At 60.4% G+C, this 57671-nt stretch carries 44 protein-coding genes and 1 pseudogene (2 of these 45 running past the window's edge); 27 read left to right on the top strand and 18 right to left on the bottom strand.

Annotation, left to right across the window (positions count from 1 at the left end; all coding sequences use genetic code 11):
* The 3 genes from ACEN8Z_RS10035 to recQ all read right to left on the bottom strand — a co-directional run.
* Positions 1-241, bottom strand: partial view of a type IV pilus assembly protein FimV gene (locus tag ACEN8Z_RS10035; protein ID WP_495597526.1) — the 5' portion only. Its footprint begins 1013 nt before the window's first position; only the first 241 of its 1254 coding nucleotides appear in the window; its start codon is at positions 239-241; its stop codon lies off the left edge, out of view.
* 127 nt (positions 242-368) lie between these two features.
* Positions 369-803: a MarR family transcriptional regulator gene (locus tag ACEN8Z_RS10030; RefSeq protein ID WP_007975279.1), complete on the bottom strand. Its 435-nt coding sequence runs from the start codon at positions 801-803 to the stop codon at positions 369-371.
* A 119-nt stretch (positions 804-922) separates the two neighbouring features.
* Entirely contained in the window at positions 923-3049 is a 2127-nt protein-coding gene (gene recQ / locus ACEN8Z_RS10025) for a DNA helicase RecQ (protein WP_008002793.1), read from the bottom strand.
* Positions 3050-3439: 390 nt separating this feature from the next.
* Between recQ and ACEN8Z_RS10020 the strand changes: the two genes are divergently transcribed.
* From ACEN8Z_RS10020 to ACEN8Z_RS10000, 5 genes are all read left to right on the top strand, one after another.
* The gene (locus ACEN8Z_RS10020) at positions 3440-4027 is read left to right on the top strand and encodes a UPF0149 family protein (protein ID WP_007975277.1); all 588 of its coding nucleotides are present in this window, start codon (positions 3440-3442) and stop codon (positions 4025-4027) included.
* Between the two features lie 10 nt (positions 4028-4037).
* Positions 4038-4433: a YbaN family protein gene (locus tag ACEN8Z_RS10015; protein ID WP_495597525.1), complete on the top strand. Its 396-nt coding sequence runs from the start codon at positions 4038-4040 to the stop codon at positions 4431-4433.
* Between the two features lie 109 nt (positions 4434-4542).
* Positions 4543-5250 carry a cysteine protease LapG gene (gene lapG, locus ACEN8Z_RS10010; RefSeq protein WP_495597524.1) on the top strand — a complete coding sequence of 236 codons (708 nt, stop codon included), beginning with the start codon at positions 4543-4545 and terminating at the stop codon, positions 5248-5250.
* A gap of 22 nt (positions 5251-5272) precedes the next feature.
* Complete coding sequence (gene lapD, locus ACEN8Z_RS10005) at positions 5273-7243, top strand: cyclic di-GMP receptor LapD (RefSeq protein ID WP_495597523.1); 1971 nt, start codon at positions 5273-5275, stop codon at positions 7241-7243.
* 102 nt (positions 7244-7345) lie between these two features.
* A complete protein-coding gene (locus tag ACEN8Z_RS10000) occupies positions 7346-8569 on the top strand; it encodes a carboxypeptidase regulatory-like domain-containing protein (protein ID WP_495597522.1) in 1224 nt (407 codons plus the stop codon).
* Between the two features lie 167 nt (positions 8570-8736).
* On the opposite strand, the gene ACEN8Z_RS09995 is transcribed toward ACEN8Z_RS10000, so the two are convergent.
* Positions 8737-20421 (bottom strand): retention module-containing protein, encoded by an 11685-nt coding sequence (locus ACEN8Z_RS09995; RefSeq protein WP_495597521.1) that lies wholly within the window; start codon positions 20419-20421, stop codon positions 8737-8739.
* Between the two features lie 588 nt (positions 20422-21009).
* Here ACEN8Z_RS09995 and ACEN8Z_RS09990 point away from each other — a divergent pair.
* The 3 genes from ACEN8Z_RS09990 to ACEN8Z_RS09980 are packed head-to-tail and all read left to right on the top strand — an operon-like array spanning position 21010 to position 25927.
* Positions 21010-22374: a TolC family outer membrane protein gene (locus tag ACEN8Z_RS09990; protein WP_495597520.1), complete on the top strand. Its 1365-nt coding sequence runs from the start codon at positions 21010-21012 to the stop codon at positions 22372-22374.
* A gap of 16 nt (positions 22375-22390) precedes the next feature.
* Positions 22391-24550, top strand: coding sequence for a type I secretion system permease/ATPase (locus ACEN8Z_RS09985; RefSeq protein WP_495597519.1), 2160 nt, complete (start codon positions 22391-22393; stop codon positions 24548-24550).
* Positions 24551-24559: 9 nt separating this feature from the next.
* On the top strand, positions 24560-25927 hold the full coding sequence (locus ACEN8Z_RS09980) for an HlyD family type I secretion periplasmic adaptor subunit (RefSeq protein WP_008004045.1): 1368 nt from the start codon (positions 24560-24562) through the stop codon (positions 25925-25927).
* 144 nt (positions 25928-26071) lie between these two features.
* Here ACEN8Z_RS09980 and ACEN8Z_RS09975 read toward each other — a convergent pair whose 3' ends face one another.
* Both ACEN8Z_RS09975 and ACEN8Z_RS09970 read right to left on the bottom strand, forming a co-directional pair.
* Positions 26072-26668, bottom strand: coding sequence for a tRNA-uridine aminocarboxypropyltransferase (locus ACEN8Z_RS09975; RefSeq protein WP_495597518.1), 597 nt, complete (start codon positions 26666-26668; stop codon positions 26072-26074).
* A 4-nt stretch (positions 26669-26672) separates the two neighbouring features.
* Positions 26673-27566: a LysR family transcriptional regulator gene (locus ACEN8Z_RS09970; protein WP_007972518.1), complete on the bottom strand. Its 894-nt coding sequence runs from the start codon at positions 27564-27566 to the stop codon at positions 26673-26675.
* A 348-nt stretch (positions 27567-27914) separates the two neighbouring features.
* On the opposite strand from ACEN8Z_RS09970, the gene speB reads away from it, so the two are divergent.
* The 6 genes from speB to ACEN8Z_RS09940 all read left to right on the top strand — a co-directional run bounded on the left by speB (position 27915) and on the right by ACEN8Z_RS09940 (position 33542).
* Complete coding sequence (gene speB, locus ACEN8Z_RS09965) at positions 27915-28865, top strand: agmatinase (protein ID WP_442096806.1); 951 nt, start codon at positions 27915-27917, stop codon at positions 28863-28865.
* Positions 28866-28874: 9 nt separating this feature from the next.
* On the top strand, positions 28875-29297 hold the full coding sequence (locus ACEN8Z_RS09960) for a YybH family protein (protein WP_008004048.1): 423 nt from the start codon (positions 28875-28877) through the stop codon (positions 29295-29297).
* 55 nt (positions 29298-29352) lie between these two features.
* Positions 29353-30864: a purine-cytosine permease family protein gene (locus ACEN8Z_RS09955; RefSeq protein ID WP_116263201.1), complete on the top strand. Its 1512-nt coding sequence runs from the start codon at positions 29353-29355 to the stop codon at positions 30862-30864.
* A 165-nt stretch (positions 30865-31029) separates the two neighbouring features.
* Positions 31030-32409: a sodium:solute symporter family protein gene (locus ACEN8Z_RS09950; RefSeq protein WP_495597517.1), complete on the top strand. Its 1380-nt coding sequence runs from the start codon at positions 31030-31032 to the stop codon at positions 32407-32409.
* An 85-nt stretch (positions 32410-32494) separates the two neighbouring features.
* Positions 32495-33220: an MBL fold metallo-hydrolase gene (locus tag ACEN8Z_RS09945; RefSeq protein WP_495597516.1), complete on the top strand. Its 726-nt coding sequence runs from the start codon at positions 32495-32497 to the stop codon at positions 33218-33220.
* A gap of 70 nt (positions 33221-33290) precedes the next feature.
* A complete protein-coding gene (locus tag ACEN8Z_RS09940; protein WP_008004054.1) occupies positions 33291-33542 on the top strand; it encodes a phosphopantetheine-containing protein in 252 nt (83 codons plus the stop codon).
* Between the two features lie 87 nt (positions 33543-33629).
* Here the strand turns inward: ACEN8Z_RS09940 and ACEN8Z_RS09935 are convergent, their stop codons facing one another.
* Positions 33630-33758: a PA1414 family protein gene (locus ACEN8Z_RS09935; RefSeq protein ID WP_007972508.1), complete on the bottom strand. Its 129-nt coding sequence runs from the start codon at positions 33756-33758 to the stop codon at positions 33630-33632.
* Between the two features lie 135 nt (positions 33759-33893).
* Complete coding sequence (gene ptrR / locus ACEN8Z_RS09930) at positions 33894-34787, bottom strand: putrescine utilization regulator PtrR (protein WP_108227714.1); 894 nt, start codon at positions 34785-34787, stop codon at positions 33894-33896.
* 104 nt (positions 34788-34891) lie between these two features.
* On the opposite strand from ptrR, the gene ACEN8Z_RS09925 reads away from it, so the two are divergent.
* Positions 34892-36073, top strand: coding sequence for an MFS transporter (locus ACEN8Z_RS09925; protein ID WP_495597515.1), 1182 nt, complete (start codon positions 34892-34894; stop codon positions 36071-36073).
* On the opposite strand, the gene ACEN8Z_RS09920 is transcribed toward ACEN8Z_RS09925, so the two are convergent.
* A complete protein-coding gene (locus tag ACEN8Z_RS09920; RefSeq protein WP_495597514.1) occupies positions 36018-36950 on the bottom strand; it encodes a DMT family transporter in 933 nt (310 codons plus the stop codon). The genes ACEN8Z_RS09925 and ACEN8Z_RS09920 overlap by 56 nt on opposite strands.
* A gap of 193 nt (positions 36951-37143) precedes the next feature.
* Positions 37144-37980, bottom strand: a complete 837-nt coding sequence (locus tag ACEN8Z_RS09915) for a CvfB family protein (protein ID WP_495597513.1) — start codon at positions 37978-37980, stop codon at positions 37144-37146.
* Positions 37981-38331: 351 nt separating this feature from the next.
* Here ACEN8Z_RS09915 and ACEN8Z_RS09910 point away from each other — a divergent pair, with 351 nt between their 5' ends.
* The 5 genes and pseudogenes from ACEN8Z_RS09910 to ACEN8Z_RS09890 form a co-directional block, all read left to right on the top strand.
* A complete protein-coding gene (locus ACEN8Z_RS09910) occupies positions 38332-38520 on the top strand; it encodes a PFL_1563 family small protein (protein ID WP_015096330.1) in 189 nt (62 codons plus the stop codon).
* Positions 38521-38780: 260 nt separating this feature from the next.
* Positions 38781-39650, top strand: coding sequence for a DUF6279 family lipoprotein (locus ACEN8Z_RS09905; protein ID WP_442096801.1), 870 nt, complete (start codon positions 38781-38783; stop codon positions 39648-39650).
* Positions 39651-39840: 190 nt separating this feature from the next.
* The gene (locus tag ACEN8Z_RS09900) at positions 39841-40575 is read left to right on the top strand and encodes a DUF899 domain-containing protein (RefSeq protein WP_495597512.1); all 735 of its coding nucleotides are present in this window, start codon (positions 39841-39843) and stop codon (positions 40573-40575) included.
* 165 nt (positions 40576-40740) lie between these two features.
* Positions 40741-41208: an AraC family transcriptional regulator gene (locus ACEN8Z_RS09895; protein ID WP_495597511.1), complete on the top strand. Its 468-nt coding sequence runs from the start codon at positions 40741-40743 to the stop codon at positions 41206-41208.
* Positions 41209-41226: 18 nt separating this feature from the next.
* A pseudogene (locus tag ACEN8Z_RS09890) lies at positions 41227-41403 on the top strand (hypothetical protein); the annotation flags it as partial.
* A gap of 46 nt (positions 41404-41449) precedes the next feature.
* Here the strand turns inward: ACEN8Z_RS09890 and ACEN8Z_RS09885 are convergent.
* The 3 genes from ACEN8Z_RS09885 to ACEN8Z_RS09875 all read right to left on the bottom strand — a co-directional run bounded on the left by ACEN8Z_RS09885 (position 41450) and on the right by ACEN8Z_RS09875 (position 44465).
* Entirely contained in the window at positions 41450-42220 is a 771-nt protein-coding gene (locus ACEN8Z_RS09885) for an IclR family transcriptional regulator (RefSeq protein ID WP_495597510.1), read from the bottom strand.
* Positions 42221-42315: 95 nt separating this feature from the next.
* The gene (locus tag ACEN8Z_RS09880) at positions 42316-43527 is read right to left on the bottom strand and encodes a CaiB/BaiF CoA transferase family protein (protein WP_495597509.1); all 1212 of its coding nucleotides are present in this window, start codon (positions 43525-43527) and stop codon (positions 42316-42318) included.
* Complete coding sequence (locus ACEN8Z_RS09875) at positions 43524-44465, bottom strand: hydroxymethylglutaryl-CoA lyase (protein ID WP_007997236.1); 942 nt, start codon at positions 44463-44465, stop codon at positions 43524-43526. The genes ACEN8Z_RS09880 and ACEN8Z_RS09875 overlap by 4 nt, the downstream gene beginning before the upstream one ends.
* 268 nt (positions 44466-44733) lie before the next feature.
* On the opposite strand from ACEN8Z_RS09875, the gene ACEN8Z_RS09870 reads away from it, so the two are divergent.
* Complete coding sequence (locus ACEN8Z_RS09870; RefSeq protein WP_495597508.1) at positions 44734-46020, top strand: CitMHS family transporter; 1287 nt, start codon at positions 44734-44736, stop codon at positions 46018-46020.
* A 150-nt stretch (positions 46021-46170) separates the two neighbouring features.
* On the opposite strand, the gene ACEN8Z_RS09865 is transcribed toward ACEN8Z_RS09870, so the two are convergent.
* Positions 46171-47511 (bottom strand): DEAD/DEAH box helicase, encoded by a 1341-nt coding sequence (locus tag ACEN8Z_RS09865; protein ID WP_007972492.1) that lies wholly within the window; start codon positions 47509-47511, stop codon positions 46171-46173.
* A gap of 192 nt (positions 47512-47703) precedes the next feature.
* Here ACEN8Z_RS09865 and ACEN8Z_RS09860 point away from each other — a divergent pair, with 192 nt between their 5' ends.
* Positions 47704-49002, top strand: a complete 1299-nt coding sequence (locus ACEN8Z_RS09860; protein WP_495597507.1) for a mechanosensitive ion channel family protein — start codon at positions 47704-47706, stop codon at positions 49000-49002.
* A 106-nt stretch (positions 49003-49108) separates the two neighbouring features.
* Here ACEN8Z_RS09860 and ACEN8Z_RS09855 read toward each other — a convergent pair whose 3' ends face one another.
* From ACEN8Z_RS09855 to ACEN8Z_RS09845, 3 genes are all read right to left on the bottom strand, one after another.
* Positions 49109-49975 carry a carboxylate/amino acid/amine transporter gene (locus ACEN8Z_RS09855; RefSeq protein WP_007997241.1) on the bottom strand — a complete coding sequence of 289 codons (867 nt, stop codon included), beginning with the start codon at positions 49973-49975 and terminating at the stop codon, positions 49109-49111.
* A gap of 356 nt (positions 49976-50331) precedes the next feature.
* Positions 50332-50931: an FMN-dependent NADH-azoreductase gene (locus ACEN8Z_RS09850; protein ID WP_108227721.1), complete on the bottom strand. Its 600-nt coding sequence runs from the start codon at positions 50929-50931 to the stop codon at positions 50332-50334.
* A gap of 231 nt (positions 50932-51162) precedes the next feature.
* Positions 51163-51477: a 3-phosphoglycerate kinase gene (locus tag ACEN8Z_RS09845; protein WP_495597506.1), complete on the bottom strand. Its 315-nt coding sequence runs from the start codon at positions 51475-51477 to the stop codon at positions 51163-51165.
* A 49-nt stretch (positions 51478-51526) separates the two neighbouring features.
* Between ACEN8Z_RS09845 and ACEN8Z_RS09840 the strand changes: the two genes are divergently transcribed.
* The 5 genes from ACEN8Z_RS09840 to aqpZ all read left to right on the top strand — a co-directional run bounded on the left by ACEN8Z_RS09840 (position 51527) and on the right by aqpZ (position 56755).
* Positions 51527-52450 (top strand): PA3225 family LysR-type transcriptional regulator, encoded by a 924-nt coding sequence (locus ACEN8Z_RS09840; RefSeq protein ID WP_495597505.1) that lies wholly within the window; start codon positions 51527-51529, stop codon positions 52448-52450.
* A 14-nt stretch (positions 52451-52464) separates the two neighbouring features.
* Positions 52465-53268: an alpha/beta fold hydrolase gene (locus ACEN8Z_RS09835; protein ID WP_414924829.1), complete on the top strand. Its 804-nt coding sequence runs from the start codon at positions 52465-52467 to the stop codon at positions 53266-53268.
* A 3-nt stretch (positions 53269-53271) separates the two neighbouring features.
* On the top strand, positions 53272-53829 hold the full coding sequence (locus ACEN8Z_RS09830; protein WP_495597504.1) for a peptidylprolyl isomerase: 558 nt from the start codon (positions 53272-53274) through the stop codon (positions 53827-53829).
* A 94-nt stretch (positions 53830-53923) separates the two neighbouring features.
* Complete coding sequence (locus ACEN8Z_RS09825) at positions 53924-55756, top strand: ABC transporter ATP-binding protein (RefSeq protein WP_495597503.1); 1833 nt, start codon at positions 53924-53926, stop codon at positions 55754-55756.
* A 300-nt stretch (positions 55757-56056) separates the two neighbouring features.
* Positions 56057-56755, top strand: coding sequence for an aquaporin Z (aqpZ, locus tag ACEN8Z_RS09820; RefSeq protein WP_495597502.1), 699 nt, complete (start codon positions 56057-56059; stop codon positions 56753-56755).
* An 18-nt stretch (positions 56756-56773) separates the two neighbouring features.
* Here aqpZ and ACEN8Z_RS09815 read toward each other — a convergent pair whose 3' ends face one another.
* Positions 56774-57671, bottom strand: the 3' portion of a protein-coding gene (locus ACEN8Z_RS09815; RefSeq protein WP_007993827.1) for a GNAT family N-acetyltransferase. It continues 227 nt past the right edge of the window; only the last 898 of its 1125 coding nucleotides appear in the window; its start codon lies beyond the right edge, outside the window — the gene reads right to left on this strand; it ends in the stop codon at positions 56774-56776.

Below are 57671 nucleotides of genomic sequence, written 5' to 3'. Positions count from 1 at the left end.
CCCGGTCGACCCCGGCACGGCTGAACTCGTCTGCCGTTGCCAGGCGCACCGACAGCTCGTCCTCTTCCAGGCCAGCCGCATCCACCAGGGCGATTTCGGCACGCAGCGGTTGATTCAGCGCCGAATGCAAGGTGATTTCGCCCAGGCCCAGCGCAGGTGCCCATGCCGAATAAGTGACAGTGGCCCCGGCCAGCAACCACTGAGAACCACCGCGTAAAACCAAACGCCAACACTTGAGCATGAGCATCCTTGAGATCTACAGAAACTACCCGTACGCGTTCGTACATCCGTTACGAACACGATATTGCCGAGTAGTTCTTATAGTCTGCCCAATGCGGTCTCTCAAAAACCTGGCGTTTGGTTATGCCTCAAGATTTTTCAAGGTTGCCCAGGATGTGCCCGTGAACCCGCATGCACACCTTCAAGTCCGCCTCATCGACGCCTTCGAACAGCTCGTGACGCAGTTGCGTGGCAATGGTTTCAATTTGTTCGATCAGGGGAAGCGCCGGCGCGCAGAGAACGATTTTTTTCGCCCGACGGTCTTCCAGCACCGCCTGGCGTTGCACCAGGCCCTGGCTTTCCAGGCTGTCGAGCAAACGGGCCAGGGTCGGGCCTTCGACGCCGACGCTTTGCGCCAGCTCGCGCTGGGTTGGTGCTTCTTCGAAACGCGCCAGGTGCAGTAGCACTAGCCAGCGTGCCTGGGACAAGCCCATACCCGCCAGTCGGCGGTCCAGTTCGGCACGCCAGCCACGGGACATCTGGGCCAATTGCATGCCAAAGCGGTGTTGATCGGTTAACGGCATAAAACACTCATGATCAGACTGAAATAAATAAAAACTAATTATTAGTCAGCTAAGCATGAGCCTCGACTTGAGGCAAGGCCAGATCTGTACTGAATCGTTACATCAGCACTACAGGTGCCTCAAATCTCGAATTCCGACTGCAAGGCCGCCCGAACGCAGTACAACACCCCTTCCGGCACCCTGCCTGCAAACAGCGCGGCGATCTCGGAAACCGCCGGCAACTCACCTTCGCCGTCGAGGAAGGCGTCCTGCACTTCACCCATCAGATCTTCAGGCAGATCCAGCGCCTGTTCCAACGACAACTGCTGCTTGCCGATCGCTTCGGCCAGCATGGTGTAGACGTTCTTTTCCGAGCACTGCAACTGTCCGGCGATCTGTACCGGCGTCATCCCGGCCCGCGCCAGAGTGATCAGTTCATGACGCACGTCAGCCACCGGTTTCGGCGCCTCGACCTGGCCGCCGAGCACCTCGAGGAAGGCCTCGCCGTAACGCTCCAGCTTGCGCGCACCAACGCCGCTGACCGTGGCCATTTCCGCCAGCGAGGTCGGCTGGCTGCGCAGCATCTCCAGCAAGGTCGAGTCGGGGAAGATGACATACGGCGGCACGCCATGTTCTTCGGCGAGCTTGCGCCGCAGGGCACGCAGGGCTTCCCACTGTTCGCGCTCCTCGCCACGGACCAGTTGGCTCGCCTGGCTCTTGCTGCTTTTCGCCACGGTTTGCGCCTTGAGATCGCGGCGCAATTCCAGGGTCACCTCACCCTTGAGCAACGGCCGGCAACTGTCACTCAGGCGCAGGCCACCGTAGCCTTCGAGGTCGATGTCGGCCAGACCACGGGCCACCAGTTGGCGGAACAACGAGCGCCATTCGCCCTCCGCCATCGCCTTGCCAACACCAAACACCGAAAGATGCTGATGGCCGAAGTTGCGGACCTTTTCGTTGTCCTTGCCCAGCAATACATCCACCAGGTGTCCGACACCGTAGCGTTGACCGGTGCGGTAGATCGCCGAAAGCGCCTGGCGCGCGGGCTCGGTAGCATCCCAGGTCTGCACGCCGTCGACGCAGTTGTCGCAATGACCGCAAGGCTGGGGCATGTCCTCGTCGAAGTAGGCCAGCAGCGTTTGCCGACGGCAGCGGGTTTCTTCACACAGGGAAAGCATGGCGTCGAGCTTGTGCTGCTCCAGGCGTTTGTGGCGCTCGTCGCCTTCGGAGTTCTGCAGCATCTGCTTGAGCATCACCACGTCTTGCAGGCCGTAGGCCATCCAGGCGTCTGCCGGCAGGCCGTCACGGCCGCCGCGACCGGTTTCCTGGTAGTAGGCCTCCAGGGATTTCGGCAGATCGAGGTGCGCGACAAAACGCACGTTGGGCTTGTCGATGCCCATGCCGAACGCCACTGTCGCAACCATGATCAGGCCTTCTTCGTTGAGGAAGCGCTTCTGATGGTAAGCCCGTAAATCGTTGGGCAGACCGGCGTGGTACGGCAGCGCCGGGAAGCCTTGTTCGCTGAGAAACGCAGCGACTTCCTCGACTTTCTTGCGCGACAGGCAATACACGATGCCCGCATCGCTACGGCGTTCGGCGAGGAACGCCAGCAACTGCTTGCGCGGCTGTTCCTTGGGCACAATGCGATAAAAGATGTTCGGTCGGTCGAAGCTCGACAGGAAGCGCTCGGCGTCTTGCAGGTGCAGACGGGTGACGATTTCTTCCCGGGTGCGCTTGTCGGCCGTGGCGGTCAGGGCGATGCGCGGCACATCGGGGAACATTTCCGCCAACTGGCCCAGTTGCAGGTATTCCGGGCGGAAATCGTGGCCCCATTGCGACACGCAGTGCGCTTCGTCGATGGCGAACAGGGCGATGTTCAGCCCCTGCAGGAAGGACAGCATGCGCGGCTGGACCAGACGTTCCGGCGCCAGATAGAGCATCTTCACTTCACCGCGGCGGATGCGGGCGGCGAGGTCGCGCTGTTGCTCGGCGCTGAGGGTGGAGTTCAACGCGGCGGCGGCCACGCCCAGCTCTTCAAGGGTGGCGACCTGGTCGTCCATCAGAGCGATCAGCGGCGAGACCACCACTGCCAGGCCTTCGCGCAACAGCGCCGGCACCTGGAAGCACAGGGACTTGCCGCCACCGGTAGGCATCAGGACCAGGGCATCGCCGCCGCTGGCTACGCGCTCAATGATTGCACCCTGACGGCCACGGAAACTGTCGTAGCCGAAGATGTCCTTGAGGACGCGTTGAGCCTGTTCGAGCATAGGAACTCCAAAAATCACCGAAACATCCCTGCAAGGCTGGTTCAGAACCCGCAACATTGCACCGACAAATCGTAAGTGCGCATTGCATGACGCTTCACATTTCAGCCGTGACGCCAGCAGGGCATCACAAAACGCGCGAGTATACCCGAGCCCCGTCCGGCAAAGGGCACCGCTGATAAGACTCCGCCCACGCAATACCAAAACTGTAGGAGCGAGCCTGCTCCGGGCGGCGATCCGACGATGAGGCCATCACAGTCAACATTGATTTCGCCTGAACCACCGCAATCGCGAGCAGGCTCGCTCCTACAGGGAATAATGCCGTGCGGCTGGCCCAAGCGCTCAAGAAGGCCTAGAATTCCCGCATCGAACATTCCCCAAGGTAGTCCTTTAATGTCCTTCGCTGAGCAACTAACCCGCCTGCAAGTCTTCCTCGACGCTGATGAACTGCATGACGAGGCGCTGGACTACGTGGCCGCCCACGGCTACCTCACCGCGCTGTCGATCTGTTCCGAAGTGGTTCCCGACCGTGAATGGATCGACGCTCTCTTCGCCGAAGAGCCGCATTACAGCGGCGAAGCCCAACGCGAAGAGATCGAAGCCACGCTGATCGGCCTCAAGGCCCACATCGCCCGCCAACTGGCCTCCGACGAAGAGTTCGAGCTGCCGTGCGACCTCGATCTGGGTGACGACCCGGACGATTCTGAACTGCGCGGCTGGTGCATCGGTTTCATGGAAGGCGTGTTCCTGCGCGAAGAAGCCTGGTTCGAAACCGCCGAAGACGAAGTCAGCGAAATGCTGCTGCCGATCATGGTCGGTTCGGGCCTGTTCGACGAGCAACCGGAGTTCTCCGACATTGCCGCCGATGCCAACCTGATGGACGACATGATCGTGCAGATCCCGGAAGCCCTGACCGCGCTGTACCTGCTGTGCAACGCACCTGACGAAAAACCGGCGATTCTCAAGCCCCGTCACCACTAAGGTTCTGCCTATGGACAACCCCATAGGCAACCGCCCCCTGATGTTGCGCTACGTGCTGCTGACCATCGGCTGGCTGAGCGTAGCGCTGGGGGTGATCGGGATTTTCCTGCCGGTATTGCCCACCACCCCCTTCCTGCTACTGGCGGCCGCCTGCTTCGCCCGCAGTTCCCCGCGTTTCTATCAATGGCTGGTTGAGCATCCACGGCTTGGTCCATGGATCCGCGATTACCTCGATGGCAACGGCATCCCGCTCAAGGGCAAGGTCTACGCCATCGGCCTGATGTGGGCGAGCATCCTGTTCTCCTGTTATCTGGTGCCGCTGCCCTGGGCTCGAGGTTTCATGTTGACCAGTGCGGTGCTGGTGACGATTTATATCCTGCGCCAGAGAACCCTGCACAAATCCTGAAGTCTCCCTCGCCACAAAAAGCTCAGTGAGCGTCCTTCGCCCGACGACCTGCCCTCCCCCTGCAAAATCTCCACCTAAACTCCACGAACCTACACTCGAGCAGCCAGACATGGCCCGCAGTCTGCGTAGTCCAGGATGGCCAGCGCTCCGGATTCGGCTCGGCGGCTGGTTACTGCTGGCCGGTTTGCTACTGACCGTATTCAACGGGGTCCGGGCCGACTGGGATTTTGCGCTGATTCTGCAATCCGTTGAAAATCGCTACGGCCCCCTTGGACCGGCGCGAGTCCGGATCGAGGCATGGAGTCAATTGCTGCAGAGCGCACGCGGCGTCCCCGAACCCGAGCAGCTCAACGCGGTGAACCGCTTCTTCAATCAGCAGTTGAATTTCCAGGACGACACGCGCATCTGGCAACAGACCGATTACTGGGCCACGCCGGTCGAAGCCCTGATCAAGGGTGCCGCCGACTGCGAGGACTACGCCCTGGCGAAATATTTCAGCCTGCGCCGGCTCGGCATTCCTAGCGAAAAACTGCGCATCACCTACGTCAAGGCCCTGAGCCAGAACCAGGCGCACATGGTGCTGACGTTCTACAGTACCCCCACGGCTGACCCACTGGTGCTGGACAACCTGATCGGCGATATCCGCCCCGCGTCCCAACGTAAAGACTTGCTGCCGGTGTACGCCTTCAACGCCGAAGGCCTGTACCTGCCGGGCAAGAACGGTGGCAAGCGCAGCAGTGACTCGAAAAAACTGTCGCGCTGGCAGGACGTGTTGAAAAAGATGCAGGCAGAAGGGTTCGACATCGGCGACGGTTAGCCGCCATGGCAAGGAGCGATATATGACACTGCGTAAACAGTTGTTCCTGGCCATCTGCCTGTTCCTGCTGGTGGCGTTCGGTGGCAGTTTTTATGCCGGCCTGGAAAGCTCCCGCGAGCAAACGCTCAGTCAGCTGCGCGCCCACGCCCAGGACGCGGCCACCGCGCTGGGGTTGTCGCTGACAGCACAGGTCGATGACCCGGCAATGATGGTGCTGATGGTCAGTTCTATTTTCGACAGCGGCTATTTCAGCAGCATTCGCGTCATCAGGCTCAAGGATCAGCAAACCCTGGTGGAACGCAGCGCTCCGACGAGAATCGACGGTGTGCCTGACTGGTTCGTCAACCTGGTCGACCTGCGCCCGGAAGGTGGCGACGCCTTGATCATGCGTGGCTGGGAACAACTGGCACGGGTCGAAGTGCTGAGCAATCCGCAATTCGCCCTGGCCAAGCTCTGGGACAGTACCCTCGGCAGTCTGATCTGGTTGCTGTTGTGCGGGCTGTTCAGTGCCGTGATTGGAGGATGGATGCTGCGCAGGCAATTTCGCCCACTCGACAGCATGGTCCGACAAGCTGAGGCCATCAGTAAACGCGAATTTCTCAGCCTGTCGAAACTGCCACGGACACCGGAATTGAAACGAGTGGTGCTGGCGATGAACCAGATGGTCGAGAAGCTCAAGGCGCTGTTTGTCGAAGAGGCTGCGCGCAGCGAAAAACTGCGGGCCGAATCCTATCTGGACAGCCTCACCGGCCTGGCCAACCGGCGCCTGCTCGACGAGCAACTGGCCGACCATTTACGGGTGTGCGAACAGAGCCGCGATGGCCATTTGTTGATGTTGCGGATCAATGACCTGAACGGGCTCAACCAGAGACTGGGCGGCCAACGGACTGACGCACTGATCTGTGCCGTAGGCGAATTGCTCAAGCGCCTGACTCAACTGCCGGAACGTCGCACCTGGCTGGCGGCGCGCAATCGTGGTGGCGAATTCAGCCTGCTGACACCGGGTCTGGACGCCGAAAGCGCTGCGCGCCTGGCCGCCGATGTCAGCGCCAGCCTGGAGAACCTGCGCCTGACCGGCGCCAGCGATTGCATGCCCGTCGCCCATCTGGGCGTGGTCGCCTACCGACCCGGTGAACCGGTCAGCACCGTACTCCTGCGCCTTGACCAGGCACTGACGGAGTCCCGGCAGCATCCCGAACGACCCTGGGTGTATTTGGGCCACCGTGACACCGCGCCGAATCACTCCCAGCACGATTGGCGCACCTGGATTGACGATGCCTTGACCGAGGGAAAAATGGAGCTGTACTTCCAGCCCGTCGTGCAATGCGCCGACACCCGCCAGGTGCTGCATTACAAAGTGCTCGCACGCCTGCTCGACCCACAGGGCGAGGCGATTGCCGCCGGGCATTTCCTGCCGTGGATCGAGCGTCTCGGCTGGTCGGCACGCTTCGACCTGACGATGCTCGAGGCCACGCTGGACGACCTGGTGGCCAACCGCAGGCCCTTGGCACTGAGCCTGTCCGGGAGCACCCTGCGCGACCCGGTACAATGGCGAACAATCCTCGACCTGCTCGACTCCCTACCGGAACTGGCGCCGCTCCTGACCCTGGAAATCGATGAGCGCCAATTGCCGTCCCCCGAAGAGCTGCAGCGTATGAGTCACAGCCTGCTGAACACCGGCTATCGAATCGGCCTGCAACACTTTGGCGGCCGCTTCAGCCAGATCGGCAACCTCACCCATTTGGGCTTGGCGTACCTGAAAATCGATGGGGCCTACATTCGCAACATCGACGAGCAGACTGACAAGCGAGTGTTCATCGACGCGATCTTTCGCGCGACCCACAGCATTGATTTGCCGCTGATTGCCGAGATGGTCGAAACGTCGGGGGAGTTGGTGGCCATCAGAGAGCTGGGTGTTTTCGGCGCGATGGGGCGGTTGATCGGGCCGCCGGAGCCAAGCTTGCCAGGCCTCCAATGCAACCTCGACCATTGACCGGAAACCAACTTGCACCTGTTACTTAGGACAGTAGGCAGGCTATCTGACGAGGTTTTAAATCACTCCGGCACCCAAACTTTTTCAATACCCGGAGTTATCATGACCGCTAAACCCCCGAAAACCTCGGCAATCACGCCAAACACACAGAGTGAAGCAATAGCGAAAGTAACCTTCGATGAAGTCCGAGACAGCAGCGGTAATCTCGTTGGCAAAAACAGCGTTACTTTTGACAGAACCCTGAATTTCAAGGGTACGGCCGGCGCATCTACGGAGCTCTGGATTCGCGATGACGAGTTCAAATTCACTGACGTGACCAGCGATGATTCAGGAGACTGGACCAAACAGTTCACACTGCCGGAGCACATGCCCTTCAAGCGCTACAGCCTTAACGCTTTGGAAAAAAAACCGCCTCAAAGTTCTTCCTTACAGTACATTTTCGTTTGGGCGACCGAGACGCCGATCATCGACAAAGTCACTGGCAAGGATGGCCTGATTCAAGATGGCGATACCTACGACGGCGACTCGCTGAAGTTCTCCGGCTACGCACCTCCCGGTATGGAAGTAGAAGCGTTCAACGGCGACACCTCCACGGGCAAGAAAGCCACTGTCGATCGTGACGGGCTGTTCAAACTCACCTTCGACGGGCTTACCGCTGGCAACTTCAGCATCAAGATCAGGGCCGCCAATGGCAAAGAGTCCAGCGCGTTCACCTTCCGCGTCGTATTGGATGTGGAACTGAGCCTGGATGACGTCCTCGAATCCGAAGGCGGCCCTTCTGTTCCTGAAGCTGGCACCACCGACAAGAGTCAGTTGATCATCAAGGGGCATGCCATGCCCGGTGAGTGCATTCAGCTACTCAATGACGGCGCCCCCATAAAAGATGCCGTCGCAACTGCTGATCCCGGCGATGGTGCCTGGAAAATTCTGCTCGATGTGACAGACGGCGACTACAGCCTCGCTGCCAAGGCGGACTATGGCGATGGGGAAATCACCGCCCCGCCCCGCACCTTTACCGTGGAATCCACCATCAAACCGCACAATACCCGCGTGTACGATTCGGACGGCCTGATCGAGGACAACGGTAACACCCCATACAACTATGTAATTGTCAGGGGTGATGCGGCCCTGTCAGCGCAGATCAAGCTAAAGATCAATGGCGTCACCGAGCCGAGGCCGGAACCGACCGACGATACGGGTAAATGGGCCAGATTGGTTACACGCCTGGAATACGAAACCACTTATCAATTCATCGCGGTGGCAGACCATGGTGACAACTCAGAGTCTAATCCCTGGACGATTACTACCGGGGTACTGCACGTATAAGCAGTCATCGGAAGCGTTAAAGACTCCAGTGGCCAGGCAGAGCCCTGGTTAGAAACTATTGAATGAAAAAACCGCTTAACGCGGTTTTTTCATTCCTTTATACCAAGCCATTAAAACCCGCCATCCCTTACACAGGAATGACGGATTTTTTCGTCCAGGCTTTCAGCTCACACCGTATCCACCTTCAACGAATGATCGTTGAGCATGCCGTTGATGATGGTCGCCGTGTCATGCCCGCCCGCGATCACCCCACCCGCCCCCGGCGTTACACCGTAATGGCTGGCCAGGTTGACGCCGGCCAGGTCGATGGTCTGGTTCGGGGCGGCACCGGCCATGGCGCTGACGTCGATGCTGGTCACCGTCGACGGCCCGCTGCCGGTGACGGTGAAGTGCAGGTAGTCATCCAGCGAAGCCGTGGTGCCGTTTTCCCCTTGCAACAGTTGCGACAGATCGAGCTTGTCAGTGCCGGGCGTGAAGTCGGTGATCAGGTCATGACCACTGTTGCCCTTGAGCCACTGGAAGGTGTCGGCTCCCGCCCCGCCGGTGAGGGTGTTGTTGCCCAGGCCACCGATCAGCCAGTCATCGCCGCCCCCGCCATTGAGGATGTCGTTGCCCAGGCCACCGTTGATCACGTTGCTGTTGTTGTCACCGGCCAGGGTGTCGTTGAAGTTCGAACCGCTGAGGTTTTCGATACCGGTCAGGGTGTCCGTGCCCGCCCCCAGGGTGTTCTGCACAGTGAGCAGGCTGAGGTCGACCGTCACCCCGGCGGTGGCGTGGGCGTAACTGGCCGTGTCGATGCCCGTGCCGCCATCGAGGATGTCATTGCCCGGGCCGCTGAAGAGCAAATCATTGCCGGCACCGCCATGCAGATCGTTGTTGCCGGAGCCGGCAGTGAGCACATCGTTGCCGTCGCCGGCATTGATGATGTTGTTGCCCGTGCCCGCCACCAGTACGTCATCCCCGCTGGTGCCGGTGAGGGTGTGGCCATCCTGATAGCTGATGGTCAGGTTGGCCGAGTCGCTGCCGCCATGGTTGTCGTTGGCGGTGTAGGTGCCGTGGTAGTCCGGGGTGCCATCTTGTGCCCCGGCATAGTTGACGGTCATGGTCAGCTGATAGTTTTCCGCCGCATTCGTATTGCCGTTACCGGGGTTGGTGATGTTGGTTATGTGGATCTGGTAAGTGCCATCCGCGCTTGCGGTGATGGTGCCGCCATCGGCGATGCTTACGAACGCCCCACCGTTGAGCGAATACTCCATCGTGACGTGCCCGGCTGCCAGGTCGTGATCGAGGTTGAGCGTCTCACCCTGTTTCAGCTTGACCGTGATGAGGTCTTCATTGTTGCCATCGGAGCTGTTCGCTTTGTCGAGATAGCCACTGATCACCTGCAGCGCCGTCATGGTCGCTGCATTGGCCGCAAAGGCATTGCGCACGTCTGCCAGACTCTGGTTGGCGGGGGTGCTGTTGGTGCCGGCGAAGCTGATCGCACCGGTGCCGGTGAAGTCCGCGCCCTTCGCTATCCAGCCGGTGTTGAACGAGGTTGGTGTCGCCGAGAGTTGATCGCCGTTGGCGTCGGTGTCATTGGCCAGCAACAGTTCGCCCGGCACCACAACGGTGCCCGAGAGCACGTTGGTGATGACGTGGTCATCGGTGGCCACTGGCGGCGAGTTGGGGATCACTTTCACGGTCAGCGTCGAACTGGCCAGGTCGCCGTCGTTATCACTGGCGGTGAATGCGATGTTTTCGGTGATCAACACCGACGTGGTTTTCTGCGAAATGTAGGCGTACTCACCGGTGTCGAGATTGATCTGCAAGGTACCGCTGTTGTTGGTGGCAATGCTCAACGTGTTGTCCACGGTGTTGAACGTGCCGTGGTTGAGCCCGCCGCTGAAATTCAGCGAGCCCTGGTTACTGTTGCCGCTCGGATCGTAGGTGTACGTGGTGCCGTCCACCGTGATGGTTTTGATGAAGCCGCCATCGGCGCCGAAGGTACCGCCCTCGCCCAGCAGCGAACCGGTCACCGGTGCGCCGATCACAGTGCCGGACAGCACCGAGTTGAGCTGGTTGAGGTCGGTCACCACCACCGAATTGGTGTCGGTGTGACTGCTGCCGTCATAGGCCAGTGGATTGAGGTTGGCGTTGCTCACGCCGCTGCCCAGGCCGATCGCATAGTTCTTGATGTTGTTGGCATCGAGGAAGGCTTTCAGCGCGGTCTCGTCGGCAGTGCCGATTTCCTGGCCCGCGGTGGGCTTGCCGTCGGAGAAGAAGTAGCCGACGTTTTGCGCGCCGACCAATTTGCCCGAGGTATTGAACGCGGTCTGCATGGTCGCCACGGCCGCGTCGTAGTTGGTGCCGCCGTTTGCGGTGAGGCCGGCCAGCAGAGTCTTGGCGGTCGCAACATCGACCCACACCGAAGTCCTGTCGGTGGCGCTGCTGCTGAAAGTGACGAGTTGCACTTTCACATCGCCGAGGTCGTCGTATTTATCCAGCAAGGCACTGATGGCCTGCTTGGCCAGTTCCAGCCGCGACAGGCCCGACACACCGGAAGGGTCGGCCATGCTGCCGGAGATGTCGAGCACGATCAGCAGGTTGGAATCGATCTCCACTGCCGCCACCGAGCGATCCGTTGCCACCGCCTTGGGCACGTCATCGACAATGTTGACCACGATGGTGCTGGTGCTGCTATTGCCCAGCGCATCGGTGGCTTTGTAGGTGAAGCTTTCACTCAGGCTGTTCGGTCCGTCGTTGGCATTCGGCGAGGTTTTCGGCGCCGAGGTCAGGGTGTAGGTGTAGCTACCGTCGGGGTTGAGCAGGATTTGCCCGTAAGTACCGGTGGCACTGCCGACCAGCGTGTAGGTGAGCGCACCGCTGGCACCCGAGACGGAACCGACCAGGGTGCCGGACGCGGTTTCGCCAGTGTTGCCCGGGTCGCTGCCGGTGACCGTACCGGCGGCCAGGTCCTGTCCGTCCTTGCTCAGATCGAGGGCTTTTTCGTAGACCGTCACATCGCTATCGGGGTTGGCCTTGATGTTGCTGTTGGCCACATCGATGGTGATGGTGGTGGTGCTTTCATCGCCATCGGAATCACGCACGGTATAGGTAAACGTATCGGTGGCCCCCGGATCGCCGACCGAGTTCTGGTTGCTGTGATACACCGCGTTGCCGTTGGCATCGAGGGTCAGGTAGCCATAGGTGCCATTGATCTGGTTGCCCAACCCGCCGATGGCCGACGTCGAGGTATTGCTACCGGCGCGCACGCCGACCACCGTCGCCGGACCATCGGCACCGCTGATGTCGTTGCCCAGCACACTGATGTTGACGGTGCCGCCCTCCACTACCGACGACGAGTCAGGTTTGGCGCTCGGCAAGTCATCGACGATGTTGACATTGATCTGCCCGGTCGCACTGTCGCCATCGGTATCGGTGGCTATGACGTTGAAGTTCTCGGTCAGGCTGTTGGCGCCGTTGGCGGTCGGGTGGGCTTCGTTGTCGTTGAGGGTGTAGCTGTAGCTGATCACTCCCGTAGACGGGTTGTAATCGGTGATGGTCAGGGTGCTGCCCAGTGGCGTAACGGCCGTTTGCGGGAAGCCGACGGCCACGCCAGCGCTGACGACAGTGATACCGCCGACGGTCAGGGTTTGCAGGCCGTCGAGGGCATTCATGGTGAACGTGCCGGTCTGGGTCAGGGCCGAGGCACTCGGTGCGCTGCCGTCACTGAGGTTTTTCTCGTAGACGGTGAGCTCGCCACCCTCAACATTCAAACCGCCAATCGTGATCGGGTCATCGTTGTTGTGGATCTGCAGCACCAGGTTGGCGGTGCTGCTGTCGCCATCAGCGTCCGTCAGCGTATAGGTGAAGGTTTCCGTACCGTCGCCGCCGCCGTGCAACGCCTTGAAATCGGCATCGCTGGTGTTGAGGGTGTAGGTGTAGGTGCCGTTGGCATTCAGCACCAGGGTGCCGTACGTGCCGGTGAAAGTGCCGGGGGTGATCGGCCCGCTGTTTTCGCCGAGCGGTACGCGGTCGGCGCCTTGCACGTCGTTGCTCAACACGTTGCCGTTGAGGGTCAGCAGGGTTTCCGAGGCGGTACTGGTGTTGCTGTCGTCCACCCCTTGCGGCAGGTCATCGACGATGTTCACGTCCAGTGAACCGGTGGCGGTGCTGCCGTTGTCGTCGACCACGGTCACGGCGAACTGTTCGGGCAGGCTGTTGGCGCCGTTGGCGGTCGGGTGGGCTTCGTTGTCGTTGAGGGTGTAGCTGTAGCTGACGACCCCGGTGGCGGCGTTGAACCCGGTGATGGTCAGGGTGCTGCCCAGCGGCGTGGTGATCGACTGCGGGAAGCCGACGGCCACACCAGCGCTGACCACGGCGATGCCGCCGACGGTCAGGCTCGTCACGCCATCCAGCGCGGTGACGGTGAAGGTGCCGCTCTGGGTCAGCGCGGTGGCACTCGGTGCGCTGCCGTCACTGAGGTTTTTCTCGTAGACCGTCAGCTCACCGCCATACACGTCGAGGCCGTTGAGGGTCACCGGATTGTCGTTGTTGTGGATCTGCAGCACCAGGTTGGCGGTGCTGGTGTCGCCGTCCGAGTCGGTGAGGGTGTAGCTGAAGGTTTCCGTGCCGTTGCCGCCGCCGTGCAGGGCTTTGAAATCGGCGTCGCTGGTGTTGAGGGTGTAGGTGTAGGTGCCGTTGGCGTTGAGCACCAGGGTGCCGTACGTGCCGGTGAAGGTGCCGGGAGTGATCGGGCCGGCATTTTCGCCGAGGGTTACCCGGTCGGCGCCTTGCACGTCGTTGCTCAGCACGTTGCCGCTCAACGTCAGCAGGGTTTCCGAGGCCGTCGAAGCGTTCGTGTCATTCACGCCTTGCGGCAGGTCATCGACGATGTTCACGTCCAGTGAACCGGTGGCCGTGCTGCCGTTGTCGTCGACCACGGTCACGACGAACTGCTCGGGCAGGCTGTTGGCGCCGCTGGCGGTCGGGTGGGCTTCGTTGTCGTTGAGGGTGTAGCTGTAACTCACCACGCCGGTGGCGGCGTTGAACCCGGTAATGGTCAGGGTGCTGCCCAGCGGCGTGGTGATCGATTGCGGGAAGCCGACGGCCACGCCAGCGCTGACCACGGCGATGCCGCCGACGGTGAGGCTCGTCACGCCGTCCAGGGCGGTGACGGTGAAGGTGCCGCTCTGGGTCAGCGCGGTGGCACTCGGTGCGCTGCCGTCACTGAGGTTTTTCTCGTAGACCGTCAGCTCACCGCCATACACGTCGAGGCCGTTGAGGGTCACCGGATTGTCGTTGTTGTGGATCTGCAGCACCAGGTAGGCGGTGCTGGTGTCGCCGTCCGAGTCGGTGAGGGTGTAGCTGAAGGTTTCCGTGCCGTTGCCGCCGCCGTGCAACGCCTTGAAATCGGCATCGCTGGTGTTGAGGGTGTAGGTGTAGGTGCCGTTGGCATTCAGCACCAAGGTGCCGTACGTGCCGGTGAAGGTACCGGGGGTGATCGGCCCGGCGTTTTCGCCGAGCGGCACGCGGTCGGCGCCTTGCACGTCGTTGCCCAGTACGTTGCCGTTGAGGGTCAGCAGGGTTTCCGAAGCGGTACTGGTGTTGCTGTCGTCCACGCCTTGCGGCAGGTCGTCGACGATGTTCACGTCCAGTGAACCGGTGGCCGTGCTGCCGTTGTCGTCGACCACGGTCACGGCGAACTGCTCGGGCAGGCTGTTGGCGCCGTTGGCGGTCGGGTGGGCTTCGTTGTCGTTGAGGGTGTAGCTGTAACTGACGACCCCGGTGGCGGCGTTGAACCCGGTGATGGTCAGGGTACTGCCCAGTGGCGTGGTGATCGATTGCGGGAAGCCGACGGCCACGCCAGCGCTGACCACGGCGATGCCGCCGACGGTGAGGCTCGTCACGCCGTCCAGGGCGGTGACGGTGAAGGTGCCGCTCTGGGTCAGCGCGGTGGCACTCGGTGCGCTGCCGTCACTGAGGTTTTTCTCGTAGACCGTCAGCTCACCGCCATACACGTCGAGGCCGTTGAGGGTCACCGGATTGTCGTTGTTGTGGATCTGCAGCACCAGGTTGGCGGTGCTGCTGTCACCGTCGGCGTCCGTCAGCGTATAGGTGAAGGTTTCGCTGCCATTACCGCCGCCGTGCAACGCCTTGAAGTCGGCATCGCTGGTATTGAGGGTGTAGGTGTAGGTGCCGTTGGCATTCAGCACCAACGTGCCGTACGTGCCGGTGAAGGTACCGGGGGTGATCGGCCCGGCGTTTTCGCCGAGGGTTACCCGGTCGGCGCCTTGCACGTCGTTGCTCAGCACGTTGCCGTTGAGGGTCAACAGGGTTTCCGAAGCGGTACTGGTGTTGCTGTCGTCCACGCCTTGCGGCAGGTCGTCGACGATGTTCACGTCGAGGCTACCGGTGGCCGTGCTGCCGTTGTCGTCGACCACGGTCACGGCGAACTGCTCGGGCAGGCTGTTGGCGCCGTTGGCGGTCGGGTGGGTTTCGTTGTCGTTGAGGGTGTAGCTGTAACTGACGACACCGGTGGCGGCGTTGAACCCGGTGATGGTCAGGGTGCTGCCCAGTGGCGTGGTGATCGATTGCGGGAAGCCGACGGCCACGCCAGCGCTGACCACGGCGATCCCGCCCACGGTCAGGCTCGTCACGCCGTCCAGCGCGGTGACGGTGAAGGTGCCGCTCTGGGTCAACGCGGTGGCACTCGGTGCGCTGCCGTCGCTGAGATTTTTCTCGAAGACGGTGAGTTCGCCACCCTGAGCATTCAAACCGCCAATCGTGATCGGGTCATCGTTGTTGTGGATCTGCAGCACCAGGTTGGCGGTGCTGCTGTCGCCATCAGCGTCCGTCAGCGTATAGGTGAAGGTTTCCGTACCGTCGCCGCCGCCGTGCAACGCCTTGAAATCGGCATCGCTGGTGTTGAGGGTGTAGGTGTAGGTGCCGTTGGCATTCAGCACCAGGGTGCCGTACGTGCCGGTGAAAGTGCCGGGGGTGATCGGCCCGGCGTTTTCGCCGAGCGGTACGCGGTCAGCGCCTTGCACGTCGTTGCTCAACACGTTGCCGTTGAGGGTCAACAGGGTTTCCGAAGCGGTCGCAGCATTCGTGTCATTCACCCCTTGCGGCAGGTCGTCGACGATGTTCACGTCGAGGCTACCGGTGGCCGTGCTGCCGTTGTCGTCGACCACGGTCACGGCGAACTGCTCGGGCAGGCTGTTGGCGCCGTTGGCGGTCGGGTGGGTTTCGTTGTCGTTGAGGGTGTAGCTGTAGCTGACGACGCCGGTGGCCGCGTTGAACCCGGTGACGGTCAGGGTGCTGCCCAGTGGCGTGGTGATCGATTGCGGGAAGCCGACGGCCACACCAGCGCTGACCACGGCGATGCCGCCGACGGTGAGGCTCGTCACGCCGTCCAGCGCGGTGACGGTGAAGGTGCCGCTCTGGGTCAGCGCGGTGGCACTCGGTGCGCTGCCGTCGCTGAGATTTTTCTCGAAGACGGTGAGTTCGCCACCCTGAGCATTCAAACCGCCAATCGTGATCGGGTCATCGTTGTTGTGGATCTGCAGCACCAGGTTGGCGGTGCTGCTGTCGCCATCAGCGTCCGTCAGCGTATAGGTGAAGGTTTCCGTACCGTCGCCGCCGCCGTGCAACGCCTTGAAATCGGCATCGCTGGTGTTGAGGGTGTAGGTGTAGGTGCCGTTGGCATTCAGCACCAGGGTGCCGTACGTGCCGGTGAAAGTGCCGGGGGTGATCGGCCCGGCGTTTTCGCCGAGCGGTACGCGGTCAGCGCCTTGCACGTCGTTGCTCAACACGTTGCCGTTGAGGGTCAACAGGGTTTCCGAAGCGGTGCTGGTGTTGCTGTCGTCCACGCCTTGCGGCAGGTCGTCGACGATGTTCACGTCGAGGCTACCGGTGGCCGTGCTGCCGTTGTCGTCGACCACGGTCACGGCGAACTGCTCGGGCAGGGTGTTGGCGCCGTTGGCGGTCGGGTGCGCTTCGTTATCCACCAGGGTGTAGCTGTAACTGACGACACCGGTGGCGGCGTTGAACCCGGTGATGGTCAGCGTGCTGCCCAGCGGCGTGGTGATCGATTGCGGGAAGCCGGCGGCCACGCCAGCGCTGACCACGGCAATGCCGCCGACGGTCAGCGTCGTCACGCCATCCAGCGCGGTGACAGTGAAGGTGCCGCTCTGGGTCAGGACTGACGCGTTGGGGTTGCTGCCGTCGCTGAGGTTTTTCTCGTAGACCGTCAGCTCACCGCCATACACGTCGAGGCCGTTGAGGGTCACCGGATTGTCGTTGTTGTGGATCTGCAGCACCAGGTTGGCGGTGCTGCTGTCGCCATCAGCGTCCGTCAGCATATAGGTGAAGGTTTCCGTACCGTCGCCGCCGCCGTGCAACGCCTTGAAATCGGCATCGCTGGTGTTGAGGGTGTAGGTGTAGGTGCCGTTGGCATTCAGCACCAGGGTGCCGTACGTGCCGGTGAAGGTGCCGGGAGTGATCGGGCCGGCATTTTCGCCGAGGGTTACCCGGTCGGCGCCTTGCACGTCGTTGCTCAGCACGTTGCCGCTCAACGTCAGCAGGGTTTCCGAGGCCGTCGAAGCGTTCGTGTCATTCACGCCTTGCGGCAGGTCATCGACGATGTTCACGTCCAGTGAACCGGTGGCGGTGCTGCCGTTGTCGTCGACCACGGTCACGGCGAACTGCTCAGGCAGGTTGTTGGCACCGTTGGCGGTTGGATGGGCTTCGTTAGCGTTGAGGGTGTAGCTGTAACTGACGACGCCCGTGGCGGCGTTGAAGCCGGTGATGGTCAGCGTGCTGCCCAGCGGCGTGGTGATCGACTGCGGGAAGCCCGCAGCCACGCCAGCGCTGACCACGGCAATGCCGCCGACGCTCAGCGTCGTCACTCCGTCCAGCGCGGTGACGGTGAACGTGCCGGTCTGGGTCAGGGCCGTGGCATCCGGTGCGCTGCCGTCGCTGAGGTTCTTCTCGAAGACGGTCAACTCGCCGCCCTCAATGTTCAAACCACCAATCGTGATCGGGTCATCGTTGTTGTGGATCTGCAGCACCAGGTTCGCCGTGCTGGTGTCACCGTCGGCGTCCGTCAACGTATAGCTGAAGGTTTCGGTACCGTCGCCGCCGCCGTGCAGGGCTTTGAAATCGGCGTCGCTGGTATTGAGGGTGTAGGTGTAAGTGCCGTTGGCATTCAGCACCAACGTGCCGTACGTGCCGGTGAAAGTGCCGGGGGTGATCGGGCCGGCGTTTTCGCCGAGCGGCACGCGGTCAGCGCCTTGCACATCATTGCTCAGCACGTTGCCGTTGAGGGTCAACAGAGTTTCCGAGGCGGTACTGGTGTTGCTGTCGTCCACCCCTTGCGGCAGGTCGTCGACGATGTTCACGTCGAGGCTACCCGTGGCAGTGCTGCCGTTGTCGTCGACCACGGTCACGGCGAACTGTTCGGGCAGGCTGTTGGCGCCGTTGGCGGTCGGGTGCGTTTCGTTGTCGTTGAGGGTGTAGCTGTAGCTGACGACCCCGGTGGCGGCGTTGAACCCGGTGATGGTCAGGGTGCTGCCCAGCGGGGTGGTGATCGATTGCGGGAAGCCGGCGGCCACACCAGCACTGACCACGGCGATCCCGCCGACGGTCAGGCTCGTTACGCCATCCAGCGCGGTGACGGTGAAGGTGCCGCTCTGGGTCAACGCTGTGGAGTCCGGTGCGCTGCCGTCGCTGAGGTTTTTCTCGAAGACGGTGAGTTCGCCACCCTGAGCATTCAAACCGCCAATCGTGATCGGGTCATCGTTGTTGTGGATCTGCAGCACCAGGTTGGCGGTGCTGCTGTCGCCATCGGCGTCCGTCAGCGTATAGGTGAAGGTTTCCGTACCGTCGCCGCCGCCGTGCAACGCCTTGAAGTCGGCATCGCTGGTGTTGAGGGTGTAGGTGTAGGTGCCGTTGGCATTCAGCACCAACGTGCCGTACGTGCCGGTGAAGGTACCGGGGGTGATCGGCCCGCTGTTTTCCCCGAGCGCGACCCGGTCGGCGCCTTGCACGTCGTTGCTCAACACGTTGCCGTTGAGGGTCAGCAGGGTTTCCGAGGCGGTACTGGTGTTGCTGTCGTCCACGCCTTGCGGCAGGTCGTCGACGATGTTCACGTCCAGTGAACCGATGGCCGTGCTGCCGTTGTCGTCGACCACGGTCACGGCGAACTGTTCGGGCAGGCTGTTGGCGCCGTTGGCGGTCGGGTGGGTTTCGTTGTCGTTGAGGGTGTAGCTGTAGCTCACGACCCCGGTCGCCGCATTGAACCCGGTGATGGTCAGGGTACTGCCCAGTGGCGTGGTGATCGATTGCGGGAAGCCGACGGCCACACCAGCGCTGACCACGGCGATGCCGCCGACGGTCAGACTCGTCACGCCGTCCAGCGCGGTGACGGTGAAGGTGCCGCTCTGGGTCAGGGCCGAGGCACTCGGTGCGCTGCCGTCGCTGAGGTTTTTCTCGAAGACGGTGAGTTCGCCACCCTGAGCATTCAAACCGCCAATCGTGATCGGGTCATCGTTGTTGTGAATCTGCAGCACCAGGTTGGCGCTGCTGCTGTCACCATCGGCGTCCGTCAGCGTATAGGTGAAGGTCTCCGTACCGTCACCGCCGCCGTGCAACGCCTTGAAATCGGCATCGCTGGTGTTCAGGGTGTAGGTGTAGGTGCCGTTGGCATTGAGCACCAGGGTGCCGTAAGTGCCGGTGAAAGTGCCGGGGGTGATCGGTCCGCTATTTTCCCCGAGCGGCACCCGGTCGGCGCCTTGCACGTCGTTGCTCAACACGTTGCCGTTGAGGGTCAGCAGGGTTTCCGAGGCAGTGCCATTGTTGTCATCGACTGCTTTGGGCACGTCGTCGGTGATGTTGATATCCAGCGTACCGGTAGCGCTGTCGCCATTGCTGTCGCTGGCCACCACGGTGACGTGTTCGACAAGACTATTGGCACCCTCGCCGCTTGCATGGGTTTCGGCACCGTTGAGGGTGTAGCTGTAACTGACCACGCCCGTGGCCGGGTTGTAACTGGTGACGGTCAGCGTGCCGCCCAGCGGGGAGGTTATCGACTGCGGGAAACCTGCCGCCACGCCGCCGCTGATCAAATTGATCCCGCCGATGCTGAGGCTGGTCAGCCCGTCTGGTGCATTGATGGTGAAGGTCCCGCTTCGTGTCAGCAAGCCTTCGTTCCTCGCCGAACCATCGGCCAGGTTGGCTTCATTGACGGTCCGCTCGCCATTCTGCTCCGACAGGCCATTGAAGGTGACCGGATTGTTCGGCACCTCCGGTGTCACTGGCGGCACCACAGGCGCATCGGCCGCTACAGTGTTGTCCGGATTAGCGTTCAGGCGTTCTTCGGGAAGTTCGGGAATGCCATTGAAACCGGCAGTGGGGAAGCCGATAGTCGGGTCGACTCGCCCGCCCACTTCTTCGAGCAGGACGAAACTGTGGCCACTGCCCTGAACGCCGCCCGGCACACCGGTAGTCGTGGCAGGCCCGGCAGCGGTTGCTTCAGCGGTCTGGGTCGGGTCGTCGCCCGCCGCAATGGCTTTTTGCAGCTGTTCGACATCGGTCAGCTGCGCTTGGCTCGGCGTCACCGCTTCAGACGATTCCACATGGGGAATTTGATTGGCGAGCAGCTGCGAAGTCATCTGCATGCTGCTGCCGCGCCCGAGGGTCAGTTCCTGGCCATTCTGCAGATGCACCGCCACCGCTCCTTCAGCGCCGGTGCTCAGTTGGTCGCCGGCGAACAACCGGTCCCCCTCGACCAAAGCACGCCGGGTGCCGTCGCTCGCAACCGCGAACACCTGGCCGATGACCTTACTGACGATACCGATGAGCGTTGCCATGGTGCACTTCCTCCGCTGCCAACCGCTGTCGGCATCTTGTTTGTGCGAAGAACGTGCGCATGGCTCGAGCGGATTGTCTGGCGGATCGTGTTCCGGGTGCCGGTTTACTTGAGTAAGCCACAGCCCCGGCAACGATCTCGCCCAGCCAGTCGCTCACGGCGCTGTTTACGGTTTTGGGAAAAGCCCTCTGCAATCAATGGCATCGGATCCCCGTGCGCAACAACGTTGCCTGTGAGCAATGCGTAACGATCTCGAATCAGTCAAGTGACAAAAAACTGTCGCCACCAGATCGTTCGCATCCCTCCCCTCCAGCACTTCTCCGCTCTATGTCGATAAGTGGATTGGAACTTTACTCAAACCCCGATGAGCGCCCTAGAGCCCATAAAACAAGGGCTTTCGAATTGAACAATGTGCTGGATTTTGCAGAGCTCATAAGTTTTTTTTGGCATACGCGTTATGAAAAAAATTTCTTAGCTACGCTCCAGAATGTTCTTAGCTCTTTTGTTAAAGAGGTGAAACAACTTTACCTATAAAAGTCGTCAAATAATTGGCGACTGATAAGCACCATCAGGAATCAGGGAGATGTAAATGCGCCTATTAACCCCCCTCTGCAGCGCGGTTCTTTTAGCCATGGCCTGCTCGTCCCAGGCTCATGCCATGACGCTGACCGAAGCAATCCAGAGCACCATCGCGACCCACCCGGAGCTGGCATCGCGGGTGGACAGCCGTCTGTCGGCTGATGAGGACGTGAAGGTCGCCAAAGGGGGCTATTATCCATCGGTTGATCTGAACGCCGCCTACGGGCGCGCGTACAGCGATAACACCAATACCCGGGCGCTCACCCCCAGCGGGCACAACACTGAAACCTTGAACTACACCCAGTCGGAATTGCGCCTGCGGCAAATGCTCTTCGACGGGTTCAACACGTCCAATGAAGTCGAACGCACCAAAGGCGTGGTCAACTCCAGAGCCTATTACGCTCAGGGTACGGCTCAGGACCTGGCCCTGCGCACCACCGAGGTTTACCTCGAAGTTCTCAAGCGCCGCGAACTGGTGACACTGGCCAAGAACAATCTGCAAGCACACTTGCGGGTCAACGACCAGATCGGCCTGCGCACCCAGCGCGGCGTGGGCAGCAACGCCGATGCCGACCAGTCCTCGGCTCGCCGGGCACTGGCAGAAAACAACCTCGACACCGCCGAAGTTGATCTGGCCGATGCCGAGTCGAACTTCTACGCCGTTGTGGGGCGCATGCCCGATGAACTGGAAACCCCGCCGTCGATTCGCGGCGAAGTCCCCACCTCGCTGCCCGAAGCCCAGCAGAGCATGGTGGAAAACAACCCTTACCTGAAATCCGCCCAGGCCGACGTGCAATCGGCCGAAAGCCAGTACGAAGTCGCCAAGTCGCCGTTCTACCCACGCTTCGACGCCGAGGCGGCAGTGGGCGCGAACAACAACGTGCAGGGTGACGAAGGCCACGACAACGAATGGCGGGTCGGCGTGATCATGAACTACAACCTGTTCCGCGGCGGCAGCGACAAGGCGCGCCTGGCCTCCGATTCGCACAAGATCAACCAGGCCATGGACATCCGTAACAATGCCCTGCGCCAGCTCAACGAGAACATTCACCTGGCCTGGAACGCCATGGTCAATGCCAAGAAACAAACCCCGACCGCCCGTGAATACGCCGAAACCAGCAAGCGCGTACGCATTGCCTACCAGGATCAGTTCGGCCTCGGTCAACGGACCCTGCTTGATCTGCTGGACAGTGAAAACGAACTCTACAACGCCAACCGTCGCTACACCGAAGTGCGCTACACCGAAGAGTTTTCGATGTACCGCGTCCTGGCGAACATGGGCCAGTTGTTGAGCAAACAACGGGTCGTACTGCCTGCCGACGCGATCGCCCAGACCGAAGTGAAAAACGAAGCTCGACTGCCTGATATGAAGTAGTGCATGGGAGGGTTCAATGACCAGCATGGAACCCGGCAACACCGGTGTCGATCCGCGCCTGAGCTTCGATGACCCGCTTCTGGACGGTCTGTTGATCCTCTGCAAACTCCACGGCGCGACAGTCAGTCGCGCCAGCCTGAGTGCCGGGCTCCCCATGGCACACCAACGCCTGAGCCTGGACCTGCTGCCCCGTGCAGCGGCCCGGGCCGGTTTGCAGGCGCGCTTGCTGCGCCGTGACCTCAAGGACATTTCCCCGCTCAACCTGCCCGTGCTGTTGTTACTGAACAACGGCCGCACGGCTGTCCTGCGCCGTTATGGCGAGGACGGCAAGGTGCTGATCCTGCCCAGCGAAGCCGACGGCGGCGAGCAATGGCTCAGCCCTGAAGAGCTGGCCGAACACTACAGTGGCCAGGCGTTGTTTGCCCGGCCACGCCACGAACTCGAAGACTTGCGCTCGCCGCTGGTGCCTCGGGTCCACGCCTGGTTTCGCGATACGCTGAAGCTGTCGAAATGGCTGTACAGCGATGCGATTCTGGCGAGCCTCCTGATCAACCTGTTGGGGTTGTTGGTGCCGCTGTTCGTGATGCAGACCTACGACCGCGTGGTGCCGAACCAGGCCACTTCGACCTTGTGGGTGCTGGCAATCGGTTTGCTGATCGGCACCGTTTTCGAACTGGTGCTGCGAGTCGTGCGCGCGCACTTGCTGGATACCGCCGGCAAGAAAACCGATGTGATCCTGTCGGCCACCCTGTTCGAGCGCATCACCGGCATGGCGATGAAAGCACGGCCGGCGACCATCGGTGGTTTTGCCCAAAGCATTCATGACTTTCAGGGCCTGCGGGAATTTCTCACCGCCGTGACTCTCACCAGCCTGATCGATCTGCCCTTCTGCCTGTTGATGTTGCTGGTGATCGGCCTGCTCGGTGGCTGGCTGGTGGTAATCCCGATTCTGGCGTTCCCCATCACCATCATCTTCGCCATGGTGATCCAGGTCCGCCTGCGCGACACCGTGCAAAAGAGCCTCAGCCTCGGCGCCGAACGCCAGGCACTGTTGATCGAAACCCTCAGTGGCCTGGAAACCCTCAAGGCCTGCAGCGCCGAAAGCGAACGCCAGCACAAATGGGAAAGCACCCACGGTGCCCTCACCCGCCTCGACAGCCACGCGCGCAACCTCTCGGCCCTGGCCACCAACGGCACGCTCTTCATCCAGCAACTGTCCGGTATGGCGACCATCGTTGCCGGGGTCTACAGCATCATCGCCGGCAACCTCAGCGTCGGTGCCCTGGTGGCCAGCTACATGCTGGGCAGTCGGGTGCTGGCGCCACTGGGACAGATCGCCGGCCTGATCACCCGCTACCAACAAGCGCAACTGACCATGAAAAGCACCGACGCGCTGATGGGCCTGCCCCAGGAGCGCGACGCCAGACAACGGCCGCTGGAGCGCACCCAGCTGCAAGGCGCGCTGGATGTCGTCGGCGTGAACTTCCACTACAACGGCCAGAGCGCTCCGGCCCTGGCCAATATCAGCTTCAGTGTGAAACCCGGCGAGCGCGTCGGCATCATCGGCCGCAGCGGCTCAGGCAAAAGCACCCTGGCGCGGCTGGTGATGGGGTTCTACGAACCGGATGAAGGCCAGTTGCTGCTCGATGGCCTGGACCTGCGGCAACTGGACGTCGCCGACCTGCGCCATCAAATCGGCTACGTCGCCCACGACCTGCCGCTGCTGGCCGGCAGCCTGCGCGACAACCTTACCCTCGGCGCGCGCTATATCAGCGACTCACGCATGCTCGAAGTGGCGGAAATGACCGGGGTCACCGAACTGGCCCGGCAACACCCTCACGGCTTCGACCGGCCGGTGGGCGAACGCGGGCAACTGCTGTCCGGCGGCCAGCGCCAGGCCGTATTGATGGCCAGGGCCATGTTGCTCGACCCGCCAATCATGCTGCTTGACGAACCCACCAGCGCCATGGACAACAGCAGCGAAGACGTCCTGCGGAAAAAACTCCACGACTGGGTCCAGGGCAAAACCATCCTGCTGGTAACCCACCGTACCTCGATGCTGAGCCTGGTGGACCGGTTGGTGGTGCTGGACAACGGACGGATCGTCGCCGACGGCCCGAAAGAAGCAGTCATCGATGCACTGCGCAAGGGCCGTGTCGGCTCTGCGGCTGTTTAGGAGTCGACCATGTCTGCTGACCTGCCTGTAACAACGAAAGCACGTGGCTACTTCGACAGTTTCAACAAAAGTGCCGAAACCGAGTTCATGCCGGAAACCGCCGGCGCCTCGTTGCAGGACTCACCACGCTGGTCGCGAATCACCGTATGGCTGGCGGCTGCGCTGGTGGTCAGCGCACTGGTCTGGGCCAAATTCGCCGTGTTGCAGGAAGTGACCATGGGCGAAGGCAAGGCGATTCCCTCGAGCAAAGTCCAGGTGATCCAGAACCTGGAGGGTGGCATCGTCACTGAAATTTTCGTCCGCGAAGGGCAAATGGTGAACAAGGGCGACACCTTGCTGCGCCTGGATGACACCCGCTACCTGTCGAACAAGGGCGAAAGCGAAGCCGATCGCTATGCCTTGACCGCACAGGTCGAACGGCTTTCGGCCGAGGCTGAAGGCCGGCCGTTCAAGCTATCAGAAGAAGTGATCGCCAAAGCCCCGCAAGTGGCCGAAGACGAGCGCTCGCTGTACGAGCAGCGGCAACGTCGACTCGCGAGCGAGCAGCGCACACTGACCGAGCAACTTCGGCAAAAAACCCAGGAGTTGGCAGAGTTCCGCTCGAAACAGGGACAGTTCAGCTCCAGCCTGGCGCTGCTGCAACAAGAGATGAACATGTCCACCCCGCTGGTGGGCACCGGTGCCGTGTCACCGGTGGAAATCCTGCGGCTCAAACGCAGCGCCGTGGAGATTCGCGGCTCGCTGAACGCCACCACCCTGGCCATTCCCCGGGCCGAATCGGCGATCAACGAGATCAAAAGCAAGATTGATGAGTCGGAACAGACCTTCCGCTCGGAAGCCGCCAAAGAGCTGAATGAGAAACGCACCGACCTGTCGAAAATCACGGCATCGAGCATCGCCATCGACGACCGTGTGACCCGTACCACGGTGGTATCGCCGGTTCACGGCATCATCAAGGTGTTGAAGGTCAATACCATCGGCGGCGTGGTCCAGCCCGGCAACGACATGGTGGAAATCGTGCCACTGGAAGACAACCTGCTGATCGAAGCCAAGGTCCGCCCGCAGGATGTTGCATTCCTGCATCCGGGCCAGAAAGCCATGGTCAAGTTCAGTGCCTACGACTACACGATCTACGGCGGCCTGAGCGCCAAGCTGGAACTGATCGGCGCCGACACCATCACCGACGACAAGGGCAACAGTTTTTATCTGATTCAGGTGCGCACTGACAAAAACCATCTGGGCGGGGATGTGAAACCGCTGCTGATTATCCCGGGGATGGTGGCGACGGTGGACATCATTACCGGGGAGAAAACGGTGCTGGATTATTTGCTTAAACCGGTGTTGAAAGCGCGGACCGAGGCGATGCGGGAGCGGTAGTCTTTTTCAGAAGTTGTGGTGATTGAACCGGCCCCATCGCGGGCAAGCCCGCTCCCACAGTGTCCGTTGTGTACACAAAATCTGCGCACGCCACTGAACCTGTGGGAGCGGGCTTGCCCGCGAAGAGGCCGGCACATACAACGATCACCTGTCGGCATGATTACGCTGGTAAACCTCCTCCCCCATCGCTGCAATCTGCCCCTCGATCAACGCTTCAAACGGCTTTAACAACGGTGCAAACGACGTCGGTGCCTCAAGGGTTTCAAGCGCCTGCACAATCGCCTCCACTGTCGACAACGCTCCCGGTCCCGGTGCCTTGCGCAGCCGATAACGGGACACACCGCCTTCGGCCAGCATCACCCTCGGCAACGCCGCCAGCAGCGGATTGAGGTGCAGCATCTTGCGCGCCTTGCGCCAGGTGCCGTCCGGGACGACCAGCAACAACGGTTCGTCTGTCGCGGCATAAGCCTGCATCGGCTGCGCATCGTCTCCGGGGAACAACAAGCGCGCCTGATATCCAGGCTGATTGAGCAATGCCGGCAGATCCTCAAACACTTCCCCCACGATCAACTCGGCATTGTTCAAGCCCAACGCCGCCAACCGCGCCGTATTCAGCGCATGGTTCACTTCGCTCGGATGCTGCAACAGCAACACCCGGGTGCGGCTGTCGAGGTTCGGGATCAACGGGCACAGGCAGTGGGTTTGCGGGCGCAGGCAGCGCGGGCATTGGATTCTGGACATCTTCTCAGGCCTGATTCAGTTGGGCTTTAAGCAAGTCGCGGAACGTCTGGATCAGCGGCTCGCGGCTGCGGCCTCGACGCACGATCATCGAGAACGGCGCCTGATAACCGAAGGTTGCCGGCAGCAACACCCGCAAGTCGCCCTTGTCGGCCCAGGCCTGGGCGTAGTGCTCCGGTAAATAGCCGATGTAGGCGCCGGACAGCACCAGAATCAACTGGGCTTCCATACTTTCCACGGTCGCGGCGCTGTGCTTGAAGCCATGACGCGCCAGTTCAGCCTGACTCCAGTAGCCACGACCGACCATGCGCTGCTGGGTGATGACTTGCTCGGGAATGCGCCGTTCATTGAACAGCGGATGGCGCGTGCTGCAATACAACCAGTGTTGTTCACGGTACAGCGGCATATACACCAGGCCGCTCATGCGCGTGGAAAACGCACCGATAGCCAGGTCGAGACGGTTGTCCTGCACACCGAGTTGCAATTCGTAAGGGCTCATCACCGACAGGTGCAAGTGCACGGCCGGGTGTTCCTGGCTGTAGGCGCCGATGGCTTCGGCGAACGGCAGGGCCTTGTCGCTGACGGTGGAGTCGATCACCCCAAGGTTCAAGGTACCGCGCAACTCGCCCTTGAGCGCGGCGGCGTACTGCTCGAAGCCTTCGAGTTCGCCCAACAGGCGCAGGGTTTCCTGATGGAACAGTTCGCCCTTGCTGGTCAGGCTGAAACCACCACGGCCGCGATGGCAGAGCACCAGGCCGAGGGCCGCTTCGAGCTGACTCATGTAGGTACTGATGGCCGACGTCGAGAGGTTGAGCTCCTGCTGAGCGTTGGCAAACCCCTGATGCCGCACCACGCTGACGAAGATGCGCAATAGTTTCAGGTCGGGTAAAGCGTTGGCCATGGAAATGCTCCGATCTCGGGGTAACGCACACCGCTGAAGGTAATGAAGATCATTGTGGGAGCGAGCTTGCTCGCGATAGCGGTGGGTCAGTCAATATTGATGTTGATGACCCACCGCTATCGCGAGCAAGCTCGCTCCCACAGGTACTGTACAACTCATCACTTTAAAGGATGAGGCAACAAGTCTATCGCCGTCCTCGTCATTAGTTTAGAAAAATCTGAACTAAGTATTTGCCCGTAGCGATTCTTCCCGGCCACTACATTTCGCAGAATCGGCCCACAACGGTGCCCGTACCTTCCGTGAACGGCGCAACCCAATAAATAAAACAACGACGATGAGGCCCTACCCGTGGACAAGATTCTTCACCAACCACTGGGCGGCAACGAAATGCCGCGCTTCGGCGGCATCGCCACCATGATGCGACTCCCCCACTTGAGTACCGCTGCCGGCCTGGATGCTGCCTTCGTAGGCGTGCCACTGGACATCGGTACCTCGCTGCGCCCTGGCACCCGCTTCGGGCCTCGCGAAATCCGCGCTGAATCGGTAATGATCCGCCCGTACAACATGGCGACCGGCGCTGCGCCGTTCGACTCGCTGTCGGTTGCCGACATCGGCGACATCGCGATCAACACCTTCAACCTGCTGGATGCCGTGCGGATCATCGAAGAGTCCTACGACAATATCCTCGAACACGATGTGATCCCGCTGACCCTGGGCGGCGACCACACCATCACCCTGCCGATCCTGCGTGCCATCCACAAAAAGCACGGCAAGGTCGGTCTGGTGCACATCGACGCTCACGCTGACGTGAACGATCACATGTTCGGCGAGAAAATCGCCCATGGCACCACCTTCCGTCGTGCTGTCGAAGAAGGCCTGCTGGACCCGGACCGCGTTGTGCAGATTGGCCTGCGCGCCCAGGGCTACACCGCTGACGACTTCAACTGGAGCCGCAACCAGGGCTTCCGTGTGGTTCAGGCCGAAGAGTGCTGGCACAAATCGCTGGAGCCTCTGATGGCTGAAGTCCGCGAGAAAGTCGGCAACGGTCCGGTCTACCTGAGTTTCGACATCGACGGCATCGATCCGGCCTGGGCACCGGGTACCGGCACCCCGGAAATTGGTGGTCTGACGACCATTCAGGCGATCGAGATCGTTCGCGGTTGCCAGGGCCTCGACCTGGTCGGTTGCGATCTGGTAGAAGTCTCGCCCGCATACGACACCACCGGCAACACCTCGCTGCTGGCCGCCAACCTGCTGTACGAAATGCTCTGCGTACTGCCTGGCGTAGTCCACCGCTGAGGATGGTTCATGAACGAACGCGATCAGGTTTTGAAAGCCGCCGCCGATCTGGTGTCCGCTTTTGCCCGTAACGATCGCGAAGCCTACTTCGGCGCGTTCAGCGCCGATGCCAGCTTCGTCTTCTATACCCTCGAACAGCCCCTGCTGTCGCGCGACGCCTACCAGGCGATGTGGGACAGCTGGCGCTCAGAGGATGGCTTCGAGGTGCTCTCGTGCACCTCAAGCAACGCTTACGTCAGCCTGCAGGGTGATGTGGCGATTTTCATCCATGACGTAGCCACCGAGCTGCGCATGCAAGGGGAGCAGCACTTTAGCCAGGAGCGCGAGACGATTGTTTTCAAGAAACAAGCGTCTGGCCAAGAACAACAAGGCCTATGGCTGGCCTGCCACGAACATTTGTCCGCGATGCCGGAAGGGCTGCCACCCCCTTAGCCAACACAGGTGACGCTCACGCACGATGAGCGCGCCTTTATGATCGGAGCAGATCATGAATAACAACAACAAAGACCAAAGCCTTACGCAAATTGAAACCCACGGGGTCGAACAGATCCCGGACAACGAACGCACCGCAGGCCCGACGGACTTGTTCCGGATGATCTTCGGTGGTTCCAACACCTTTGCTACCGCCGTCCTCGGCAGTTTCCCGGTACTGTTCGGCCTGTCTTTCCAGGCAGGCGTCTGGGCGATTGTGCTGGGCGTATTGCTGGGATCGCTGATCCTCGCGCCAATGGGCCTGTTCGGCCCGATCAACGGCACCAACAATGCCGTGTCTTCCGGTGCGCACTTCGGCGTGCACGGGCGGATCGTCGGTTCGTTCCTGTCGCTGTTGACCGCCATCGCCTTTTTCTCGCTCTCGGTATGGAGTTCGGGTGATGCGCTGATCGGTGGCGCCAAACGCCTGATCGGCCTGCCGGAAACCGACCTGACCCTGGGCCTGGCCTACGGTCTGTTCGCGATTCTGGTACTGACCGTGTGCATCTATGGCTTCCGCTTCCTGCTGTGGGTCAACAAGATCGCGGTGTGGAGTGCCAGTCTGCTGTTCCTGCTGGGCATCTTCGCCTTCGCCGGTCCTTTCGATGCGAACTACGCCGGCACCGTGAACATGGGGCAACCGGGCTTCTGGGCGGCTTTCATCGGCGCGGCGCTGGTGGCCATGAGTAACCCGATTTCCTTCGGTGCGTTCCTCGGCGACTGGTCGCGCTACATTCCGCGTGACACCTCCAAGCGCCGCATCATGGCGGCGGTGGTGATTTCGCAGATCGCGACCTTCATCCCGTTCCTGTTCGGCCTGGCCACCGCCACCATCGTAGCGATCAAGGCACCGGACTACATCGCGGCCAACAACTATGTCGGCGGCCTGCTGGCGGTATCGCCGAGCTGGTTCTTCCTGCCGGTGTGCCTGATCGCAGTGATTGGTGGCATGTCCACCGGCACCACCTCGCTCTATGGCACCGGGCTGGACATGTCCAGCGTGTTCCCACGCGTACTGTCGCGGGTCAAGGCCACGCTGCTGATCGGTGTGATGTCGATTGCCTTCATCTTCATAGGGCGCTTCGCGGCCAACCTGGTACAGAGCGTGTCGACCTTCGCCGTACTGATCATCACCTGCACCACCCCCTGGATGGTGATCATGATCATCGGCCTGCTGGTGCGTCGCGGCTTCTACTGCCCGGATGACCTGCAAGTGTTCACCCGCGGTGAAAAAGGCGGCCGCTACTGGTTCACCCACGGCTGGAACTGGCGTGGCCTGGGTGCCTGGATCCCGAGCGCGGCCGTCGGCCTTTGCTTCGTGAACCTGCCGGGGCAGTTTGTCGGTCCACTGGGCGAAATGGCCGGTGGTATCGACATCAGCCTGCCGGTGACCCTGGGCCTGGCCTCGCTGGTATACCTGGCGCTGCTGAGCCTGTTCCCGGAACCGCGTGAAGTGTTCGGCCCGAACGATTCACGCAGCAAGAGCACGGATTCGCTCGCTAAACCGGCGATGCGAGAAGTCGCCTGATGTAGCACAAGATCTGTGGGAGCGGGCTTGCTCGCGAAGACGGCGGCACATTCAACACTGATGTGACTGACAGACCGCTTTCGCGAGCAAGCCCGCTCCCACAGAGAGCTGCGCCACAGAAATATTTTTGTTCCACATAAAAAAGACAATCGGAGACACGCCGTCATGGCTTTGGATTTATTCGTCGTACTCATCTACGCCGCCGCGATGCTGATACTCGGCTACTACGGCATGCGCAAGGCCAAGACCAACGAAGACTTTTTGGTCGCCGGTCGTAACCTCGGCCCTAGCCTGTACATGGGCACCATGGCTGCCACCGTTCTGGGCGGCGCGTCCACCGTGGGCACCGTACGTCTGGGCTACGTGCATGGCATCTCCGGTTTCTGGCTCTGCGCCGCACTGGGTTGCGGGATCGTGGCGCTGAACCTGTTTCTCGCCAAGCCGCTGTTGAAACTGAAGATCTACACCGTTACCCAGGTGCTGGAAAAACGCTACAACCCGATGGCCCGCTCCGCGAGCGCGGTGATCATGCTGGCGTACGCGCTGATGATCGGCGTGACCTCGATCCTGGCAATCGGCACCGTTCTGCAAGTGCTGTTCGGCCTGCCGTTCTGGATCTCGGTACTGCTCGGCGGCGGCGTCGTGGTGATCTACTCGGCCATTGGCGGCATGTGGTCGCTGACCCTGACCGACATCGTCCAGTTCGTGATCAAGACCGTAGGCCTGATGTTCATCCTGTTGCCAATCTGCCTGTACCGCGTTGGTGGCTGGGATGAGCTGGTGATGAAACTGCCGGCGGCAAGCTTCAGCTTCACCACCATAGGTTGGGACACCATCATCACCTACTTCATGATCTACTTCTTCGGCATCCTGATCGGTCAGGACATCTGGCAACGGGTGTTCACCGTCAAGACCGCCAAAGTGGCTCAGGTTGCCGGTACCGCTGCCGGTATCTACTGCATCCTCTACGGTCTGGCCTGTGCCCTGATCGGCATGGCTGCACACGTACTGATCCCGGATCTGGACAACGTCAACAACGCCTTCGCCGCCATCGTGAAACTGTCCCTGCCGGACGGTATCCGTGGCCTGGTCATCGCTGCCGCACTGGCCGCCATGATGTCCACCGCCAGCGCTGGCCTGCTGGCCGCTGCCACCACCCTGACCGAAGACTTGCTGCCGAAACTGCGTGGCGGTAAACAGTCGAGCCTGGCGATCAACCGTCTGTTCACCCTGTTGACCGGCTGTGTGGTTCTGGCCATTGCCCTGATCGTGAACGACGTGATCAGCGCCCTGACCCTGGCCTACAACCTGTTGGTGGGCGGCATGCTGATCCCGCTGATGGGCGCCATCTTCTGGAAACGCGCCACCACCGCCGGCGCCATCGCCAGCATGGGCATGGGCTTCGCCACCGCGCTGCTGTTCATGTTCAAGGATGGTCTGGACGCCAACACCCCGATCTACTACAGCCTCGGCGTTGGCCTGGTGAGCTTCGTGCTGGTCAGCCTGCTGTCCCCTCGCCCGGTGACTGTGGCCAGCGCTGCCTAAGCTATACATAACGACTTGATGCTTTCTTCGACGGGTGTGGCGTCGGTTGCCACACCCGTTTTTTTTCGTCTGGAGAAAACGTTTTATGAAGATTGTTTCTCGCGACCAGTGGTTCGAAGTCAAACAACTCAGTGACGGCATCCGTCTGATTCACGAGCCGTACATCCGGCCTTTCTACCGCTGCAATCTCTGGCACATCCAGGGTCGTGACAAAGACCTGCTGCTGGACAGCGGCTCGGGCCTGGTCAGTCTGCGCGAGCAACTGCCGTGGATCACCGAGCGGCCGCTGGTGGCCGTGGCCAGCCACTGCCATTTCGATCACATCGCCGGTCATCACGAATTCGCTGAACGGCTGGTGCATCCGGCCGAGGCGGACATTCTCGCCGCGCCGGATGGCGACAACGACCTGAGCAAAGCCTTTGTCGGCGACGACATGTTCGAGGCGCACCCCGACTGCCCGCTGTGCTACGCCGAATACCGGGTCAAGGCCGCGCCGGCCACGGGATTTATCGAAGATGGGGATGTGCTGGACCTGGGCAACCGCGTGTTGCAGGTCGTGCATACACCGGGACATTCGCCGGGTGGCATCTGCCTGTACGAAGCCGCCACCGAGACCCTGTTCAGCGGCGACATCATCTACGACGGACCGCTGATCGAAGACGCCTACCACTCCAACCTCGATGACTACGCCCGTAGCCTGCAACGCCTGCACGCGTTGTCGATCCGCACGGTGCATGGCGGGCATTTCGGCAGTTTTTCCGGAGAGCATTTGCGCAGCATGATTGACGAATGGCAGCGTTCACACGGCTAAAGCCTGCTGTACTCAACGGCAGGAACTGCATCGGCAGGAAGAATTACAACTACCTCCTAGAAGAACGTTCATGAAAGAAGCTGCCGTTCGTGCTGTCGTGCATCGCTTTATCAGCCGCCTGCTGGAAGGTCGGGATGACTTCGACGACAACACCAGCCTGGCGCAGTTGGGACTGGATAAAGAAGATATCGAAGAGCTGATCTTCCATCTGGAAGATGAGCTGGGTGTAACGGCGTTTTCCGTTGAGGAAGACCGGATGCTCAAGACCGCCAGGACGGCAAATGATTTGAGTCGGTTTTTGCTGGAGATTGGGCGGTACTAACGCTGGTGATCAAACGTACACGAAGCGACAAGGGAGCTTGCTCCCTCGCCACGGGAAAACCTTTCACCTGACAGGTGTTATCTGCAATTACCGGCGACGCTGCTGACGTCGGCGCTGTTCGTCGTCTGTACGAACAGGCACGGGTTGCAGCGGCGGTTCGATCAGACCGAGAGCCACGCCCAGGTCATGCAGCCAGTTTTGAATTTTCTCTTTCATGGTGCCCCCTTCAGGGTAGTGCCGAGCGGCCGAAATTCTGTAGCCCCTTCGCACAGATAATAGTCCGAAGTCCTACGCAATGCTCGCGCAAAGTCGCAATGATCTGTTACTGAATCCATCACAATCAGCCTGCGTTCAGGCAATTTCCTGCGCCTGCACCGGTGCCGGCGGAAAAACCACCTGTTGTTGCTCGATCCAGGCATTCAGGTTGGCCCCGACCATGCCCTTGCGCCACATCAGCCAGGTGGTAGCACTGGCGAACGGTTCGGCCAACGGATGCACGGCCACACTCTCACGGCCCGGCAGACTGGCGAGCATCGACTCCGACATCAGCGCCACACCGGAACCGGCAATCACACACGCCAGCATGCCCGGATAGGACTCGATCTCCATCGCCCGGCCCATCGCCGCATGGTCATGGGCGAACCAGGCTTCCAGGCGCATGCGGTAGGAGCAGCCCTGGCGAAAGGTAAACACCGCGCGGCCTTCCACATCCAGCGCGCTGCGCACGGGCGGATGATCGGCCTCGCTGATCAGCACCAGGCGCTCGTCGCACAAGGGCACGCCGTCGAGCCCGGCCAGTTCCATGGGGCCATCCACCAGCGCCGCATCGAGTCGGCCGGTGAGCAGGCCCTCGAGCAATTCACCACTGGGTCCGGACTGTACTTGCAGGTTCACGGCCGGATACAGGCGGTGGTAGCGCGCCAATAGCCCCGGAAGGTGAATAGCGGCCGTGCTGTACATGGTGCCGAGCACGAAGTCGCCCGCCGGTTGCCCGCCCTGCACGGCTGCGCTGGCTTCGTCGCGCAAGGCAAACAGCCTGGCGGTGTAGTCCAGCAGGACTTTTCCCGCAGGTGACAACTGCAAGCGCTGACGCTCACGCAGGAACAGTTCGACACCCAGTTGCTCTTCCAGCTGCTTGAGCCGGGTCGACAGGTTCGACGGCACTCGATGCAGCCGTTCGGCGGCCCGGGTTATGGACCCTTCCTCCGCCACCGCCTGGAAGATGCGCAATTGGCTGAACTCCACGACATTCTCCAAAAAAGAACAAGTTACTCACTATTATTCATTTTTAAAGAAAGTCAATCAGTCCTAGCCTGACGGTCATTGATCCTCTAAACGGAATCCAGACCATGTCTCCCCTGATTCGCCTATCCGCCAGTTTCGTTGCCCTGATGATGGCCATGGGCATCGGCCGGTTTGCCCTGACACCGCAACTGCCGCACCTGCTCAGCGAAGGTCAGATCGACCTGACCGCCGCCGGGCTGATCGCCGCCGCCAACTACCTCGGTTATTTCATTGGCGCGGTGGACGCCATGTTTTCCCGGCGTCCCGCGCAAGTGCGCCGGCGCTTGCTCGGCGGTTTGTGGCTGTGCGTACTGCTGACCCTGGCTTCGTTCTGGGCCAATGGTTTCTGGTCGCACCTGCTGCTGCGCTTCGGCACCGGCGTGGCCAGCGCCTGGGTGCTGGTGATGATCACCGCCCTGAGCCAGCCGCTCGCGGCAGCGGCCGGGCGTCCAAGGCTCGGTGCCCTGGTCTTCGCCGGACCGGGTTTGGGGATTTTTCTGACCGGTTTGTTGGCACTGGGCTCGAATCTGCTGGGCCAGACATCCGCTACCTTGTGGCTGGTATACGCCGCTGTAGCGCTGGCGATGTTGCTGGGGATTGTGCCGTTCCTGCCACAACCGGACGCGAACACGACCGCAGCACCCAGCGCCAGCGCGTCGCACTCCCGAGGCATCGGTCGCCTGGGCTTGATCTATGCCTTGTACGGATTGGGCTACATCATTCCGGCGACCTTTTTGTCGCAAATGGCCAACGCGCAATTCCATGACCAATGGCAGGCCGACCTGTTCTGGCCGTGCTTTGGCCTGGCGGCGGCAACCGGTGTAGTGCTGGTGAGTCTGCGACAGCAAAAACCCGGCGCCACGCGTCACTGGCTGATGGCGACATTATGGCTGCAAGCCGCTGGCGTGTTCGCCTGCCTGCTGGGCAACGGGCCAGGTCTGGCATTGGGCGTGATCCTGTGCGGTACGCCGTTCCTGGCCTGCATGCAGCTGGTGATGCAACGCTCCCGGGAACTGGCGCCCCACGCCACCCAGCGCAATGCTGGCCTGCTGACTGCATGCTTTGCCGTGGGCCAGCTCAGCGGGCCATTGCTGGCGGCGCTGAGCAGTCATTTCAGTGGTGGTTTGCAGCCGGCACTGGTGGTCGCCGGCTGCGGCCTGCTGATCGCCGGCAGCCTGTTGCTCGCGCCGCTCAGTGCTGCCCGAGGGCTTTGCGCAAACGACGGCGCAACCACTGCTCAGCGCTGACAAAAGTGATGCCCGCCAATACCAGTACTGCACCGATGATGAAGTTCAGGCTCAGTTTCTCGCCCAGCAGCACCACACCGAACGTGACGCCGAACAACGGCGTCATGAACGAAAACACCGCGAGGTTCGCCGCCAGGTAACGGCGTAACAGCCAGAACCAGACCAGGTAACTGAAGAACGACACGACGATGCCCTGAAACAGCACACTGGTGACCGCCACGTTGGTCAGGCTGACATGAGTGATCTGGCCACTGAGCAGCGCGATCAACAACAGACCGAAGAAACCGACAATCAACTGATAGAACAGCGTCAGAGTCACCGGCGCTTCCGACAGGCGCGAGGCGCGTACCACTACGGTGGTCGCGCCCCAGGCGGCACCCGCCAGCACCCCTAAGGCATCGCCCATCAACATGCGATAGTCCAGATTGTCCCAGGACACGCCCCCGGCAAACGCGATGGCAATCCCGATGAAGGCCAGGATAATCCCCAGCCATTGCAACGGCCGCAAACGCTCACTCGGCAGCAACCAGTGCACACCCAATGCGGTGAAGATCGGCGCGGTGTAGAGGAACACCGACATGTGCGCCGCCGTGGTCAGTTGCAGGCCTTCGGAAATGAAGAAGAACTCCAGGCCGAACAAGGCACCGGCCAACAAGCCGCCCCGCCACGTCGAACCCACCTGGTTCCAGCCACCCTTCCAGCAGATCAGCAGACCGACCAGCAAAGCCGACATGCCGGAACGTCCAGCCGCCTGCATCACCGGCGCGATATCGGCCGCCGCCCACTTGATCATCACCTGCTGAACACCCCAGACCAGGCACAGCCCGACCATCACTTGCAGGGCAAACCCGTCGGTGCTGCGCCGGGTGGCGCTCACCGGAACACCTCGATTACACAATTCATGGCAGAGACTCGACAGTCAAAACAAAGCCCCGACCTACTGGTTGAACAGAAAGACCGGGGCGAAAAAGGATGCTGTCGATTATTAACCAGATGGCCAGAAAATGCCGCCTGTCAGAGACCTTTACTTCTCTGGTGGCGCCATCCTGGCCCTCTGTATTGTCAGGCAATCAACTGAGTTCGATACGGTCGGCATGAATGACAATCTGGCCATTCTTGTACAATGTACCGATGGCCTTCTTGAAGTTGCCTTTGCTGACACCGAACAGGCTGCTGATCAACGCCGGATCGCTCTTGTCGCTGACCGCCAGGGTGCCGTTGTTTTCGCGCAACTTGGCGAGGATCTTCGAGTTCAGGCTGGTGGCCGCTTCCTGACCGACCGGTTGCAGGCTCAGGCTGATCTTGCCGTCGGCGCGAACTTCCTTGATGAATCCCTTTTCCTCTTTACCGGCGCGCATGAACTTGAAGATTTCGTTCTTGTGGATCAGACCCCAATGCTTGTTGTTGATGATGGCCTTGAAGCCCATGTCCGTGGCTTCGGCCACCAGCAGGTCCACTTCCTGGCCCGCGGTGTAGTTGGCCGGGGTCTTGTCCAGGTAGCGGTCCAGGCGTGCGGTCGCGGTGATGCGACGGGTGTGCTTGTCGAGGTAGACGTGCACCACCACATACTCACCCGCCGTCATCTGACGCTTCTCTTCGGAGAACGGCAGTAACAGGTCTTTCGGCAAACCCCAGTCCAGGAATACGCCGATGCTGTTGACTTCAGCAACTTTCAAACTGGCGAATTCACCGACTTGAACTTTCGGCTTTTCAGTAGTTGCGATGAGTTTGTCATCGCTGTCCAGATAAATAAAAACGTTGAGCCAGTCTTCATCTTCGCTAGGAATATCTTTTGGAATATAACGATTAGGCAGAAGGATTTCGCCATCCGCGCCACCGTCCAGATATAAACCGAAGTTAGTGTGTTTAACCACTTGCAAACTGTTGTAACGCCCGACTAAAGCCATGTCCAATACCCTCATTGCGTGGGCGACATTCTACCCGGTTTTAAGCACCGCGTTCGGCCCCCGGCCCGGTGGCACGAGAAAATCCTCTGAAGGCCTCAATTTTCCTGGGTTTGCATCGCACGCCTGGCCGCTCGTCAGACCGATCCGGGCATTTACGCCACGCTCAGGCAAGCGTAACGCTGTATTTCACCAGGCAATGTTCTTAGTTAAAACAGCGGCTTAGACGTCTATTTCGAATAGTGGCCGATGACTGATTACCCCGACCTCACGAGTATTGCGAGGGGATATTTGCCAAGCAATTATCAGGTGTTTCCTGTACGATGCCTGGCCAAGTTAATTTTCTACAGGTTAATGGCCGCCATGCGTGTAAAAGCATCCACCAGCAAAGCAAAGCCAGCTCCAGCCGTCGAAACCAGCGAATCGATCAACAGCCAGATCGCAGCGTTCCTCAAGTCCGGCGGTGAAATCCAGCAAATTGCCAAAGGCGTCAGTGGCCAGACGTTCGGCCCGTCCAAGCAGATCACCCTGGGCAAAAAGTAATCCCCTCGCGTCACCTGGTCCCAAAGCGCTTTGAGCTTCGAAGCGCTTGGACTGGAACCCTCGCTTCTCCCCCTGCGCCACTCCATCAGATCCTGTGAAAATCATCGACCTCGACTTGAACTACAGTGATTTCAGCCTGCGCGATGGGCTGGTTACCCTCAAGGCCGAAAGCGCATTCTATTGATCGGCTGAACTGCCGGGCTCATCCTGGGTTCACATGAGAATCAGACCCGAAGGCTGGCTTTCGCAAGGATTCGCCCATGTCCCGCTGGTTTAAACTTTTCGCCGTTGTGCTGACTGTCGCCCTCGCCCTCGGCGCGTGCAGCCGCGTGGGCCTGGCCTACCGCAATCTCGATGTGATCATCCCGTGGACGCTCAGCGACTACCTGGACATGAACGGCGAGCAAAAAAACTGGCTGAACGAACGCCTGAAGGAACACCTGAGCTGGCACTGCACCACCCAGTTGCCCGGCTACCTCGACTGGCTGGACCGCCTGCAAACCATGATCGCGACCGACCAGGTCACCGATGCCGCATTGCAGGCCCGCTCCCACGAAGCCGAACAAGCGATCGCCGAGATCGCGCGGGAAATCACCCCCTCGGCCATCGAGTTGTTGCAAGGGCTGGATGACAAGCAAGTCGCCGAGATGAACGATGCCTTTGCCAAGGACCAGCGCAAATACGAGGAAAAATACCTCAAGCCCTCCCTCGACCGGCAGATCAAAGAGCGCGGCGAGCGCATGGAGAAACGTCTGAACGACTGGCTCGGGCCACTGAGCGCCACCCAGCGACAGCGGGTAACCACATGGTCCAGCGCCTTGGGCGAGCAGAACACCCAGTGGATCGCCAACCGTGTCCATTGGCAGAAGCAATTCAGCGCGGCCGTTGCGCAGCGCCAGAGTCCACAATTCCCACAACGAATCGAGACACTTCTGGTCAACCGTGAGAGTTTGTGGACACCCGCCTATCGCCAGGCCTTTGCCAACACCGAAGCTCAGGCACGTTCGCTGTTCGTGGATCTGATGGCTGAAAGCACACCGAACCAGCGCGAACGATTACTGAAGAAGATCGAGGGTGTGAGGAAGGACTTCAGCGACTTGAAGTGCTTGAAAGCGGCGAAGCAAAGTTAAGCCCGGCACAATTCCAATTTGGGAAATTCTATGGTTGAGGAAATGCCCTCAACCTGCTTTGGGTTGGTATTCGCACTGCCCCTTCAGCCGGGCATTTGCTGACGACCGACCGGCGGTATGTCGAATTCCACGCAAGCCAAACGACTAGGCTGTGTAAGTCACCTCCCCGCCCCTCGCAGGAGAACACAGCATGAACATTCAGAATCATCCCGTCGTGTCGCGGGAAGAATGGCTCGCCGCACGCAAACAGCACCTTGCCCACGAGAAAGCCTTCACCAAGGAAAGAGACAAACTCAGCGCCGAACGCCGCGCCCTGCCCTGGGTGAAAATCGACAAGGACTACCGCTTCCAGGGGCCAAGCGGCGAACTGAAACTGGCCGACCTGTTTGGCGGCCGCAGTCAGTTAGTCATCTACCACTTCATGTTCGCCGAGGGCTGGGACGAGGGCTGCCCCGGTTGCTCGTACCTCAGCGATCACATCGACGGCGCCAACCAGCACCTGGCCCACCATGACGTGGCCGTGGTAGCGGTTTCCCACGCACCCTTCGCTGAATTCCAGGCGTTCAAGCGGCGCATGGGCTGGAAGTTCGACTGGGTGTCGTCAGCAGGATCTGATTTCAACTACGACTTTGGCGTCTGTGCCCGGGCCGAAGACGTCGCTGCCGGAAAGGCTACGTACAACTACGAAAAAACCGACGGTTCCGAGGAAGAACTCCCCGGCCTCAGCGTGTTTTATCGCAATGACGCCGGGGAAATTTTCCATACCTACTCCACCTATGCCCGGGGCCTGGACATGCTGGTCGGCGCTTACAACTATCTCGACCTGACACCCAAGGGCCGCAACGAGGAGGAGATCATGGAATGGGTGCGGCATCACGACAAATATGAGGAACAGGAGAGGTCGAGCTGCTGCCATGGTGGTTAGCACCAGACACTGAGGCGCGGCCTTCGTCGGATCGCCGCCCGGAGCAAGCCACGCTCCCACACACGAAATATGTGTTCACACCTGACACCTGTGGGAGCGGGCTTGCCCGCGAAGAGGCCCGACCATTCAACACAAAATCCCCAGATAAGTAACAAGGCCCGGACAATGAACGTCACCCTCAAAACCCTGCCCCCCGCCCGTGTCGCCTACCTGCGCTACACCGGCCCCTACGGCCCGGAAATCGGCACCTTCTGGCGCGAAACCGTCGCCCCGTGGATGATCGAAAACAACCTGCTCAACCGCGTGCGCTACGGCATCGGCCACGACGACCCGAGCACCACGCCAGCGCAATACTGCCGCTACGACGCCTGCGTCGAAGTGCCTGCCGACTTCGAACCCAAATACCCGTTCGCCGTCACCCACCTGCCAGGAGGCCGCTACGCTGTTGGCCACTTCAAAGGTCCAGCCAGCGCCATTCCGGCGGCCTGGGGCGAAATGTGCACACAGTGGATGCCGCAAAGCGGCCTGACCTACGATCAGCGTCCGGGTTTCGAACGTTATCCCGTGGAGGCAGCCTTCGATGAGAAAACCGGTGTGATGGAAATAGAGATGTGTATTGCCATAAAGGACTGACCGTGACGGGCGCCGCTGATGGCCCAGGAAGTCGCAAAACTGACCGAGCAGAACCCGACCAAGGCCAAAGAGATCAACGACGAGTTGCAAAAAATGGACCTGGGCACTGCCGCGAAAGACTTGCCGGACAAATGCCAGTTGATCGATCAACGCTTGAAGGAGCCAGGCTCGGCGGAGAAAAAAACCGAAAGTTGAACGCAAAAATCCCGGTCACTGACCGGGATTTGAAGTACCAGGACTGTCAGCCCTCTTGGGCTGCGCGTTCAATAGCCTTGAGCAACTCCCGATTGTCCCCGCCCAAAGCCAAGGTTGCCTTCGCGGCGGCTTCGAGCAACAACCCGCATGCCGTCGCAACTTTTTCCTGAATGAATCGTTCAGCCGGGCCGGACAGGGTCAATGCACCGGTCAACTCATGCGCTGCGTTGAACACCGGCACCGAAACCGCTGCGGTCTCGGCATCGCGCTCGCCAAAGGACGTGGCCCAGAATTGCTCGCGGACAATACCAAGCATCGGGTCCGATGTGCCGGCAAAAGCCCGCAAGACTTTCCCCGATGCGCCGACATTCAGTGAAAATCGCGCTCCCTCATGCAGGGCGACACGCACCGCGCGTTTTGGCTCAACGCGAAACAGCACCACGCGACTGTCGTTTTCCCGCACATAAAACGAAGAGGTTTCACCGCTCGCTTCTGAAAGGGATTCGAGCAACGGATAGATCACGTCCCGCAAGCGGAACGAAGTCTGATAGATCTGCGCCAACCGCAATGGCTCAGGTCCGACAGCGTATTGGCCATCGCCCAGACGCCGGATAAAGCCGGCGCGCTCCAAAGAACTCATCAAGCGCAGGATGGTGCTTTTATACAGCCCCGTACGCCGGGCTATTTCCGCCAGTGGCAGGCTGTTGCTACTGACATCGAACGCCGCGAGGATCGCAAACGCGCGATCCACGGCCGCTACGCCACCTTCGGCAGCAGGCGTGGAAGATTCGTCTTCCGATGGAGATTGTTTGCTCATGTTCGCTCGTGACAAAACTTCAGGACGGCGCCAGCTCCGGGCTGCGCAGAGGCTACCTTAACCGTTGCTCGAAGCGGCAGCCACCCTGAGTGAGTTCAAGCCTGAGACTTGATGACGCCCGAACCGTGCAGTGCCGCGACATCGGCAGTGGTGTAACCCAGTTCAGCCAACAACTCATCACTGTGGCTACCCAATTCCGGTACGTTCAAACGCGTACCGAAACGTTGGCCATCCATCTCGAATGGCAACATCGGCACCTTGACCGCTCGACCATCGGACAACATCACCTCAGCCATACCACCGGACTCGTTCAGGTGCTTATCGTCGAACAGATCCTGCGGACGCTGAATGGGTGAAAACGGCAGGCCGGCCTTTTCGCACAGTGCCATCACCTGTTCCTTGGTCATGCGCGCAAGGCACTCACGCACTTGCGGCAGGATGAATTCACGCGCAGCCACGCGCTGGTTGTTGGCAGCCAATTGCGGATCGCTGCCGAACGCATCGAAGCCGAACACTTCACAGAAGCTTTTCCACTGACTGTCGCTGACCACCCCGAGGAACACCTGTTCCTCACCAGCACAGCTGAACACGTCATAGATGGCCCACGCCGAAACCCGGCTAGGCATCGGTGCCGCGGGCGTGCCGGTCACCACGTTTTGCATCATGTGCTGAGCCACCAGGAATGCCGAGTTTTCGAACAGACCGGTCTGTACGAACTGGCCCTGGGCATTCTGATTGCGCTGGAGCAGCGCCGCGAGAATCGAAATCGCGCTGAACATTCCGCCCATGACATCGTTGACCGAAGCCCCGGCGCGCAGCGGCTGGCCGACCGGGCCGGTCATGTAAGCAAGGCCTGTCATCATCTGCACAACTTCGTCGAGGGCCGTACGATGTTCGTAGGGGCCTGGCAGGAACCCTTTCATTGAGCTGTAAATAATGTCCGGTTTGATCGCCTTGACGTCGGCATAACCAAGGCCGAGTTTGTCCATCGTGCCGGGACGGAAGTTCTCGGTGACCACATCGGCGGTTGCAATCAATTTCTTCACCGCCGCAATGCCTTCAGCAGTTTTCAGGTCGACGGCGAAGCTTTTTTTGTTGCGGTTGTAGGTGGTCCAGTAGCCCGCACCGGAGCCCATCAAGCGCCGTGTATTGTCCCCTTGCGGGGTCGGCTCGACCTTGATCACCTCTGCGCCCAGATCAGCCAACACCAGACCGCAGGTCGGCCCCATAACCATGTGCACGAACTCGATGACCCGAATACCGGCCAGCGGCAAAGGTTTTTGTTGTTGGCTGAGGTTCATGTTCATACCGCCTTCTTTGCATAATGAAAATTCTTGCCTACACCCGCCTCCGGAATGAAGCCGTACAGAGGCTCGCCCGGCAGGCCCTGGCGGAGCCATTCGCGCGCCTCCAACAGCCGATCTATGTCGATACCGGTGCGCAGCCCCATGGATTCGAGCAGGTAAACCAGGTCCTCGGTGACGATGTTGCCCGACGCGCCGGGAGCGTAGGGGCAACCGCCAATCCCGCCTTGCGAGGCATCGATGGTGGTCACGCCCACGTCCAGCGCCGCCAGCACATTGGCCAGGCCCTGGCCACGGGTGTTGTGGAAATGCGCACTGCCGGCAACGCCCGGCAACTCCTGACGCAAGCGGGTGAACAACCGCCGCACCTGCGTCGGGTTGGCGTAGCCGACGGTATCGGCAAGCCCCACTTCATTGACACCCAGTTCGGCCATGATCGTGGCCATGCGCAACGTGTCGTCATCCGGCACTTCGCCCTGAATCGTGCAACCGAATACGGTCGATAATCCGGCCTCGATTTCGATGTGCGGGTATTGCTCGTTACGCAAGGCAACCACGGCGCGCACTTCCTCATAGACCTCGGCGTGGGTCTTGCGGATGTTGGCCAGGGAATGAGGTTCGCTTACCGAAATCGGCATCGTGATTTTCAGCACACCGGCCTTGAACGCCGCTTCGGCGCCCTTGAAATTGGGCACCAACGCCGTCACAAACAGGTTGGGCAAGGTCCGCGCATGGGCCACCAACTGCGCTGCGTCGGCCATCTGCGGCAGCAGTTTTGGTGACACAAAAGAGCCCACTTCAATCTCCCGCAACCCGGCGGTCGCCAGGGCGGTAATCCATTTCAGTTTCAGTTCAGTCGGCATGGTAGCGGCGACGCTTTGCAGCCCGTCGCGTGGCGCGACTTCGCTGACCAAAATATCGATTTCATTCGAATCACCCATCACCACCTCTCCTGAAACGCTACGGGAGCCCCTGTTTTCGGGCGCTTCGGCATGCGTTCTATCTGACAGAATTTAGTTCTATTTTTAGTATCTGCTCCGTTTCGGCGCCTTGTCAACGAGTGGACAAAAACTTGACAGCACAAAAAATTGATCGGAAAGTTGTTCCATCAAAAGGAATGATGTTCTATCTAACAGAACGATAAAAGCGACAAGCACTTGCTTAGCCCACCGTGACACACGGACAAAACCTATAAAAACGAGGGAACCCATGCTGACCCTACTCAGCTATTCGATGATCACCTGCTTCATGTACCTGGTCATGAGCAAACGCCTGTCACCGCTGGCGGCGCTGCTGTTGGTGCCGGTCGCGTTTGCCTGTCTGGCCGGGTACACCACCAGCCTTGGGCCGATGATGTTCGACGGCCTGAAGATGCTTGCCCCGACCGGGGTGATGCTGACCTTCGCGATCCTGTACTTTTGCATGATGACCGATGCCGGACTGTTCAATCCGCTGGTCAAACTGATCCTCAAAGCCGTGAAAGGCGACCCGCAAAAAATTGTGCTTGGCACAGCCATTCTCGGCATCTGCGTCGGCCTGGACGGTGATGGCGCCACGACTTACATCATCACTTGTGCGGCCTTGCTGCCGCTGTACCGCCGCACTGGTGTGCGCCTGCAAGTGATGGCTACCGTGTTGCTGCTGGCCATTGGCGTAATGAACATCCTGCCGTGGGCCGGTCCGTTTTCCCGGGCGGCGAGCGCCATGCACGTCGATATCACCGAACTTTTCGTGGCAATGCTGCCACTGATGGCGTTCGGGTTGGCCTGGGTCATTTTCGTCGCGTTGTACCTGGGTCGCCTGGAACGACGCCGATTGGGCGTGGTGCAACTCGATGACAATGAAGGCCTGGAACACTTCACTGAATTGCGTCTGAACGACTGGCGTTTCCTGTTCAATGCAGTGCTGACCATCGCCTTGATTGCAATGATGATGCTTGCCGTGATGCCGCCTGCGGTGTTGTTCATGCTCGCTTTCGGCATCGGCCTGGTGGTGAACTTCCCGAACCTGAAAGAGCAGAAAGCGGTAATCGCCCGCCACGCCGACAACGTGATGGCGGTGACGTTACTGATCTTCGCTGCGGGCATTTTCGTCGGCATCATGGGGGGTACCGGGATGACCAAAGCCATTTCCGAAAGCCTGATCCACGTCATTCCGCAATGGGCCGGCAGTTCGATGTCGATCATCACCGCCTTCATCAGCATGCCGTTCACCTACGTACTGACCAACGACGCGTTTTACTTCGGCGTGCTGCCGATACTGGCCGAAACCGCCAGTCATTACGGGATCAGCGGCAAGGAAATGGCCATTGCAGGACTCATCGGCCAGCCAGTGCATTTACTCAGTCCGCTGGTGGCGTCCACGTATTTGCTGTGCGGGTTGCTGGATCTGGATTACGGCGACAACCAGCGCATGACCTTAAAGTGGACCATCGGGACAGTGATGGTGATGCTTTTGGCAGCGTTGGCGCTGGGGTCTATTTCGGTGATTCGATAGATGTGCAGGAGCCGGCTTGCTGGCGATGGCCACGATGCGGGGTGAGTGACGGATCGCATCGCTGGCAAGCCAGCTCCTACAGGGCTACATAACGATTGATGGGCGTAAAAAAACCGGACATGGGTCCGGTTTTTTTATGCGCGCGACATTTTACTCAGCCGCTGGCGCTTCCGGCTTGCGGCGCTTGAGCGGCGCCATGCCGTCCTTGCTGACCAGGGAGTCGCTCTTCGGCCGGTTGGCGCTCTTGCGCTTGGTCGGGGTCTTGGCGGCAGTTTTTTTCTTGTCGCCCTTGGCGTCGGTCTTTTTCTTCTTCACGCCGACGGCCTTACCCGAGGCCTTGACCTTTTTCGGTCCGCCGTAGGTGCCTTTGACTTCCTTGATGGTACGGCGCTCGAAGCTCTGCTTGAGGTAGCGCTCGATGCTCGACATCAGGTTCCAGTCGCCGTGGCAGATCAGCGAGATGGCCAGGCCATCGTTGCCGGCGCGGCCGGTACGACCAATGCGGTGCACATATTCGTCGCCACTGCGCGGCATGTCGAAGTTGATCACCAGGTCCAGGCCGTCCACGTCCAGACCGCGAGCGGCGACGTCAGTGGCCACGAGGATTTTTACGCCGCCCTGCTTCAGGCGGTCGATCGCCAGTTTGCGATCCTTCTGGTCTTTCTCGCCGTGCAGCACGAACGCTTTGTATTCCTGCGCCACCAGGCGGCCGTAGATACGGTCGGCCATGGCCCGGGTGTTGGTGAAGACGATGGCTTTCTGGTAGGTCTCGTTGGCCAGCAACCAGTTGACGATCTGTTCTTTGTGCTGGTTGTGGTCAGCGGTAATGATTTGCTGGCGGGTGGTATCGTTCAGCTGGCTGACCGCGTTGAGCTGCAAGTGCTCAGGGTTGTTCAGGACCTTGGCGATCATCTCGCGCAGGCCGGAACCACCGGTGGTGGCGGAGAACAGCATGGTCTGCTGACGGTTGGTGCACTCGTCCACCAGACGCTGAACGTCCTCGGCAAAGCCCATGTCGAGCATGCGGTCGGCTTCGTCGAGTACCAGGACTTCGACTTCCTTGAGATCGAGGTTGCCGGCGTTCAGTTGCTCGATCATCCGGCCCGGTGTACCGATCAGGATGTCCGGCACCTTGCGCAGCATGGCGGCCTGGACCTTGAAGTCTTCGCCGCCGGTGATCAGGCCGGACTTGATGAAGGTGAACTGCGAGAAGCGTTCAACTTCCTTCAGGGTCTGCTGGGCCAGTTCGCGGGTCGGCAGCAGGATCAGGGTCTTGATGCTGACGCGGATTTTCGCCGGGCCGATCAGACGGTTGAGGATGGGCAATACGAATGCAGCGGTTTTGCCGCTACCGGTTTGCGCCGTCACCCGCAGGTCACGCCCCTGGAGCGCCAGCGGAATGGCCGCGGCTTGCACAGGCGTTGGCTCGACAAATTTCAGCTCGGCCACGGCTTTGAGCAGGCGTTCGTGCAGGGCGAATTGGGAAAACACGGGTGCTACCTCGAAGAAATGCAAAAAAACAGCTGCATAGGGTAACGGTTTCGAGCGCTCAGGCCGAGTTTCTTTATACAAATGGCGGTAAACAGTTGGTTTTTTGTTGCCTGATTTTTCCTCAAACGTAATACAACGCGTCTTAAATGCTCTAATCGCCTCTCGCGCCCTACAGAAGAATCGTTTTTGACCATGGATATCAAACAGCTCTGGATCAACGTCCTGGACCTTTGGGGGGCCCTCGACCAGCACCCGCTCGTGCATTCCAGCCTGGCGCTGCTGCTATTGCTGGCCATTGCGCTGTTCCTCGGACGGGTGGCGCGCTACCTCATTCTGCACGCGGCCAAAATGCTCGGCCGCCAGCCGGCCTTGCACTGGGTCAATGATTTCCTGCAGAACAAGGTGTTCCATCGCCTGGCGCAGATCACGCCTTCGCTGGTGATCCAGTTCGGTCTCAATCTGGTGCCGGACCTGAGCAAGACCAGTCTGGGTTTCCTCGGCAACGTCGCGCTGTCCTTCACCTTCCTGTTTCTGCTGCTGGCAGTCAGCGCTCTGCTCAATGCCCTGCTGGACATCTACGCCCGCACCGAGCACGCCCGCACCCGCTCGATCAAAGGCTATGTGCAACTGGCGAAAATGGTGTTGTACGTGTTTGGTGCGATCATCATCGTCGCGACCTTGATCGACCGCTCGCCGCTGTTGCTGCTGTCGGGTCTGGGTGCCATGTCGGCGGTAATTCTGTTGGTCTACAAGGACACGCTGCTGTCGTTCGTCGCCAGCGTGCAGTTGACCAGCAACGACATGCTGCGGGTCGGCGACTGGATCGAAATGCCCCAGGTGGGCGCCGACGGCGATGTGGTGGACATCACCTTGCACACGGTCAAGGTGCAGAACTTCGACAAGACCATCGTCTCGATTCCAACCTGGCGCCTGATGTCCGAGTCGTTCAAGAACTGGCGCGGCATGCAGGCTTCCGGTGGCCGCCGGATCAAGCGCAGCCTGTTCATCGACGCCAGCGGCGTACGCTTCATCCGTGATGATGAGGAGCTCAAACTGTCCCAGGTACATTTACTGACCGATTACATGAGCCGCAAGAAAGCCGAGCTCAAGGCGTGGAACGAAGCCCAGGGTAACGTCGCGGCGATGTCGGCTAATCGTCGGCGGATGACCAATATCGGGACGTTTCGGGCCTATGCTTTGGCGTACTTGAAAAGTCACGCAGAAATCCAGCCGAGCATGACCTGCATGGTCCGCCAGATGCAGACCACGGCCCAGGGCATTCCGCTGGAAATCTACTGTTTTACCCGCACCACGGCCTGGGCCGACTACGAGCGGATCCAGGGGGATATTTTCGACTACCTGCTGGCGGTGTTGCCGGAGTTCGGGTTGAGCCTTTATCAGCAGCCGAGCGGAACGGATTTAAGAGCCGGGTTGTTGCCGGCGGTGTTGGGCGCCAGCCACATTCCCGAGGCCGAAAAACACCTGATGTAACACCACAAAACCTGTGGGAGCGAGCTTGCTCGCGATAGCTATTTCACAGCCGACATCTTTGCCGACTGTCATGCCGTCATCGCGAGCAAGCTCGCTCCCACAAGGTTCAATGAACAGCCAAAGACTTGCGTATCCCCAACCGACTGATCCACACCGCCAGCAAAATCACCGAACCACCGAGCAACAACCGCCCCAGCTCTTCATGCTGGTTCCAGATCAGCAGATTGATCAGCAACCCCACCGGCACATGCAGGTTGTTCATCACCGCCAAAGTCCCTCCGTTGACCAGGCACGCGCCTTTGTTCCACCAGTAGAGCCCCAAAGCGGTAGAGACCAGGCCGAGGAACAGCAGCACGCCCCATTGCAGCGGTGCTTCGGGCAGGAAGTTCTGTTTACCGAACAACAGAAACGCCGGCAGCGCCACCGCCAGAGCGCCAAGGTAGAAGTAGCCGAAGCGTCGGTAGTGCGGCAGATCACTCGGGTGGCGGGCAACCAGGTGTTTATAGAGCACCTGCCCGGCGGCGTAGGTGAAGTTGGCCAGTTGCAGCAACAGGAAACCCATGAAGAAGTCCGGGTTGATCCGGTCAAAGCGAATCACCGCCGCCCCCGCCACCGCCACCAGCGCCGCGACCAGGGCCCAGGGATTGAAGCGACGATTCAGTGCATCTTCGATCAGGGTCACATGCAACGGCGTGAGGATGGTGAACAGCAACACCTCAGGCACCGTCAATACGCGAAAACTCAGGTACAGGCAGACGTATGTCACGCCGAACTGCAACGCGCCGATCAGCAGCATGCCGCGCATGAACGCCGGTTCCACCGAGCGCCAGCGGGTCAGAGGAATAAACACCAGCCCTGCCAGCAGCACACGTACCAGCACTGCGAAGTAACTGTCGACATGACCGGCCAGGTATTCGCCGATCAAACTGAAGGAAAACGCCTGAATCAGCGTGACAAAAAGTAGATAGCCCATGCTCGCCCCGTTTCGAATGGCGGCGACGATAACGGGTTTTGCTACTGATCGCGAACGCTAAACCAACACAAAACCTGTGGGAGCGGGCTTGCCCGCGATAGCGCCGGATCAGGCAACATCGCTGTCTACTGACACTCCGCAATCGTCGGAACGCCGCCCGGAGCAAGCTCGCTCCCACAGGGTCTGAAGGTGCTTGGTAAATCCCGGGCAAAAAAAAAGCCCGATCTCGCTAAAGCGTTCAATCGGGCCAGGGCACTCAGGAGCAACAAGTGCGAAGGGAGGTTCGATGCGCGTACAGGCTTGAAGGGTTGCGCCAGGTCACTAGACCATCCAGCGGTTATCTGGCGATTAACCGGTCAGGCCACTTGCGAAAGCTTGGCGTTCGCCTGGTTCAGGCCTTTCTCCTGGAAGTCACCGCCCAGGTTCATGCCTTCGGCGTGGATGAACGTCACGTCGTGGATACCGATGAAGCCCATGACCTGACGCAGGTACGGTTCCTGGTGATCGGCGGCGCTGCCGGCATAGATGCCGCCGCGAGCCGTCAACACGTAGGCGCGCTTGCCGCTGAGCAGGCCTTGCGGGCCGGTTTCGGTGTACTTGAAAGTCACGCCGGCACGCAGCACATGGTCGAGCCAGGCTTTCAGGGTGCTGGGAATCGCAAAGTTGTACATGGGTGCGGCCATGACCAGTACATCGGCGGCGAGCAATTCGTCGGTCAGCTGGTTGGAGCGCTCCAGGGACGCCTGTTCGATGTCGCTGCGCTGCTCGGCGGGTTTCATCCAGCCACCCAGCAGGTTGATGTCCAGGTGCGGCACCGGCTTGACGGCCAGGTCCCGGACGGTGATCTGGTCATTCGGGTGAGCGGCTTTCCACTGGCTGATGAACGTCTGGGTCAGTTGGCGGGAAACCGAGTCTTGCTGACGGGCACTGCTTTCGATGATCAGAACGCGGGACATGGGATGTAGCCTCCATCTGAGAATGCTGTAGGTCGATGGAGTGAAGGTTAAACAGAGTCATATCGATGAAAAAGCGCAAATAACTGCTATAACCCATCAATAAATTCGTTTATAAGCAAACCATACTCTGTGGGAGCGGTCTTGCTCGCGAAGAGGTCGTGTCATTCAACTTTTCTTTTGCCTGACACACCGCTATCGCGAGCAGGCTCGCTCCTACAGAAGAGCCTGGCGTCATTTCGGGGTGCAACTCAGCTCGATGCGCAGCTTGATGATGTTGCGGCTGAACTTGACGGTGGCATTTTTGTGCTTGCCGGCCAGTACATCGATCTTGCGGGTACGCGGTGCTTCCGGGCCATTGATGAAAACGGCCTTGCAGCTTGCATCGACGTCGCCGTAGTTGGCCACCTGAATGGAGCCGATGTCGTTATCCGTGTCGTAGGTCTGGTAATCGATCTTCATGCCATTGAGGTCTTTCTTCACATCGATCGGGTAAGCCATCGCCGTCAGCGGCAGCAGCGCCAGCAGCACACAACAGAATTTTTTCATTCAGCAGCCTCCAATAAGGGCTGCCAGCTTAGGACAAGAGGAGCTCAACATGAAAGCGCCCCGCGTGACCCTTGATCAATGGCGAACGCTGCAGGCCGTGGTCGATCACGGTGGTTTCGCCCAGGCCGCCGAAGCGCTGCATCGCTCGCAATCGTCGGTCAGCTACACCGTGGCCCGCATGCAGGATCAGCTCGGTGTACCGTTGTTGCGCATCGACGGACGCAAAGCCGTGCTGACCGAAGCCGGCGGCGTGCTGTTGCGCCGCTCCCGGCAACTGGTGAAACAGGCCAGTCAACTCGAAGACCTGGCCCATCACATGGAACAGGGCTGGGAAGCCGAAGTACGCCTGGTGGTCGATGCCGCTTACCCAAGCGCCCGCCTCGTCCGCGCCCTGACCGCATTCATGCCGCAAAGCCGTGGCTGCCGGGTGCGCCTGCGTGAGGAAGTGCTGTCGGGCGTGGAGGAAGTGCTGCTCGAAGGCGTGGCCGACCTGGCCATCACCGGGCTCAGTATTCCCGGCTACCTGGGCGCGGAGTTGAGCGACGTCGAGTTCGTCGCGGTCGCCCACCCGGAACATCCCCTGCACCGCCTCAACCGCGAACTGAACTTCCAGGACCTGGAAAGCCAGATGCAAGTGGTAATTCGCGACTCGGGCCGCCAGCAACCACGGGACGTCGGCTGGCTCGGTGCCGAACAGCGCTGGACCGTCGGCAGCCTGGCAACCGCCGCGACCTTCGTCAGCAGCGGACTGGGTTTTGCCTGGCTGCCCAGGCACCTGATCGAGCGGGAACTCAAGGAAGGTACGCTCAAGCTGCTACCGTTGGATCAGGGCGGTAGCCGCAACCCGAGCTTTTACCTGTATTCGAACAAGGACAAACCGTTGGGGCCTGCCACGCAGATTCTCATCGAACTGCTGCGTACGTTTGACACCGCACCACTGGACGCGCCATTCGCCGCCCCCGAACAAGCCTGACACGGAGTGTATGCATGGCCTATTTCGAACACGAAGGTTGCAACCTGCACTATGAGGAATATGGCCACGGCACGCCGCTGCTGCTGGTCCACGGTCTCGGCTCCAGCACGCTGGACTGGGAAAAACAGATCCCGGCACTTGCCACCCGCTACCGGGTGATCGTCCCGGATGTCCGCGGCCACGGCCGTTCGGACAAGCCCCGGGAGCGCTACAGCATTGCCGGATTCAGCGCTGACCTGATTGCACTGATCGAGCACCTCAATCTCGGTCCGGCACACTATGTCGGCCTGTCCATGGGTGGCATGATCGGGTTCCAGCTGGGCGTGGATCAGCCGCAACTGCTCAAGAGCCTGTGCATCGTCAATAGCGCGCCGGAGGTCAAACTGCGCAGCCGCGATGACTACTGGCAGTGGTTCAAGCGCTGGAGCCTGATGCGCGCCCTTAGCCTGGGCACCATTGGCAAGGCGCTGGGCGGCAAGCTGTTCCCGAAACCCGAGCAGGCTGACCTGCGACAAAAAATGGCCGAACGCTGGGCAAAAAACGACAAACATGCTTATCTCGCCAGCTTCAATGCCATTGTGGGCTGGGGGGTCCAGGAACGACTTTCCAAGGTTACCTGTCCAACCCTCATCGTCAGTGCCGACCGTGACTACACACCGGTGGCGCTGAAGGAAAACTACGTAAAACTGCTGCCCGATGCGCGGCTGGTGGTGATCGCCGATTCACGCCACGCCACGCCGCTGGACCAGCCGGAACACTTCAACCAGACACTGCTGGAGTTTCTGACCGCAGTCGACACCACCACTCAGGATCACTGACCCATGCTGAAAAAAATCGCCCTCGCCGCAGGCTCCGTCCTGTTTGCCGCCAACCTGATGGCGGCAACGCCTGCCAAGGCACCGCACGTGCTGCTGGACACCACCAACGGCCAGATCGAAATCGAACTGGACCCGGTCAAGGCGCCGATCAGTACCAGGAACTTCCTTGAGTACGTCGACAGTGGCTTCTACAACAACACGATTTTCCACCGGGTGATTCCGGGTTTCATGGTCCAGGGCGGTGGCTTCACCCAAGCCATGCAGCAAAAAGACACCAAAGACCCGATCAAAAACGAGCATAACAACGGCCTGGTCAACGTTCGCGGCACCTTGTCGATGGCCCGTACTTCGGTGCCTGACTCGGCCACCAGCCAGTTCTTCATCAACGTCAAGGACAACGACTTCCTTGACCAGGGCGACGGTTACGCGGTGTTCGGCAAAGTTGTCAAAGGCATGGACGTGGTCGACATCATCGTCAATTCGCCAACCACCGTTCGTAACGGCATGAAGGACGTGCCGGCCGACCCGGTGTTCATCAAGTCGGCCAAGCGCATCGACTGAGACTAAGCTGGACAAGGATGTCCGAGCCGTTGCCGGTGTTTGCCGGCAACGCTCAAACCGTTAAAAGGAGAGCCCGTTCGCGGGCGAACGACCGATGCTTTATCGCCGCTTTGAAAAACTGATCGATGTTTTCCGTGAAGCACCGACGGCGTCTCCGCCGGACCGGGTTTTCCCTTTTTACACTTATTACCTCAAGCAGGTCTGGCCGAGCTTCGCCGCCCTGTTGATCGTCGGCCTGATTGGTGCATTGATCGAAGTGGCGCTGTTCAGCTACCTGAGCCGCATCATCGACCTGGCCCAAGGTACGCCGAACATCAATCTGTTCCGGGAGCACGCCCTCGAACTGACCTGGATGGTGGTGGTTGCGCTGGTGCTGCGCCCTATATTCGTGGGCCTGCATGACCTGCTGGTGCACCAGACCCTGAGCCCCAGCATGACCAGTATGATCCGCTGGCAGAACCACAGTTATGTGCTCAAGCAGAGCCTGAATTTTTTCCAGAATGATTTCGCCGGGCGCATAGCCCAACGCATCATGCAAACCGGCAACTCACTGCGCGATTCCGCCGTGCAGGCCGTCGATGCGCTGTGGCATGTGCTGATCTACGCCATCAGTTCGCTGGTGCTGTTCGCCGAAGCCGACTGGCGCCTGATGATCCCGCTGCTGACGTGGATCTTCGCCTTCATCGGTGCCCTCTGTTACTTCGTGCCACGGGTCAAGGATCGATCGGTGGTGGCGTCTGATGCGCGCTCCAAACTCATGGGGCGGATTGTCGACGGCTACACCAATATCACCACCCTGAAGTTGTTCGCCCACACCAACTTCGAGCAGCAATACGCCCGCGAAGCCATCAAGGAGCAGACTGAGAAAGCCCAGCTGGCGGGTCGCGTGGTCACCAGCATGGACGTGGTCATCACCAGCATGAACGGCTTGCTGATCGTCTGCACCACCGGCCTGGCCCTGTGGTTGTGGACGCAGTCATTGATCAGCGTGGGCGCGATTGCCCTGGCCACCGGCCTGGTGATCCGTATCGTCAACATGTCCGGCTGGATCATGTGGGTGGTGACCGGCATCTTCGAAAACATCGGCATGGTGCAGGACGGTCTGCAGACCATCTCGCAACCGGTTTCCGTCACCGACCGCGACCAGGCCAAACCCCTGGCGGTGGCCCGTGGCGAAGTGCGCTTTGAACAGGTGGATTTCCACTACGGCAAGCAGAGCGGGATCATCGGCGACCTCAACCTGAGCATCAAGCCCGGTGAAAAAATCGGCCTGATCGGCCCGTCCGGTGCCGGCAAATCGACCCTGGTGAACCTGCTGCTGCGCCTGTATGACGTCGAAGGCGGACGCATCCTGATCGACGGCCAGAACATCGCCGACGTCAGCCAGGAGAGCCTGCGCGAACGCATCGGCATGATCACCCAGGACACGTCGCTGCTGCACCGCTCGATCCGTGACAACCTGCTGTATGGCAAACCGGACGCCACCGACGCCGAACTCTGGGAAGCCGTGCACAAGGCCCGGGCCGACGGCTTCATTCCTTCACTGTCGGACGCTGAAGGTCGCACCGGTTTCGATGCCCACGTCGGTGAGCGCGGGGTGAAACTCTCCGGTGGACAGCGCCAGCGCATCGCCATCGCCCGTGTGCTACTCAAGGACGCGCCGATCCTGATCATGGACGAGGCCACGTCGGCACTGGACTCGGAAGTCGAAGCGGCGATCCAGGAAAGCCTCGAAACCCTGATGCAGGGTAAAACCGTGATCGCCATCGCACACCGGCTCTCGACCATCGCCCGCATGGACCGGTTGGTGGTGCTGGAAAACGGCAAGATCGCCGAAACCGGCAGCCATGCCGAACTGCTGGCCCATGGCGGTTTGTATGCGCGCTTGTGGCAACACCAGACCGGTGGGTTTGTCGGGATCGATTGATCTATTGAACAACACACTTCCCCTGTGGGAGCGAGCTTGCTCGCGATAGCAGATTGACATTCAACATTGGTGTCGACTGACAAACCGCCATCGCGAGCAAGCTCGCTCCCACAGGGATAAGCCCCATACCGTAAGATCGAAAAAACCGCCAGACCCCGTCAACCACGGGGCCTGGCGGTTTTTTGTGCCTGCTGGAATTCTGAAAAAACCCTGCTGTACTCACTGCAACGTTCTGGAGGTGGTTCTGCAGTCCATCGGCTGGATGCTCAAGGCAGCATAATCTCGAAAGGACACTCTCTTATGTCTCTGTTAAAACGCTCGGCTACAGAGTTGGCAGGTACGTTCTGGCTGGTGTTGGGTGGTTGCGGCAGTGCGGTGCTGGCGGCGGCTTTTCCGGATGTGGGGATCGGCCTTCTCGGGGTGTCCTTCGCGTTTGGCCTGACCGTGCTGACCATGGCCTTCGCCATTGGCCATATTTCCGGTTGTCATCTCAATCCTGCGGTATCCCTCGGCCTGGTGGTGGGTGGGCGGTTTCCGGCCAATGAATTGCCGGCCTACATCATTGCCCAGGTCATTGGCGGCGTGATTGCAGCCGCCCTGTTGTACTTCATTGCCAGCGGCAAACCCGGTTTCGAACTGGCGGGAGGATTGGCATCCAACGGCTATGGCGAACACTCGCCTGGCGGCTATTCGATGGTGGCAGGGTTTGTCTGTGAACTGGTAATGACCGCGATGTTCATCCTGATCATCCTCGGCGCCACCGACAAACGTGCACCGGCAGGACTGGCACCGATTGCCATCGGCCTGGGGCTGACGCTAATCCACCTGATCTCGATCCCCGTCACCAACACCTCGGTCAACCCGGCGCGCAGCACCGGCCCGGCGCTGATCGTCGGCGGCTGGGCGATTCAACAACTGTGGATGTTCTGGGTCGCACCGCTGCTCGGTGCAGTCGTCGGTGGCGTGCTGTATCGCTGGCTGGGCAAGGAAGACACCTGACACACGGCACGGTGAAGGTCAGCCTTGGCGATAAGGCAAGGCTGACTTCGCGTCTTCCGCATAAGCCAGTACCCCCAACCGCTCCTGCTCCAGGAAGTCTTTCACCGCCGCTTTTAATCCCGGATGCCGCAAGTAGTGCCAGGAATGGGTGATCACCGGCTCGAATCCGCGAATCAACTTATGCTCCCCCTGAGCCCCGGCATCGAAACGCTGGAAACCGTTGGCGATTGCGTAGTCCATGCCCTGGTAGAAGCAGGTCTCGAAATGCAGGCGGTCGAACTCCGCCAGGCAGCCCCAGTAACGCCCGTAGAAACTGTCGCCCCCCACCAGGCTGAAAGCCATCGCCACCGGCCGTGAACCCTGCCTGGCCAACACCACGCGAATCGACTCGGGCATGCGTTCGGCCAACAGGCTGAAAAATTCCCGCGTCAGGTACGGCGCCTGGCGGCGCACCGCATAGGTATTGGCGTAGCAGGCATAGACGAAATCCCATTGCGCCTGGTTCAGCTCCCGCCCTTGCAACCATTCGAACTCAAAGCCCTGCCCCGCCACTTGCTCACGTTCTTTGCGCATCTGTTTGCGCTTGCGCGAACTCAGCACGTCAAGGAAGTCCTGGAAATCCCGGTAGCCGCGATTCTGCCAGTGGTATTGACAGCCAACGCGCTGCAGCCAGCCGGGCTGCTCGCTCAATGCCGCGTCGGTGAACGGATCGGTGAAGTTGATGTGGGCGCTGGAGAGCCCTTCGAGCTCAAGGTAGCCCGGCAGGCTTTTCATTAACTCGAAGCCGTCTTCGACCGTGGCCGCCAACAGCCGCGGCCCGGTGACGGGACTGAACGGCACGGCAGTCAACAGTTTGGGGTAGTAGTCGATGCCGGCGCGTTCACAGGCATCGGCCCAGGCGTGATCGAACACGTAT

It is taken from the genome of Pseudomonas sp. Pseusp10, assembly GCF_059492225.1.
The sequence above is the reverse complement of the archived record's forward strand: the minus strand, read 5'-3'. Positions and strand labels throughout refer to the sequence as shown.

What these genes read in the sequence shown, in the direction of transcription:
- ACEN8Z_RS10030 (WP_007975279.1), bottom strand. Translation starts at nt 803, where the DNA reads ATGCCGTTAACCGATCAACACCGCTTTGGCATGCAATTGGCCCAGATG.
- recQ (WP_008002793.1), bottom strand. Translation starts at nt 3,049, where the DNA reads ATGCTCGAACAGGCTCAACGCGTCCTCAAGGACATCTTCGGCTACGAC.
- ACEN8Z_RS10020 (WP_007975277.1), top strand. Translation starts at nt 3,440, where the DNA reads ATGTCCTTCGCTGAGCAACTAACCCGCCTGCAAGTCTTCCTCGACGCT.
- ACEN8Z_RS10015 (WP_495597525.1), top strand. Translation starts at nt 4,038, where the DNA reads ATGGACAACCCCATAGGCAACCGCCCCCTGATGTTGCGCTACGTGCTG.
- lapG (WP_495597524.1), top strand. Translation starts at nt 4,543, where the DNA reads ATGGCCCGCAGTCTGCGTAGTCCAGGATGGCCAGCGCTCCGGATTCGG.
- lapD (WP_495597523.1), top strand. Translation starts at nt 5,273, where the DNA reads ATGACACTGCGTAAACAGTTGTTCCTGGCCATCTGCCTGTTCCTGCTG.
- ACEN8Z_RS10000 (WP_495597522.1), top strand. Translation starts at nt 7,346, where the DNA reads ATGACCGCTAAACCCCCGAAAACCTCGGCAATCACGCCAAACACACAG.
- ACEN8Z_RS09995 (WP_495597521.1), bottom strand. Translation starts at nt 20,421, where the DNA reads ATGGCAACGCTCATCGGTATCGTCAGTAAGGTCATCGGCCAGGTGTTC.
- ACEN8Z_RS09990 (WP_495597520.1), top strand. Translation starts at nt 21,010, where the DNA reads ATGCGCCTATTAACCCCCCTCTGCAGCGCGGTTCTTTTAGCCATGGCC.
- ACEN8Z_RS09985 (WP_495597519.1), top strand. Translation starts at nt 22,391, where the DNA reads ATGACCAGCATGGAACCCGGCAACACCGGTGTCGATCCGCGCCTGAGC.
- ACEN8Z_RS09980 (WP_008004045.1), top strand. Translation starts at nt 24,560, where the DNA reads ATGTCTGCTGACCTGCCTGTAACAACGAAAGCACGTGGCTACTTCGAC.
- ACEN8Z_RS09975 (WP_495597518.1), bottom strand. Translation starts at nt 26,668, where the DNA reads ATGTCCAGAATCCAATGCCCGCGCTGCCTGCGCCCGCAAACCCACTGC.
- ACEN8Z_RS09970 (WP_007972518.1), bottom strand. Translation starts at nt 27,566, where the DNA reads ATGGCCAACGCTTTACCCGACCTGAAACTATTGCGCATCTTCGTCAGC.
- ACEN8Z_RS09960 (WP_008004048.1), top strand. Translation starts at nt 28,875, where the DNA reads ATGAACGAACGCGATCAGGTTTTGAAAGCCGCCGCCGATCTGGTGTCC.
- ACEN8Z_RS09955 (WP_116263201.1), top strand. Translation starts at nt 29,353, where the DNA reads ATGAATAACAACAACAAAGACCAAAGCCTTACGCAAATTGAAACCCAC.
- ACEN8Z_RS09950 (WP_495597517.1), top strand. Translation starts at nt 31,030, where the DNA reads ATGGCTTTGGATTTATTCGTCGTACTCATCTACGCCGCCGCGATGCTG.
- ACEN8Z_RS09945 (WP_495597516.1), top strand. Translation starts at nt 32,495, where the DNA reads ATGAAGATTGTTTCTCGCGACCAGTGGTTCGAAGTCAAACAACTCAGT.
- ACEN8Z_RS09940 (WP_008004054.1), top strand. Translation starts at nt 33,291, where the DNA reads ATGAAAGAAGCTGCCGTTCGTGCTGTCGTGCATCGCTTTATCAGCCGC.
- ACEN8Z_RS09935 (WP_007972508.1), bottom strand. Translation starts at nt 33,758, where the DNA reads ATGAAAGAGAAAATTCAAAACTGGCTGCATGACCTGGGCGTGGCTCTC.
- ACEN8Z_RS09925 (WP_495597515.1), top strand. Translation starts at nt 34,892, where the DNA reads ATGTCTCCCCTGATTCGCCTATCCGCCAGTTTCGTTGCCCTGATGATG.
- ACEN8Z_RS09915 (WP_495597513.1), bottom strand. Translation starts at nt 37,980, where the DNA reads ATGGCTTTAGTCGGGCGTTACAACAGTTTGCAAGTGGTTAAACACACT.
- ACEN8Z_RS09910 (WP_015096330.1), top strand. Translation starts at nt 38,332, where the DNA reads ATGGCCGCCATGCGTGTAAAAGCATCCACCAGCAAAGCAAAGCCAGCT.
- ACEN8Z_RS09905 (WP_442096801.1), top strand. Translation starts at nt 38,781, where the DNA reads ATGTCCCGCTGGTTTAAACTTTTCGCCGTTGTGCTGACTGTCGCCCTC.
- ACEN8Z_RS09900 (WP_495597512.1), top strand. Translation starts at nt 39,841, where the DNA reads ATGAACATTCAGAATCATCCCGTCGTGTCGCGGGAAGAATGGCTCGCC.
- ACEN8Z_RS09895 (WP_495597511.1), top strand. Translation starts at nt 40,741, where the DNA reads ATGAACGTCACCCTCAAAACCCTGCCCCCCGCCCGTGTCGCCTACCTG.
- ACEN8Z_RS09885 (WP_495597510.1), bottom strand. Translation starts at nt 42,220, where the DNA reads ATGAGCAAACAATCTCCATCGGAAGACGAATCTTCCACGCCTGCTGCC.
- ACEN8Z_RS09880 (WP_495597509.1), bottom strand. Translation starts at nt 43,527, where the DNA reads ATGAACATGAACCTCAGCCAACAACAAAAACCTTTGCCGCTGGCCGGT.
- ACEN8Z_RS09875 (WP_007997236.1), bottom strand. Translation starts at nt 44,465, where the DNA reads ATGGGTGATTCGAATGAAATCGATATTTTGGTCAGCGAAGTCGCGCCA.
- ACEN8Z_RS09870 (WP_495597508.1), top strand. Translation starts at nt 44,734, where the DNA reads ATGCTGACCCTACTCAGCTATTCGATGATCACCTGCTTCATGTACCTG.
- ACEN8Z_RS09860 (WP_495597507.1), top strand. Translation starts at nt 47,704, where the DNA reads ATGGATATCAAACAGCTCTGGATCAACGTCCTGGACCTTTGGGGGGCC.
- ACEN8Z_RS09855 (WP_007997241.1), bottom strand. Translation starts at nt 49,975, where the DNA reads ATGGGCTATCTACTTTTTGTCACGCTGATTCAGGCGTTTTCCTTCAGT.
- ACEN8Z_RS09850 (WP_108227721.1), bottom strand. Translation starts at nt 50,931, where the DNA reads ATGTCCCGCGTTCTGATCATCGAAAGCAGTGCCCGTCAGCAAGACTCG.
- ACEN8Z_RS09845 (WP_495597506.1), bottom strand. Translation starts at nt 51,477, where the DNA reads ATGAAAAAATTCTGTTGTGTGCTGCTGGCGCTGCTGCCGCTGACGGCG.
- ACEN8Z_RS09840 (WP_495597505.1), top strand. Translation starts at nt 51,527, where the DNA reads ATGAAAGCGCCCCGCGTGACCCTTGATCAATGGCGAACGCTGCAGGCC.
- ACEN8Z_RS09835 (WP_414924829.1), top strand. Translation starts at nt 52,465, where the DNA reads ATGGCCTATTTCGAACACGAAGGTTGCAACCTGCACTATGAGGAATAT.
- ACEN8Z_RS09830 (WP_495597504.1), top strand. Translation starts at nt 53,272, where the DNA reads ATGCTGAAAAAAATCGCCCTCGCCGCAGGCTCCGTCCTGTTTGCCGCC.
- ACEN8Z_RS09825 (WP_495597503.1), top strand. Translation starts at nt 53,924, where the DNA reads ATGCTTTATCGCCGCTTTGAAAAACTGATCGATGTTTTCCGTGAAGCA.
- aqpZ (WP_495597502.1), top strand. Translation starts at nt 56,057, where the DNA reads ATGTCTCTGTTAAAACGCTCGGCTACAGAGTTGGCAGGTACGTTCTGG.